General features: G+C 66.6%; 57 protein-coding genes (1 of these 57 cut by a window edge). 27 read left to right on the forward strand and 30 right to left on the reverse strand.

The features are described 5' to 3' along the window. The 6 genes from AC1DFU_RS26050 to cysM all read left to right on the forward strand — a co-directional run. The coding region (locus AC1DFU_RS26050) for a UDP-glucose dehydrogenase family protein (RefSeq protein ID WP_441593606.1) at positions 1–791 on the forward strand (791 nt) is incomplete at its 5' end. Positions 792–797: 6 nt separating this feature from the next. Continuing rightward, positions 798–1739, forward strand: coding sequence for a D-glycero-beta-D-manno-heptose-7-phosphate kinase (gene rfaE1 / locus AC1DFU_RS26055; protein WP_092302007.1), 942 nt, complete (start codon positions 798–800; stop codon positions 1737–1739). A 42-nt stretch (positions 1740–1781) separates the two neighbouring features. Continuing rightward, positions 1782–2777 (forward strand): ADP-glyceromanno-heptose 6-epimerase, encoded by a 996-nt coding sequence (gene rfaD, locus AC1DFU_RS26060; RefSeq protein WP_092302010.1) that lies wholly within the window; start codon positions 1782–1784, stop codon positions 2775–2777. A 183-nt stretch (positions 2778–2960) separates the two neighbouring features. Beyond that, entirely contained in the window at positions 2961–3329 is a 369-nt protein-coding gene (locus AC1DFU_RS26065) for a ComEA family DNA-binding protein (protein ID WP_092302013.1), read from the forward strand. A 147-nt stretch (positions 3330–3476) separates the two neighbouring features. Next, a complete protein-coding gene (locus AC1DFU_RS26070; RefSeq protein WP_441593607.1) occupies positions 3477–4790 on the forward strand; it encodes a solute carrier family 23 protein in 1314 nt (437 codons plus the stop codon). Between the two features lie 133 nt (positions 4791–4923). Further along, positions 4924–5826: a cysteine synthase CysM gene (gene cysM / locus AC1DFU_RS26075; protein WP_092302019.1), complete on the forward strand. Its 903-nt coding sequence runs from the start codon at positions 4924–4926 to the stop codon at positions 5824–5826. 60 nt (positions 5827–5886) lie between these two features. Here cysM and AC1DFU_RS26080 read toward each other — a convergent pair whose 3' ends face one another. From AC1DFU_RS26080 to mltB, 3 genes are all read right to left on the reverse strand, one after another. Beyond that, complete coding sequence (locus AC1DFU_RS26080) at positions 5887–6372, reverse strand: SRPBCC family protein (protein WP_441593608.1); 486 nt, start codon at positions 6370–6372, stop codon at positions 5887–5889. Further along, a complete protein-coding gene (locus AC1DFU_RS26085) occupies positions 6344–6712 on the reverse strand; it encodes an ArsR/SmtB family transcription factor (protein WP_092301898.1) in 369 nt (122 codons plus the stop codon). The genes AC1DFU_RS26080 and AC1DFU_RS26085 overlap by 29 nt, the downstream gene beginning before the upstream one ends. Before the next feature lie 83 nt (positions 6713–6795). Next, complete coding sequence (mltB, locus tag AC1DFU_RS26090) at positions 6796–7902, reverse strand: lytic murein transglycosylase B (RefSeq protein ID WP_092301901.1); 1107 nt, start codon at positions 7900–7902, stop codon at positions 6796–6798. Positions 7903–8032: 130 nt separating this feature from the next. On the opposite strand from mltB, the gene AC1DFU_RS26095 reads away from it, so the two are divergent. From AC1DFU_RS26095 to AC1DFU_RS26125, 7 genes are all read left to right on the forward strand, one after another. Further along, positions 8033–8956, forward strand: a complete 924-nt coding sequence (locus AC1DFU_RS26095) for a histone deacetylase family protein (protein ID WP_092301903.1) — start codon at positions 8033–8035, stop codon at positions 8954–8956. A gap of 206 nt (positions 8957–9162) precedes the next feature. Then, positions 9163–10197, forward strand: coding sequence for a methionine ABC transporter ATP-binding protein (locus AC1DFU_RS26100; RefSeq protein WP_092301906.1), 1035 nt, complete (start codon positions 9163–9165; stop codon positions 10195–10197). Next, a complete protein-coding gene (locus tag AC1DFU_RS26105; protein ID WP_092301909.1) occupies positions 10187–10840 on the forward strand; it encodes a methionine ABC transporter permease in 654 nt (217 codons plus the stop codon). Before AC1DFU_RS26100 ends, AC1DFU_RS26105 begins: the two co-directional genes overlap by 11 nt. A gap of 39 nt (positions 10841–10879) precedes the next feature. Further along, positions 10880–11677, forward strand: a complete 798-nt coding sequence (locus tag AC1DFU_RS26110; RefSeq protein WP_092301912.1) for a MetQ/NlpA family ABC transporter substrate-binding protein — start codon at positions 10880–10882, stop codon at positions 11675–11677. A 235-nt stretch (positions 11678–11912) separates the two neighbouring features. Continuing rightward, positions 11913–12662 carry an electron transfer flavoprotein subunit beta/FixA family protein gene (locus AC1DFU_RS26115; protein WP_092301915.1) on the forward strand — a complete coding sequence of 250 codons (750 nt, stop codon included), beginning with the start codon at positions 11913–11915 and terminating at the stop codon, positions 12660–12662. 17 nt (positions 12663–12679) lie between these two features. Then, the gene (locus AC1DFU_RS26120) at positions 12680–13615 is read left to right on the forward strand and encodes an electron transfer flavoprotein subunit alpha/FixB family protein (RefSeq protein WP_092301918.1); all 936 of its coding nucleotides are present in this window, start codon (positions 12680–12682) and stop codon (positions 13613–13615) included. A gap of 121 nt (positions 13616–13736) precedes the next feature. Continuing rightward, on the forward strand, positions 13737–15521 hold the full coding sequence (locus tag AC1DFU_RS26125) for an acyl-CoA dehydrogenase (protein ID WP_441593609.1): 1785 nt from the start codon (positions 13737–13739) through the stop codon (positions 15519–15521). A 78-nt stretch (positions 15522–15599) separates the two neighbouring features. Here the strand turns inward: AC1DFU_RS26125 and AC1DFU_RS26130 are convergent, their stop codons facing one another. Continuing rightward, positions 15600–16904 carry a D-amino acid dehydrogenase gene (locus tag AC1DFU_RS26130; protein ID WP_092301924.1) on the reverse strand — a complete coding sequence of 435 codons (1305 nt, stop codon included), beginning with the start codon at positions 16902–16904 and terminating at the stop codon, positions 15600–15602. Between the two features lie 109 nt (positions 16905–17013). Between AC1DFU_RS26130 and AC1DFU_RS26135 the strand changes: the two genes are divergently transcribed. Continuing rightward, positions 17014–17508 (forward strand): Lrp/AsnC ligand binding domain-containing protein, encoded by a 495-nt coding sequence (locus AC1DFU_RS26135; RefSeq protein ID WP_092301927.1) that lies wholly within the window; start codon positions 17014–17016, stop codon positions 17506–17508. 16 nt (positions 17509–17524) lie between these two features. After that, the gene (locus AC1DFU_RS26140; protein ID WP_092301930.1) at positions 17525–18700 is read left to right on the forward strand and encodes a PA0069 family radical SAM protein; all 1176 of its coding nucleotides are present in this window, start codon (positions 17525–17527) and stop codon (positions 18698–18700) included. Positions 18701–18981: 281 nt separating this feature from the next. Here AC1DFU_RS26140 and AC1DFU_RS26145 read toward each other — a convergent pair whose 3' ends face one another. After that, entirely contained in the window at positions 18982–19476 is a 495-nt protein-coding gene (locus tag AC1DFU_RS26145) for a TM2 domain-containing protein (RefSeq protein WP_092301933.1), read from the reverse strand. A gap of 318 nt (positions 19477–19794) precedes the next feature. Then, the gene (locus AC1DFU_RS26150) at positions 19795–20199 is read right to left on the reverse strand and encodes a hypothetical protein (protein ID WP_092301936.1); all 405 of its coding nucleotides are present in this window, start codon (positions 20197–20199) and stop codon (positions 19795–19797) included. Positions 20200–20526: 327 nt separating this feature from the next. Here AC1DFU_RS26150 and rpsP point away from each other — a divergent pair, with 327 nt between their 5' ends. The 5 genes from rpsP to AC1DFU_RS26175 all read left to right on the forward strand — a co-directional run bounded on the left by rpsP (position 20527) and on the right by AC1DFU_RS26175 (position 23604). Further along, entirely contained in the window at positions 20527–20778 is a 252-nt protein-coding gene (gene rpsP / locus AC1DFU_RS26155; protein ID WP_092301938.1) for a 30S ribosomal protein S16, read from the forward strand. A gap of 61 nt (positions 20779–20839) precedes the next feature. Next, positions 20840–21517 (forward strand): ribosome maturation factor RimM, encoded by a 678-nt coding sequence (gene rimM, locus AC1DFU_RS26160; protein ID WP_092301941.1) that lies wholly within the window; start codon positions 20840–20842, stop codon positions 21515–21517. 28 nt (positions 21518–21545) lie between these two features. After that, complete coding sequence (gene trmD / locus AC1DFU_RS26165; protein WP_092301944.1) at positions 21546–22328, forward strand: tRNA (guanosine(37)-N1)-methyltransferase TrmD; 783 nt, start codon at positions 21546–21548, stop codon at positions 22326–22328. 77 nt (positions 22329–22405) lie between these two features. Beyond that, the gene (gene rplS, locus AC1DFU_RS26170) at positions 22406–22795 is read left to right on the forward strand and encodes a 50S ribosomal protein L19 (protein ID WP_092301947.1); all 390 of its coding nucleotides are present in this window, start codon (positions 22406–22408) and stop codon (positions 22793–22795) included. A 128-nt stretch (positions 22796–22923) separates the two neighbouring features. Then, a complete protein-coding gene (locus AC1DFU_RS26175; protein WP_092301950.1) occupies positions 22924–23604 on the forward strand; it encodes a CoA pyrophosphatase in 681 nt (226 codons plus the stop codon). 33 nt (positions 23605–23637) lie between these two features. On the opposite strand, the gene AC1DFU_RS26180 is transcribed toward AC1DFU_RS26175, so the two are convergent. Continuing rightward, positions 23638–24486, reverse strand: a complete 849-nt coding sequence (locus AC1DFU_RS26180) for a sulfurtransferase (RefSeq protein ID WP_441593610.1) — start codon at positions 24484–24486, stop codon at positions 23638–23640. Positions 24487–24681: 195 nt separating this feature from the next. Between AC1DFU_RS26180 and dnaE the strand changes: the two genes are divergently transcribed. Beyond that, a complete protein-coding gene (gene dnaE, locus AC1DFU_RS26185) occupies positions 24682–28191 on the forward strand; it encodes a DNA polymerase III subunit alpha (RefSeq protein ID WP_441593611.1) in 3510 nt (1169 codons plus the stop codon). Continuing rightward, a complete protein-coding gene (locus AC1DFU_RS26190) occupies positions 28184–29434 on the forward strand; it encodes a glycosyltransferase (RefSeq protein WP_255371012.1) in 1251 nt (416 codons plus the stop codon). Before dnaE ends, AC1DFU_RS26190 begins: the two co-directional genes overlap by 8 nt. Here AC1DFU_RS26190 and AC1DFU_RS26195 read toward each other — a convergent pair. Further along, positions 29364–30149 (reverse strand): glycosyltransferase family 2 protein, encoded by a 786-nt coding sequence (locus AC1DFU_RS26195; protein WP_441593612.1) that lies wholly within the window; start codon positions 30147–30149, stop codon positions 29364–29366. The two genes, AC1DFU_RS26190 and AC1DFU_RS26195, sit on opposite strands and share 71 nt — an antisense overlap. Positions 30150–30245: 96 nt before the next feature. Here AC1DFU_RS26195 and msbA point away from each other — a divergent pair, with 96 nt between their 5' ends. Beyond that, positions 30246–32012, forward strand: coding sequence for a lipid A export permease/ATP-binding protein MsbA (gene msbA / locus AC1DFU_RS26200; protein ID WP_092301962.1), 1767 nt, complete (start codon positions 30246–30248; stop codon positions 32010–32012). A gap of 37 nt (positions 32013–32049) precedes the next feature. Here the strand turns inward: msbA and AC1DFU_RS26205 are convergent, their stop codons facing one another. From AC1DFU_RS26205 to phnG, 9 genes are all read right to left on the reverse strand, one after another. Further along, positions 32050–32562 carry a hypothetical protein gene (locus AC1DFU_RS26205; protein ID WP_092301965.1) on the reverse strand — a complete coding sequence of 171 codons (513 nt, stop codon included), beginning with the start codon at positions 32560–32562 and terminating at the stop codon, positions 32050–32052. A gap of 174 nt (positions 32563–32736) precedes the next feature. Continuing rightward, positions 32737–33309 (reverse strand): MOSC domain-containing protein, encoded by a 573-nt coding sequence (locus tag AC1DFU_RS26210; protein ID WP_092301968.1) that lies wholly within the window; start codon positions 33307–33309, stop codon positions 32737–32739. Further along, complete coding sequence (locus tag AC1DFU_RS26215; RefSeq protein WP_092301971.1) at positions 33309–34517, reverse strand: alpha-D-ribose 1-methylphosphonate 5-triphosphate diphosphatase; 1209 nt, start codon at positions 34515–34517, stop codon at positions 33309–33311. Before AC1DFU_RS26215 ends, AC1DFU_RS26210 begins: the two co-directional genes overlap by 1 nt. Positions 34518–34532: 15 nt before the next feature. Next, complete coding sequence (phnL, locus tag AC1DFU_RS26220) at positions 34533–35270, reverse strand: phosphonate C-P lyase system protein PhnL (protein WP_441593613.1); 738 nt, start codon at positions 35268–35270, stop codon at positions 34533–34535. Between the two features lie 5 nt (positions 35271–35275). Then, positions 35276–36052 carry a phosphonate C-P lyase system protein PhnK gene (phnK, locus tag AC1DFU_RS26225; protein ID WP_092301977.1) on the reverse strand — a complete coding sequence of 259 codons (777 nt, stop codon included), beginning with the start codon at positions 36050–36052 and terminating at the stop codon, positions 35276–35278. Then, a complete protein-coding gene (locus AC1DFU_RS26230) occupies positions 36049–36945 on the reverse strand; it encodes an alpha-D-ribose 1-methylphosphonate 5-phosphate C-P-lyase PhnJ (RefSeq protein WP_143093951.1) in 897 nt (298 codons plus the stop codon). The genes phnK and AC1DFU_RS26230 overlap by 4 nt, the downstream gene beginning before the upstream one ends. Further along, positions 36942–38087: a carbon-phosphorus lyase complex subunit gene (locus AC1DFU_RS26235; RefSeq protein ID WP_441593614.1), complete on the reverse strand. Its 1146-nt coding sequence runs from the start codon at positions 38085–38087 to the stop codon at positions 36942–36944. The genes AC1DFU_RS26230 and AC1DFU_RS26235 overlap by 4 nt, the downstream gene beginning before the upstream one ends. Position 38088: 1 nt before the next feature. Beyond that, positions 38089–38724: a phosphonate C-P lyase system protein PhnH gene (gene phnH / locus AC1DFU_RS26240; protein WP_092301983.1), complete on the reverse strand. Its 636-nt coding sequence runs from the start codon at positions 38722–38724 to the stop codon at positions 38089–38091. A gap of 1 nt (position 38725) precedes the next feature. Then, the gene (phnG, locus tag AC1DFU_RS26245) at positions 38726–39202 is read right to left on the reverse strand and encodes a phosphonate C-P lyase system protein PhnG (protein ID WP_092301986.1); all 477 of its coding nucleotides are present in this window, start codon (positions 39200–39202) and stop codon (positions 38726–38728) included. A gap of 192 nt (positions 39203–39394) precedes the next feature. Between phnG and phnF the strand changes: the two genes are divergently transcribed. From phnF to phnN, 4 genes are all read left to right on the forward strand, one after another. Then, entirely contained in the window at positions 39395–40129 is a 735-nt protein-coding gene (gene phnF, locus AC1DFU_RS26250) for a phosphonate metabolism transcriptional regulator PhnF (protein ID WP_092301989.1), read from the forward strand. 96 nt (positions 40130–40225) lie between these two features. Then, the gene (locus tag AC1DFU_RS26255; RefSeq protein WP_092301992.1) at positions 40226–41458 is read left to right on the forward strand and encodes an alpha-D-ribose 1-methylphosphonate 5-triphosphate diphosphatase; all 1233 of its coding nucleotides are present in this window, start codon (positions 40226–40228) and stop codon (positions 41456–41458) included. Beyond that, the gene (locus tag AC1DFU_RS26260; protein ID WP_441593615.1) at positions 41455–42195 is read left to right on the forward strand and encodes a DUF1045 domain-containing protein; all 741 of its coding nucleotides are present in this window, start codon (positions 41455–41457) and stop codon (positions 42193–42195) included. Before AC1DFU_RS26255 ends, AC1DFU_RS26260 begins: the two co-directional genes overlap by 4 nt. Continuing rightward, complete coding sequence (gene phnN, locus AC1DFU_RS26265; protein WP_092301998.1) at positions 42192–42791, forward strand: phosphonate metabolism protein/1,5-bisphosphokinase (PRPP-forming) PhnN; 600 nt, start codon at positions 42192–42194, stop codon at positions 42789–42791. Before AC1DFU_RS26260 ends, phnN begins: the two co-directional genes overlap by 4 nt. A 65-nt stretch (positions 42792–42856) precedes the next feature. On the opposite strand, the gene AC1DFU_RS26270 is transcribed toward phnN, so the two are convergent. From AC1DFU_RS26270 to AC1DFU_RS26330, 13 genes are all read right to left on the reverse strand, one after another. Further along, positions 42857–43402, reverse strand: coding sequence for a phosphonate degradation HD-domain oxygenase (locus tag AC1DFU_RS26270; protein WP_441593616.1), 546 nt, complete (start codon positions 43400–43402; stop codon positions 42857–42859). Next, positions 43399–44220, reverse strand: a complete 822-nt coding sequence (phnE, locus tag AC1DFU_RS26275; protein WP_477159823.1) for a phosphonate ABC transporter, permease protein PhnE — start codon at positions 44218–44220, stop codon at positions 43399–43401. Before phnE ends, AC1DFU_RS26270 begins: the two co-directional genes overlap by 4 nt. Before the next feature lie 78 nt (positions 44221–44298). Further along, positions 44299–45279, reverse strand: coding sequence for a phosphonate ABC transporter substrate-binding protein (phnD, locus tag AC1DFU_RS26280; protein WP_092292171.1), 981 nt, complete (start codon positions 45277–45279; stop codon positions 44299–44301). 87 nt (positions 45280–45366) lie between these two features. After that, positions 45367–46215, reverse strand: a complete 849-nt coding sequence (phnC, locus tag AC1DFU_RS26285) for a phosphonate ABC transporter ATP-binding protein (RefSeq protein WP_441593618.1) — start codon at positions 46213–46215, stop codon at positions 45367–45369. A 168-nt stretch (positions 46216–46383) separates the two neighbouring features. Continuing rightward, positions 46384–47688 (reverse strand): hypothetical protein, encoded by a 1305-nt coding sequence (locus AC1DFU_RS26290; RefSeq protein ID WP_441593619.1) that lies wholly within the window; start codon positions 47686–47688, stop codon positions 46384–46386. Positions 47689–47904: 216 nt separating this feature from the next. Then, the gene (gene rng, locus AC1DFU_RS26295) at positions 47905–49368 is read right to left on the reverse strand and encodes a ribonuclease G (RefSeq protein WP_092292175.1); all 1464 of its coding nucleotides are present in this window, start codon (positions 49366–49368) and stop codon (positions 47905–47907) included. 82 nt (positions 49369–49450) lie between these two features. Then, positions 49451–50065, reverse strand: a complete 615-nt coding sequence (locus AC1DFU_RS26300) for a Maf family protein (protein WP_441593620.1) — start codon at positions 50063–50065, stop codon at positions 49451–49453. A gap of 43 nt (positions 50066–50108) precedes the next feature. Continuing rightward, positions 50109–50588 carry a 23S rRNA (pseudouridine(1915)-N(3))-methyltransferase RlmH gene (gene rlmH, locus AC1DFU_RS26305; protein WP_092292181.1) on the reverse strand — a complete coding sequence of 160 codons (480 nt, stop codon included), beginning with the start codon at positions 50586–50588 and terminating at the stop codon, positions 50109–50111. A gap of 58 nt (positions 50589–50646) precedes the next feature. Continuing rightward, positions 50647–51402, reverse strand: a complete 756-nt coding sequence (gene rsfS, locus AC1DFU_RS26310; RefSeq protein WP_092292183.1) for a ribosome silencing factor — start codon at positions 51400–51402, stop codon at positions 50647–50649. Between the two features lie 44 nt (positions 51403–51446). Then, positions 51447–52154 (reverse strand): nicotinate-nucleotide adenylyltransferase, encoded by a 708-nt coding sequence (locus AC1DFU_RS26315; protein ID WP_441593621.1) that lies wholly within the window; start codon positions 52152–52154, stop codon positions 51447–51449. Next, on the reverse strand, positions 52154–53077 hold the full coding sequence (gene hemF, locus AC1DFU_RS26320; RefSeq protein ID WP_477159884.1) for an oxygen-dependent coproporphyrinogen oxidase: 924 nt from the start codon (positions 53075–53077) through the stop codon (positions 52154–52156). Before hemF ends, AC1DFU_RS26315 begins: the two co-directional genes overlap by 1 nt. A 136-nt stretch (positions 53078–53213) precedes the next feature. Beyond that, on the reverse strand, positions 53214–54482 hold the full coding sequence (gene purD, locus AC1DFU_RS26325; protein ID WP_092292189.1) for a phosphoribosylamine--glycine ligase: 1269 nt from the start codon (positions 54480–54482) through the stop codon (positions 53214–53216). Between the two features lie 82 nt (positions 54483–54564). Then, positions 54565–54619 carry the final stretch of a YebC/PmpR family DNA-binding transcriptional regulator gene (locus AC1DFU_RS26330; protein WP_092292191.1) on the reverse strand. 671 nt of this gene lie beyond the right edge of the window, so only the last 55 of its 726 coding nucleotides appear in the window; the start codon falls outside the window, past its right edge; it ends in the stop codon at positions 54565–54567.

Genomic DNA, 54619 nt, shown 5'->3' on the forward strand with positions numbered 1-54619 from the left:
CGTTCAACCGCAACCACGAGCGCACCTTCTATATGGATGTGCGCTCGGCCGAGTTCACCAAATACGCGGCCAATTCGATGCTGGCGACGCGTATTTCCTTCATGAACGAGCTGGCCAACCTGGCTGACGAGGTCGGTGCGGACATCGAATTGGTCCGACTCGGCATCGGCTCCGACCCGCGCATCGGCTACAGCTTCCTGTACGCCGGCGCCGGCTACGGCGGCTCGTGCTTCCCGAAGGACGTGCAGGCGCTGATGCGCACGGCCACGTCGTACGGCAAGCCGATGCGGGTGCTGGAGGCCGTGGAGGCCGTCAACGACGCCCAGAAGCAGGTCTTGGCCAACAAGGTCATCAAGCGCTTCGGCGAAGACCTGACGGGCAAGACCTTCGCAATCTGGGGTCTCGCCTTCAAGCCGAATACCGATGACATGCGGGAAGCCCCGTCGCGGGTGCTGGCGCGCGAACTGGTGTCGCGCGGCGCCGCGCTGCGCGTGCACGACCCGGTGGCGATGCCCGAAGCGCGCCGTGTGATCGAGACAGATCTTGCGGACATCGAAGGCGGCGCGGGGCGAGTACACTTCTGCGAGGCGCAGATGGATGTCCTCGAGGACGCCGACGCGCTCGTGATCGTGACCGAGTGGAAGGTCTTCCGGAGCCCGGATTTCAGTGCCATCCGCGCCAAGCTGAAGACCCCGGTCATTATCGACGGCCGCAATCTCTACGAACCCGATGCCATGGCGACAGCCGGCATCGAATACCACGCGATCGGGCGCTCTGCCTCGATGCGCTGAGACCCTATGAGCAAGAATCAGATTTCGCAGGACCAGATTCGACAATCGCAGGTGCTGGTGGTGGGCGACATGATGCTGGACCGTTACTGGTTTGGCGACGTGGAGCGCATTTCCCCGGAGGCGCCGGTGCCCGTGGTGCAGGTCAAGCGCAGTGACGAGCGCCTGGGCGGCGCCGCCAACGTGGCCCGCAATGCCGCGGCGCTGGGCGCCCGGGTAGGCATGCTCGGCGTGATCGGCGATGACGAGCCGGGCCGCACGCTCGAGGCGCTGCTGGCCGAGAGCCACGTGCAGCCCTACCTGCAACGCGATCCCACCCTCAATACGACGATCAAGCTGCGCGTGCTGGCCCATCAGCAGCAGTTGCTGCGCGTCGATTTCGAGAGCGCGCCGGCCAACGAAGTGCTGGCTTCGGTACAGGAGCGCTTCAATACTCTGGTGGCCGACTATCAGGTGCTGGTCTTGTCCGACTACGGCAAGGGCGGTCTGGCGCACGTCGGCCGCATGGTGGAGGCGGGTCGCGCGGCCGGCCGCACCGTGCTGGTGGACCCCAAGGGCGACGACTACTCGCGCTACCGGGGTGCCACGCTGATCACGCCGAACCGTGCCGAGATGCGTGCCGTGGTGGGCGCCTGGAAGACCGAGGCGGACCTGACCATCCGCGCCCAGAACCTGCGCCGCTCGCTCCAGCTTGAAGCGCTGCTGCTGACGCGCTCGGAGGAGGGCATGACGCTCTACACCGAGGCCGAGGTGCTTCATGTCTCGGCCCAGGCGCGCGAAGTCTATGATGTATCGGGGGCCGGCGATACCGTGATCGCCACGCTGGCCACGATGATCGGTGCCGGCGTGCCGCTCAAGGAAGCCGTGCAGCACGCCAACCGGGCCGGCGCCATCGTGGTCGGCAAGCTGGGTACCGCCGTTGTCACGTATCCCGAACTGTTCGGCGCCTGAGGCGCGTGTCGTAAAAGTCCGAAATTCGAGTCTGAAACTACCATGACCATCATCGTGACCGGCGCCGCCGGCTTTATCGGCAGCAACCTCGTCAAGGGCTTGAACGAGCGCGGCGAGACCAATATTGTCGCGGTCGACAACCTGACCCGCGCCGAGAAGTTCGGCAACCTCGTGGACTGCGAGATCGCCGACTACCTCGACAAGTCGGAATTCGTCCAGCGCTTTGCGCGGGGGGACTTCGGCAAGGTCCGCGCGGTGTTCCACGAGGGCGCGTGCTCCGACACCATGGAGACCGACGGCCGCTACATGATGGAGAACAACTACCGCTACACGCTGGCGCTGATGGAAGCCTGCCTGGAGCAGGGCACGCAGTTCCTCTACGCCTCGTCGGCGGCCACCTACGGGGCGTCGACGATGTTCCGCGAGGACCGCGAGTACGAGCGCCCGCTGAACGTGTACGGCTATTCGAAGTTCCTGTTCGACCAGGTGGTGCGGCGCCGGCTGCCGGCGGCCCACTCGCAGATCGTCGGCTTCCGCTACTTCAACGTGTACGGCCCGCGCGAGTACCACAAGGGCCGCATGGCCTCGGTGGCGTTCCACCACTTCAACCAGTTCCGCGCCGAGGGCTCGGTGAAGCTGTTCGGCGAGTACAACGGCTACGCGCCGGGTACGCAGAGCCGCGACTTCGTGTCCGTGGAGGACGTGGTCAAGGTCAACCTGTACTTCCTCGATCATCCGGAAAAGTCCGGCATCTTCAACCTTGGCACCGGCCGCTCGCAGCCGTTCAACGACATCGCCGCCAGCGTGGTCAACACGCTGCGCGAGATCGAGGACAAGCCGCCGCTCTCGCTGGAGGAGATGGTGCAGGAAGGGCTGGTCGAATACGTGAAATTCCCCGACGCGCTGCGCGGCAAGTACCAGTGCTTCACGCAGTCCGATGTGTCGCGCCTGCGGTCGGCGGGCTATACCGCCCCGTTCCTCACGGTGCAGGAAGGCGTCTCGCGCTACTGCAAGTGGCTGCTCGAGCGTAACGGCTGACCGTTTCGGATGTTTCCGACCGCCGATTGCAACATCCTCGTTGCAGTTGGCCACACATCCGCGCGGATGTTGTGAACGATTGTGGCCGACTACGCGTCTAGCCGTCACCCGCTCCTATCCTGACAAGGCTCCGTCGCCATCCCGGCACGGAGCCTTGAGTCCAATAAGGAAAGGAGTTTTCTGATGCGCAATCCCTTCGATGTTTCCCTGATCCAGTGCATGCGCCGGATGTTCGTGGCGCTGCTGGTGTCGCTCGCGTTCGGCGGCGCGGCCTATGCCAACGTGGACGTCAACGTGGCGGACGAAGCCGCGCTGACCGGCGTGAAGGGCATCGGGCCGGCTACCGCCAAGCGGATCCTCGATGAGCGCGAGAAGCATGGCGCCTTCAAGGATGCCGGCGACCTCGCGGACCGGGTGCCCGGCGTGGGGCCGAAGTCGGTGGCCAACCTCGAGGCCGCCGGGCTGACGTTCGGCAAGGCTGCGCCGCCCCCTCGCAAGGATCCCAAGGCAAAGGCCAGCGCGGCACCATCGACGCAGAAGGCGGCCCGCTGACGCCATGCGGCAGACCAGGCCCGGGGCGTCAACAGCCCGGGGCTGGTATGCGTTGTGCTTCCTTGTCGGCCGGCGCCGGCCCGGTCGCTTCGCGGCCAGGGCGGCGCGGAGTATCATGCGCGACGTCGATAACAGGGAGAAAACAACATGGCGAATGGCGAGGACACGGGCTTCCTACCGAAATGGCGGCTGAAGACATCGGGCGTGATCGGCCCGGACGAGCGGCTGCCCGCGGGGCAGACGATTCTGGCGGGCATCCAGCACGTAGTGGCGATGTTCGGCTCCACGGCCATCGCGCCGATCCTGATGGGCTTCAATCCGAATATCGCCATCCTGTTCTCGGGCATCGGCACGCTGATTTTCTTCCTGTTCGTACGCGGGCGCGTGCCGAGCTATCTGGGATCGAGCTTCGCGTTCATCGCCGTGGTCATCGCGGCCACCGGCTATGCCGGCAGCGGGCCGAACCTGAATATCCCGGTGGCGCTCGGCGGCATCATCGCGGCGGGGGCGGTCTACACATTGATCGGCCTGATCGTGCAGGCGGTCGGCTACGCCTGGGTGGAGAAGCTGATGCCGCCGGTGGTGACCGGCGCCATCGTTGCAGCGATTGGCCTGAACCTGGCGCCGGTGGCCGTCAAGGCCGTCAGCGCCGCGCCGCTCGATACCTGGATCGGACTGCTGACCGTGCTGGCCGTGGGTCTGATCGCCGTGCGCGCGCCGGGCATGGTGGGGCGCCTGCCGGTGCTGCTGGGCGGGCTGGCTGGCTACCTCGCGTATTACATCGCCACCAATGTGATGGGCATGGGCAAGGCCATCGACTTCTCGGGCGTGATTGCGGCCGGCTGGTTCGGCCTGCCCGCGTTCACGGCGCCGGTGTTCGAGCCGAGCGCGATGCTGCTGATCGCCCCGGTGGCGATCGTGCTTGTGGCGGAGAACCTCGGCCACATCAAGGCCATCGGCGTGATGACGGGCCGCAACCTGGACCCGTATATCGGTCGCGCGTTCATCGGCGATGGCGTGGCCACGATGCTGTCCGCCTCGGGCGGCGGCACGGGCGTGACCACGTACGCGGAGAACATGGGTGTGATGGCGGTGACGCGCATCTACTCGACGCTGATCTTCGTGGTAGCGGCGGCGGTGGCCATTCTGCTCGGCTTCTCGCCGAAGTTCGGCGCGCTGATCCTGACGATTCCGGGCCCGGTCATCGGCGGCCTGACCATCGTCGTGTTCGGCCTGATCTCGGCCACGGCCGGGCGGATCTGGGTGCAGAACGGCGTGGATTTCTCCAGCTCGCGCAACCTGATCACGGTGGGGGCCACGCTGACCGTGGCCGCTGGCGACCTGACGCTGAAGCTCGGTGGCATGACGCTCGGTGGCATCGGCACGGCCACGTTCGGCGCCATCCTGCTGTATCACCTGCTGGGCAAGGGCCGCGACGAAGAAACCGCGCTGCCGCACTGATTCGGCGGCATGGCGGGGCCGGCTGGGGTGGGGGAATGCCCGCCCTGCCGGTGCGGGTAAGGTGGGTGCATTACAATGACCCGCGACAACAAAGACATTGGCGACACCCCCTCCCGCGACATTCCCCTGCACCATGGCCTACAAGACGATCGAAGACACCATCGGCAATACGCCGCTGGTCAGACTCCAGCGCATCCCCGGCGCCGCCATCGAGGCGCGCGGCAATGTGATTCTCGGCAAGCTCGAAGGCAATAACCCGGCCGGTTCCGTCAAGGACCGTCCCGCGCTGTCGATGATCCGTGGTGCCGAGGCGCGCGGCCGCATCAAGCCGGGCGACACGCTGATCGAGGCGACCTCGGGCAATACCGGCATCGCGCTGGCCATGGCTGCGGCCATCCGCGGCTACCGCATGGTGTTGATCATGCCGGAGGACCTGAGCCTCGAGCGCCGGCAGAGCATGTCGGCCTATGGCGCGGAGATCATCCTCACGCCGGTCAAGGGCGGCATGGAGTACGCGCGTGACCTCGCCGAAGCCATGGAGCGCGAAGGCAAGGGTGTGATCCTCGACCAGTTCGCCAATCCGGACAATCCGCTGGCGCACTACGAGACCACGGGCCCGGAACTCTGGGCGGAAACCGAGGGCCGTATCACGCACTTTGTGTCCGCCATGGGCACCACGGGCACGATTACCGGCGTCTCGCGCTTCCTCAAGGAAAAGAACCCGGCGATTCAGATCGTCGGCGCGCAGCCGGCCGAAGGCTCGCGCATCCCCGGCATCCGCAAGTGGCCGGAAGCCTATCTGCCGAAGATCTACGATCCGAAGTACGTAGACCGCCAGGAGCCGGTGTCGCAGGCCGACGCCGAGCACATGGCCCGCCGCATGGCGCGCGAGGAAGGCATCTTCTGCGGCATTTCCGCCGCCGGCGCGCTGTGCGTGGCGCTGCGCGTGGCCGAGGAAGTGGAAAACGCGACGATCGTGTTCGTGGTCTGCGACCGTGGTGACCGCTACCTGTCGACCGGCGTATTCCCGGCCTGATCGGTCCCGCGTTTCTCGTACGAGTAAAGGCCCCGCGCGTTTGCCGGGGCCTTTTTCTATCTAGCGCAAGTTCAGCGCGAAGTCGTCGAGCTGGGTGATGCAGGTGTTCCAGCCGTCGAAGAAGCCCAGCTTCTCGTGCTGGTCCCGCGTTTCGTCATCGGGGTGCATCACCGTGGCGGTGTAGCGGCTGCCCGTGCCTTCGTCGGCCATGGTGATGATGGCCGTGAAGCCGAGCCACGGCTTGGCCGGACGCCAGCCGCCCGTCAGCATCGACGTCATGACAAGGCGCGATTGCGGCACCACTTCGAGAAAGCTGCCAGGGTTGTCGCTCACGCCACCGTCGGGGCCGCGCATGATGGTATGGAAGGCGCCGCCGGGCTGGAGGTCGAAGGCCAGCACCTCGGTCGTCCAGGGCTTGGGGCACCACCATTCCTTGAGCAATGCCGGATCCGACCAGGCGCGCCACAGTGCCGAGCGCGGCGCGCGCAGCACGCGGGAGATGACGAGGTCGCGGGATTCAGCGTTGTCGGCTGGGCTGTTTGACATGGGCTTGCTCCTCCTGATGTAGACGTTCGACGAATTGGGCCATGCGATCGGACCTGGCCTCCCAGACGGCGCGCTGCTCGGCGATCCACTGCTCAGCCTGCGAGAGCCGCTCCGGCAACAACTCACACGTGCGGGTGCGCCCGAGCTTGTGCGTGCGGATCAGGCCGCTACGCTCGAGCACGGTCAGGTGCTTCATGAACGACGGCAGCGCCATGTCGAATGGCGCCGCCAGCGTGGACACCGACTGCGCGCCGCCGCCCAGTGCGCTGACAATCGCACAGCGGGTGGGGTCGGCGAGCGCGTGAAATACCTCGCTGACTGTCGCTTGATAGTTAGCCATATGGGTAACTATAGGCCAAAAGAAAATCCCCGGCAAGACAGAGCCTGGACGGGGATTTGGGGTCGGCGAATGGGGGGTGGCGATCAGCCCATCGCCGCTTTGACTGCCTCGCCGAGTTGGTACACCGCCAGCGCGTAGAAAAAGCTGCGGTTGTAGCGCGTGAGCACGTAGAAATTGCGCAGGCCGATCAGGTACTCGGTGGGCTGGTCCGGCGTGGGCAAGTCCACCACCAGCACGCCGGTCTCGCCTTCGCGCTGGAGGTCGATCGGCTCGTCCACGCGCAACCCGGCGCGGGTGAGCTGGTTCAGCGTGCGCGTGGGCCACGGCTCGCCGTCTGCCGCAGCCACGGCAATGCCCCGGCTGCCTTCGTCGCCGGCAATGCGCCAGATCACGGGCCGGCCCTGTTCCCAGCCGTGCAGCTGCAGGAAGCGGCCCACGCTACCAATGGCATCGACGGCGCTGTTGCGCAGGTCGACGTGCCCGTCCTTGTCATAGTCGATCGCGTACTCGCGCAGGCTGGTCGGCATGAACTGCGGAATGCCCACCGCGCCCGCGTACGAGCCGAGTACCGAATAGACATCGGTGCGGGTCTCGCGGCACCAGAGCAGGTAGTCCGCCAACTGCTCGCGGAACAGCCGGGTGCGTGCGTCGCGGTTCGGGGTGTCCGGATAGTCGAAGGCCAGCGTGGAGAGCGAATCCAGCACGCGGAACGTGCCCATATCGCGCCCGTAGATGGTTTCCACGCCGATGATGCCGACGATGACTGACGCCGGCACGCCGAATTCGGCCTCGGCGCGGCGCAGCGTGTCGCGGTTTTCCTGCCAGAAGCGCACGCCGGCGTTGATGCGGATCGGCTCGATAAAGCGCGAGCGGTACGTCCGCCAGCTCTTCCGGCCCGGCGTGCTCGGTGGCATGATCAGCCGCGACACCGTGGCCGAATACACGGCCTGACTGAAATACGTGTCCAGCTCCGCGCGCGGGAAGCCGTGGCGGGCCACCATGTCGTCGATGAACGCACGGGTTTGCGGATGATTTCGATAGCGGCCCGGTTCGATTTCTTCTTCCCGGACGGCCACGCGACGCTTGCCGGCAGCCATCAGTCGAGGAGAAACGCCGCACAGGCCCAATGCGGCAGCGGTGAGTGCGGCGCCCAGCAGCGGGCGGCGCATGGAGCGCTGTTTGTCGGTCATGTTGTCCTTTGCAAGTCGCACCGAGTATAGCGGATGCCTCCCGGCGCCAGCGACCCCGCCGGCCCACGGATGATGTGGCACGTCATGTGCTAACGTATCGATTGGAGACAAACTTGACCCGGAAACGACAATGCCAACGGGCTATTACACACATCCCGCATTCCAGCTGCACGAGATGGGACATTTCCATCCGGAATGCCCGGAACGGCTGCAGGCGATCGAGGATCACCTGATCTCGCACGGGCTGGACGGGCTGCTGGACCGCCGCGACGCGCCGGCCGCCACCGAGGAGCAGATCGAGCGCGTGCACCGGCCCGACTACGTCTCCCAGCTGGCGTCCGTGAGCCCCGCGAGCGGCTACCACGCGATCGATCCCGATACCACGATGAACCGCCACACGCTGACCGCCGCCACGCACGCGGCCGGCGCCGCCGTGGCCGCCACCGACGCCGTGATGGCCGGCGAACTGGAAAACGCGTTTTGCTGCGTGCGCCCGCCGGGCCACCACGCCGAGCCGGACCGCGCCATGGGCTTCTGCTTCTATAACAACGTGGCGATTGCCGCCCGTCACGCGCTGGTCGCGCATGGTCTGGAGCGCGTGGCCGTGATCGATTTCGATGTCCACCACGGCAACGGCACCGAGGCGGCATTCCGCAACGACCCCCAGGTGCTGATGTGCAGCTTCTTCCAGCACCCGTTCTATCCGTATAGCGGCACGGAGCACATTGCGCCGAACATGTCGAATATCCCGCTGCCCGCCTATACCAACGGCATGGCCGTGCGCGAGGTGGTGGAGACGATCTGGCTGCCACGCCTGAACGAGTTCCGGCCCCAGATGCTGTTCATCTCGGCCGGTTTCGATGCCCACCGTGAGGACGACCTCGGCCAGATGGGCCTGGTCGAGCAGGACTACGCCTGGATGACCGAACGGCTGATGGAAGTAGCGCGCGTGCACGCCAAGGGCCGCATCGTGAGCTGCCTGGAGGGGGGCTACAACCTCAGCGCGCTGGGGCGGAGCGTGCTCGCGCACCTGAAGGTGATGATGGAAGGGTGAATACGAACAAAGATCATCGATCCAAGTGACCCGTAATTCGCAAAAATGCGATTGACGGTGCTTCTATATGCTCCCAGCGCATAAGACGATCGAAAAAATCTCGTTTGAGGTATGAAGCGGATCGCATAAAATGCGAGCTTCAGAAAAATAATGCGCGGCAACAACGCTGGAGACCCCACGCTGTTGCCGTTTTCTTTTCTCTTTCCATGATCGAACTGCAAGGACTCTCGCAGCGATTCCCCGGCGGGTCGGGGGAAGTGCATGCGCTGCGCGATGTCAGCCTCTCCATCGCGCCCGGTGAAGTCTTCGGCATCATCGGCCGAAGCGGGGCCGGCAAGAGCACGCTGGTGCGTGCCATCAATCTGCTGAACCGGCCCAGCGCCGGCCGGGTGATCGTCGACGGCCACGATTTGACTGCGATGGATGCCAGCCGCCTGCGCGCGGCGCGCCGCGAAATCGGCATGATCTTCCAGCATTTCAACCTGCTGTCGTCGCGCACGGTCTATGACAACGTGGCGCTGCCGCTGGAGCTGGCCGGCAAGACCAAGGCCGAGATTGCCGCGACGGTGCTGCCGCTGCTGGACCTCGTGGGTCTGTCGGCGCTGCGCGACCGCCATCCCGCGCAGATCAGCGGCGGCCAGAAGCAGCGCGTGGGCATTGCGCGCGCGCTGGCGAGCAAGCCGAAGGTGCTGCTGTCCGACGAAGCCACCTCCGCGCTGGATCCCGAGACCACGCGCTCAATCCTCGACCTGCTCAAACAGATCAATCGCGAGCTGGGCCTGACCATCGTCATGATCACGCACCAGATGGAGGTCATCAAGCAGGTCTGCGACCGCGTGGCCGTGCTCGAGGCCGGTCAGGTGGTGGAAAGCGGCCGTGTGATCGACGTCTTCCTGCGCCCGCAGCACGAGGTCACGCGCGCGATGATCGGCGACGTGATTGCCCAGGAACTGCCGGCCAGCGTGCTCAAGCGCGTGGAAAGCCGGCTCGGCAACGGCCGCGACCACGTCTACCGGCTGGCCTTCACGGGCGAGAACGTCGACCAGCCGGTGCTGGCCCAGGCGATCCGCCAGCACGGACTGGACTTCAACATCCTGCACGGCCATATCGACGAGATCCAGGGGCAGGCGTTCGGCTCGCTGGCGATCATGGCCACGGGCGAGCCGGCCGCGGTGCGCGCGGCGATGGAGTATTTGCAGACGCAGGGCGTCGTGGTGGAGGAGATCGAACATGTGGTCTGAAATGTTTGACCTGTTCCTGGCGTCGTTCGGCGAGACACTGTTGATGGTGTCGATCTCGGGCGTGGTGGGCGCGCTGTTCGGCGTGCCGCTGGGCGTGCTGCTGCACCTGACCAACCGGGGCGGCGTGCTGTCGCATCCGCTGTTCAACCGCTCCATCGGCGTGGTCGTGAACGCGGTGCGGTCGATCCCGTTCATCATCCTGCTGGTGGTGGTGATCCCGTTCACGCGCTTTATCGTCGGTTCGTCGATCGGCACGACGGCGGCTGTGGTGCCGCTGACGATCGCGGCGGTGCCGTTCATCGCCCGGCTGGTCGAGGCGGCGCTGCGCGAGGTGGACAAGGGCCTCGTGGAAGCCGCGCAATCGATGGGTGCCACCACGCGCCAGATCGTCTGGAAGGTGCTGCTGCCCGAGGCGATGCCCGGCATCGTGGCCGGCCTGACCATCACCTTCGTGAGCCTGGTCGGCTATTCGGCCATGGCCGGCGCCATCGGCGGCGGCGGGCTGGGCGACCTGGGCATCCGCTACGGCTACCAGCGCTATATCACCGAGGTCATGGTCGCCGTGGTGGTGATCCTGATCGTCTTCGTACAGGCCGTGCAGAGCTTTGGCGACTGGCTCGTGCGCCGCATCAGCCATCGCTGATGGGTTTCAATTCGCAGGGAAACTAGGGGTAAATCAAAAATGCAACGTCGTAATTTGCTGAAGACTGCCGCAGCGGTGGCGCTGGGCCTGGCCGTTTCCACGGGCGCGCTGGCGCAGGAAAAGCCGATCAAGGTTGGCGTGACGGGCGGCCCGCACGCGCAGATCATGGAGCAGGTGAAGAAGGTGGCGGCCAAGGACGGCCTGAACATCCAGGTGGTGGAGTTCAGCGACTACATCCAGCCGAACGCCGCGCTGGCCGCTGGCGACCTCGACGCCAACAGCTACCAGCATCTGCCGTACCTGGAAGCCCAGATCAAGGATCGCGGCTACAAGTTCACGCACGTGGGCTTCACGGTCACGTTCCCGATGGGTGTGTACTCGAAGAAGGTGAAGTCGCTGGACCAGATCAAGCAGGGCGCCCGCGTGGGCGTGCCGAACGATCCGACCAACGGCGGTCGCGGCCTGTTGCTGCTGCAGGCCAAGGGCCTGATCAAGCTGCGTCCGGACGCCGGTCTGAAGGCCACGCCGCTGGACATCGTGGAAAATCCGAAGAAGATCAAGATCGTCGAACTCGACGCCGCCCAGCTGCCGCGCTCGCTCGACGACCTGGACGCCGCCGCGATCAACGGCAACTATGCCGAGTCCGCCGGCCTGTCCCCCACGCGTGATGCAATCGCCACAGAAGGCCCGAAGGGTCCGTACGCGAACCTGATCGCCATCCGCGCGGCGGACAAGGACAAGCCGTGGGTGGCCAAGCTGGTGAAGGCCTACCACTCGGCCGAGGTGAAGCAGTACATCGCCAACACCTACAAGGAGTCGGTGATCACCGCCTGGTAATCATCAATCGGGCGCCGGTCCGGGACGATTTTCGAGGAAATCGTCCAAACCCTGTGCACGCGGGGCATCCTGCGGCACAATGGGCGCAGATTTCTTCAGTTGCCGGGCTAGCCCCGGCAATTCTTTGTCTATAAAATAGTACGATCGTTCGAAAAACTAAAGCTGCGCCACCCCGGTGGTTATAATGGCGAGCGATTCAAATCTTTGGACTATCAGCTATCAGTGGAGTGAGCGCATGAAAGTACTCGTCGCAGTCAAGCGGGTGGTGGACTACAACGTCAAGGTCCGCGTGAAGTCGGATGGCTCGGGCGTCGACCTGGCCAACGTCAAAATGAGCATGAACCCGTTCGACGAAATCGCCGTGGAAGAGGCCGTGCGCCTGAAAGAAGCTGGCGTCGTCACCGAAGTGATCGCCGTGTCGTGCGGCGTCACGCAATGCCAGGAGACCCTGCGCACCGCGATGGCCATCGGCGCCGATCGCGGCATCCTGGTGGAATCGAACGAAGACCTGCAGCCGCTGGCCGTGGCCAAGCTGATCAAGGCACTGATCGACAAGGAACAGCCGCAACTGGTGATCCTGGGCAAGCAGGCCATCGACGATGACTCGAACCAGACCGGCCAGATGGTGGCCGCGCTGGCCGGCCTGCCGCAAGCCACGTTCGCCTCGAAGGTGGTGGTGGCGGATGGCAAGGCATCGGTGACCCGTGAAGTGGATGGCGGTCTGGAAACGCTGTCGGTCAAGCTGCCGGCCGTGGTGACCACGGACCTGCGCCTGAACGAGCCGCGCTACGTGACGCTGCCGAACATCATGAAGGCCAAGAAGAAGCCGCTGGAAACCGTGAAGCCCGAAGACCTCGGTGTGGATGTGGCCCCGCGTCTGTCGACCGTGAAGGTCGTGGAGCCGGCCAAGCGCAGCGCAGGCGTGATGGTGCCCGATGTGGCCACGCTGGTGCAAAAGCTGAAGTCTGAAGCCAAGGTTATCTGAGCGCGGGGAGAGAAAACATGACTGCACTCGTCATTGCTGAACACGACAATCAATCGATCAAGGCCGCCACGCTGAACACCGTGACGGCTGCCGCCCAGTGCGGTGGCGACGTCCACGTGCTGGTAGCCGGCGCCAATGCCAAGGCTGCCGCCGATGCCGCTGCCAAGATCGCCGGTGTGACCAAGGTCCTGCTGGCCGATGCCGCCTATTTCGGCGACGGCCTGGCCGAGAACGTGGCCGAGCAGGCCCTGGCCATCGCCAACGACTACAGCCATATCCTGGCGCCGGCAACGCCCTACGGCAAGAACATCCTGCCGCGCGTGGCCGCCCGCCTGGACGTGGCCCAGATCTCGGAAATCTCCAAGGTCGACGCACCGGATACCTTCGAGCGCCCGATCTACGCTGGTAACGCCATTGCCACCGTGAAGTCGGCCGACAAGATCAAGGTCATCACGGTGCGCGGCACGGCGTTCGACGCGGCTGCCGCCGAAGGTGGCTCGGCTGCTGTCGAGACCCTGCCGGCCGTGGCCGACCTGGGCATCTCGCAATTCGTCTCGCGCGAAGTGGCCAAGAGCGACCGTCCGGAACTGACCGCTGCCAAGATCATCGTTTCCGGTGGCCGTGGCGTGGGTTCGGGCGAGAACTACACCAAGGTGCTGACGCCGCTGGCCGACAAGCTGGGCGCCGCGCTGGGCGCCTCGCGCGCGGCCGTGGATGCCGGCTTCGTGCCGAACGACTATCAGGTCGGCCAGACCGGCAAGATCGTCGCGCCGCAGCTGTACATCGCGGTCGGTATTTCGGGCGCGATCCAGCATTTGGCCGGCATGAAGGACTCCAAGGTGATCGTCGCGATCAACAAGGACGCCGAAGCCCCGATCTTCTCGGTGGCGGACTACGGCCTGGTGGGCGACCTGAACACCGTGGTGCCTGAGCTGGTGGCAGCACTGGGCTGAGGTCTGGCCCCGCGCCGGCCCCCGTACTGTCTGGTACGGGCGCCGGCGCCACAACAAGAAGAATGAAGCCGTTCCGGGAGCGTCCCGCGAGCGGCTTTTTTACAAGATCCAGGAGACTTCGATGACCTATCGCGCACCGCTCAAGGACATGCTGTTCGTCATGAACGAACTGGCGGACCTGAACGCCGTCAGCCAGATGCCGGGCTATGAGGAAGCCACCCCGGACACGGCGCAGGCCGTGCTTGAGGAAGCGGCCCGGTTCAACGAGGAAGTGGTGGCCCCGCTGAACCGTGCGGGCGATCTCGACCCCAGCAGCTGGAAGGACGGCGTGGTCACCACCACGCCCGGGTTCCGCGACGCGTTCCGCCAGTTCGGCGAGGGCGGCTGGCAGGGCGTGCTGCATCCGAGCGATTTTGGCGGCCAGGGCTTGCCCAAGCTCGTCGGCACGCCGTGCATCGAGATGCTGAACAGCGCCAACCTGTCGTTCGCGCTGTGCCCGCTGCTGACCGATGGCGCCATCGAAGCCCTGCTGACTGCTGGCACCGACGAACAGAAGACGGTCATCCTGCCCAAGCTGATTGCGGGCGAATGGACCGGCACGATGAACCTGACCGAGCCGCAGGCCGGCTCGGACCTGGCCGCCGTGCGCACGCGCGCCGAGCCGCAGGGCGACGGCACGTTCAAGCTGTTCGGCACCAAGATTTTCATCACGTACGGCGAGCACGACATGGCGAAGAACATCGTCCATCTGGTGCTGGCCCGCACGCCGACCGCGCCCGAGGGCGTCAAGGGCATCTCGCTGTTCGTCGTGCCGAAGTTCCTGGTCAACCCGGACGGCACGACCGGTGCGCGCAACGACGTGCACTGCGTGTCGATCGAGCACAAGCTCGGCATCAAGGCCAGCCCGACGGCGGTGCTCCAGTTCGGCGATCACGGCGGCGCCGTCGGCACGCTGGTGGGCGAGGAGAATCGCGGCCTCGAATACATGTTCATCATGATGAATGCGGCGCGCTTCGCGGTGGGCATGCAGGGCATCGCGGTGTCCGAGCGCGCCTACCAGCACGCCGTGGCCTATGCGCGGGAGCGCGTGCAGAGCCGGCCGGTCGATGGCTCGGCGCGCGAGGCCGTGACGATCATCCATCACCCCGACGTCAAGCGCATGCTGATGACGATGCGCGCACTGATCGAAGGCGCACGTGCCGTGGCCTACGTGGCCGCCGCGGCCAGCGATGCCGCCCACCAGCATCCGGACGAGGCGACGCGCCGCGAAAACCAGGCGTTCTACGAGTTCATGGTGCCCGTGATCAAGGGCTGGAGCACCGAGCTGTCGATCGACGTGACCAGCCTCGGCGTGCAGGTGCACGGCGGCATGGGCTTCATCGAGGAAACCGGCGCGGCCCAGTACTACCGCGACGCGCGGATCCTGCCGATCTACGAGGGCACCACGGCCATCCAGGCCAATGACCTCGTCGGCCGCAAGACCGTGCGCGATGGCGGTGCCGTGGCGCGCGCGATCTGCGCGAAGATCGCCGAGACCGAGGCCGCGCTCGGCCAGCACAGCTGCGCCTCGTTCCAGGCGGTGCAGGGCCAGTTGAAGCGGGGTCGCGAGGCGCTCGAGGCCGTGGTGCGCTTCGTCGTGGAGAACGCCAAGGGCGATCCGAACGCGGTGTTCGCGGGCAGCGTGCCGTACCTGAAGCTGTGCGGCATCGTGTTCTCGGGCTGGCAACTGGGCCGCGCGATGCTGGCGGCGGATGCCAAGCGTAGCGAAGACCCGGCGTTCTACGAGGCCAAGATCGCCACGGCGCATTTCTTCGGCGAGCACATCCTGTCGCAGGCGTCGTCGCTGCGCGACGCCATCGTGGCCGGCGCCGAGCCGGTCAAGGCGATGTCGGTGGACCAGTTCTGACGCGCAACTTGCGTTGGGGATGAAAAAAGGCGACCCGAAGGTCGCCTTTTTTTCGTCGAAGTCCGAGATCAGGAACGATCAGGCCGGCACCGGACGCGGCACGCCGTGCGTGCGCGCGGGCTGGCGGTAGCGGTCCACCGACAGGTCGTCGGCGCGAATCGCTGGCTGCGTGCCCGAGACCAGGTCGGACAGCAGCTTGCCCGAGCCGCAGGCCATGGTCCAGCCGAGCGTGCCGTGGCCGGTGTTGAGCCACAGGCCGCGAATCCCGGCGGGGCCGACCACGGGCGTGCCGTCCGGCGTCATCGGACGCAGGCCAGTCCAGAACGTGGCGCGGCTGACATCCCCGGCGCCGGGGAACAGGTCCGTCACCACGTGTTCGAGCGTGCGGCGCTTGGCCGGATCGAGCGAACGGTCGTAGCCGACGATCTGCGCCATGCCGCCCACGCGGATGCGGTCGTCGAAGCGCGTGATCGCCACCTTGTAGGTCTCGTCGAGCACCGTGGATACCGGGCTGCGCGCGGCATCGGTCATCGGCACCGTGATCGAGAAGCCCTTGAGCGGGTACACCGGCAGGTTCGACAGCCCCGGCAGCACATTGCGGACGAACGGCGTGGACCAGCTCCCGAGCGCCACCACAACGGCCTCGGCATACATCGGCTGGCCGCCAACCACGGCACCGGTCACGGCATCGCCCTGGGTCATCAGGCCGTCGATCGAGCGGTTGTAGAGGAACTGCACGCCGAGCGATTCGGCCATGGCTGCCAGCCGTTGGGTAAACAGCTGGCAATCCCCGGTTTCATCGTTCGGCAGGCGCAGGCCGCCGGCCAGCTTGTGGCCTGCGGCGGCCAGCGCCGGTTCGCTCGCGCCGAGTTCCTCGCGCGAAAGCAATTGATAGGGCACGCCCGCTTCCTCGAGCACGGCGATGTCGCGCGCGGCGGCTTCGAGCTGCGCGTCCGTGCGAAACACCTGGAGCGTGCCTTGCTGGCGGCCTTCGTAGGCAATACCGGTCTCGGCCCGCAGCGTGCGGATGCAATCGCGGCTGTACTCGGCCAGTCGCACCATGCGTTCCTTGTTCACGGCATAGCGTGCCGGCGTGCAATTGCGCAGCATCTGCCACATCCACTGGAGCTGGAACAGCGTGCCGTCAGGCTTGATGCTCAGCGGCGCGTGCTCCTGGAACATCCACTTGATGGCCTTGAGCGGCACGCCCGGCGCGGCCCACGGCGACGCGTAGCCCGGCGAGATCTGGCCGGCGTTGGCAAAGCTGGTGCCGAGCGCGGGCGCGGACTCGCGATCCACGACGGTCACTTCATGACCGGCACGGGCCAGGTACCACGCGCTGGTCACGCCAATAACGCCACTGCCAAGCACTAGAACACGCATCTCGATGACTCCGGACCTGCGAAAGAATGGAATAGAAGGATTCGTATCTATACTATTGACTTCAAAGCAGTGTTAGTTACCGATTAAATTAGAAAAACAGGAAAAAGTCATGAGAACGACACGTCAGCCGGTGCGCGGCCTCGATCGGCTGGATCGGAAGATTCTCACGGTGCTCCAGGACGACGGGCGGGTGTCGATGAAAGACCTGGCAGAGCGGGTGGGGCTGACCATCACGCCCTGCATCGAGCGCGTGAAGCGGCTGGAGCGCGACGGTGTCATCATGGGCTACTACGCCCGGCTGAATCCGGGGCTGCTCGGCAGTGCGCTGCTGGTATTCGTGGAGATTTCGCTGGGCAACAAATCGGGCAATATGTTCGAGCAGTTCCGGCGCGAGGTGCTGCGGATTCCCGAGGTGCTGGAATGTCACCTCGTCTCGGGCGACTTCGACTACCTGATCAAGGCGCGGATTCGCGAGATCAGCGAGTACCGCCGTCTGCTCGGCGACATTCTGTTGCAGTTGCCGGGCGCAGCCCAATCTAAAAGCTACGTGGTGATGGAAGAAATCAAGGAGACATTGGCCATCTCGGTGGAAGAGCGCGAGTAAGGCCGTTCGATGCAAGATGGGTGACGAACACGACTTCGGCGGCGACGGGGAGGGCGAGGGCGCCCGCCGTCCGCCCGTGGCCCGCAAGGGGCGCGGCGCCGTCAGCAACCTCCAGGGACGCTTCGAGCGCGACCAGCGCGAGGCGTTCGACGACGGCTGGGCGCCGGCCGATGACGACCCGGCCCCCGCCGATGACGCGCTGCCGCCCAAGCTCGTCACCCGGGTCACGCTCGAGCAGGCCCGCTCGATCCTGTCGCGCAACGCCTCGCCCGACATCCCGTTCGATGTCTCGCTCAATCCTTACCGGGGCTGCGAGCACGGCTGCATCTACTGCTTCGCCCGGCCGACGCACGCCTATCTGGACCTGTCACCGGGGCTCGATTTCGAGACGAAGCTTTATGCCAAGACCAATGCGGCCGAGCGCCTGCGCGAAGAATTGTCCAAGCCGTCGTATCGGTGCGAGACCATCGCGCTGGGCGTGAACACCGACGCCTACCAGCCCATCGAGCGCGAGCAGCGCATCACGCGCAGCCTGCTGGAGGTACTGCACGAGACCGACCACCCGGTGGCGCTGATCACGAAGTCGTCACTGATCGAACGGGATATCGACCTGCTGGCGCCCATGGCCGCCAAGCGGCTCGCGGTGGGGGCTGTGACGATCACGACACTCGACGCCGGCATCGCCCGCACGCTGGAACCGCGCGCAGCCACGCCGGCGCGGCGGCTGCGCACGATTCGTGAACTGACCGATGCGGGGATTCCGGTAGGGGTGAGCGTGGCGCCGATTATCCCGTTCGTCACCGAACCGGACCTCGAGCGCGTGCTGGAAGCCGCCCGGGAGGCCGGGGCGGTCTACGCCAACTACATCGTGCTGCGTCTGCCGTGGGAGGTGAGTCCGCTGTTCCAGGAGTGGCTCGAAGCGCATTTCCCGGATCGTGCCGAGCGGGTCATGAACCGCGTGCGCGAGATGCGGGGCGGCAAGGATTACGATGCCGACTTCGCCTCGCGCATGCGCGGCACGGGGATTTGGGCCGATCTGATGCGTCAGCGGTTCTACAAGACCGCCGAGCGGCTAGGCTTCCGTTACAACCGGTTCGAACTCGATACGTCGCGCTTCAGGCCCCCGCCCAGGCCGACCCGGCCCAACGGGCGTCCGCGCGGTACCGACGACCGGCAGGGTTCGCTGTTCTGAGGCGCCGCCTGCTGATCCTCGATCATGCGGCAGGCCAGCTCCAGCGCGGCCTTCGCACTGGTCGTCGGCAGGCCCGACGACAGGGCCAGCCTGACTGCGATAGCAGCCAGGCGTCCTTCTTCATACGTGGGATGTTCCATCGGGCACTCCTTTGCATCGTCCCGCCATGGCGGGCCATGCTCCATTCCGTGCGTACTCGGACTTACCAGTATGGGTGATTTGCAGAAGCGCGTTTGACCAATGTCATCCCATTGTCAGGTTGCAGCGAAAGTGCGCGCTGACTATTGGGAAAGCGCCTTGGCCGCCTCCACCTGCGACTCGAAGAACGTCTGGAAGCTGATGGCGAGCCCGGCCATGAGCAGGCCGGTGCCGATCAGGAGCGACAGGATGACCAGGATCACCACGGGCCAGCCGGAGCGCGTGGGCGTGTCGTGTGCGTTATAGCGCGCATCCCAGCGGTCGTCGGGGCGTAGCCCGAACACGATGGCGGTCAGGAATGCCGCAATCACCGAGGTGCCGCCCGCCACCGCGAACGTCCAGTTCAACGCGGTGGACCCGGCGCCCGTCACCAGCGACGCAATTCCGATCGCCCCCGCCAGCGTGGCCAGCAGGTGTGCCCAGCCGAACTTGTCGCCGAAGCCCTTCAGATAGAAGCGATGTGCTCCCAGGCTGCCGAACAGGAAGGCCAGGGCGACGGTGATCAGCTTGGACTTGCCCCGGGCCGGGCGGCGCGCATCGGCGCTGAGGGCAGGGGCTTGGCTTGCGGTGGTAGGCATTGTGGAGGCGATGTGGCAGGCACGGAGGCTGACAATCGTCACATTGTACGTGGAGGCTGCGCCCGGTGAGGATATCGGGACAAGACCGGAGTGGCCGGAGCCGGACCAGTGGGTGCCGGGCAGAGGCAGGTCAGTTCGATTGCCGTCTGCGCAACAACGGCACGCTGCGAGGGCGCCGGGGTTGAACCCCGTCTGGAATCGCCGACTGCACCGGGCGGCAGCCTGTGCGGGCACGAGGCCCGCACATCTTGAAAGACCAAGCAAAACGGCCGGAGTTCCGGCCGTTCGAGAAAGGGGAGAAGGGGAGAGGCGCGGGACTCAGCGCCCGCCATCGCGGCTGCGCGCCTGCCAGCCCGGGCCCATGCCGGATGGACGCATGTCGTTGCTGCGCCCCGGGTTATCATTCACGCTGCGGTCGGACGTCTGCCGTACCGGACGATCCTCGTCGCGGCCCGGCGCACCGGGCGGGCGCCCGCTCAGGCGGTCGTCATTGCGCGCCCGCTGCTCCATGCGTTCGATCTGTGCCCGCACATGATCCCGGCTTTCGGCACGTACGCTCGCCATTTCCCATCCGCCGGCAACGCGGTTGACGCGCGCCGACTGTTCGGCCCGGGCGGTGTGCCAGAAGGCAACTTGCGCGTGGCTGGCGGCAATACTGCCGATCAGGCCCGAGAGGGCCAAGGTACCAGCCACCAGGAGGCGCAGGTGGGGGCGGGTAAGCATGCGAGATCCCAAGATCCTTAGCAGGGAAAGAGTCAGGAAGATGGGTTCATGGTACGCAGGCGCCGTGTGACCGCCTATGCCAATCCCGTTACCCGTGTAACCGATTGTTTCGACATTTTTGCCAGCTTTATAACGTCGCGCCGGTGGCGGGGTTTGCGCGGGATTCGCGGTTTACGCGACGGTGCCTGCAGGCCATGTTGCGCCAACGGCGCACCGGTGGCCGCGCCCGGCGCGAATTGCGCGCTAAGTGTTTGTTTGGCATTGGGAACTGGGCTATACTCTTGCGTTTCGTGTTCGCACACCCCCGTTTTTTCGAGGAATAACCCCATGGTCGTAATCCGTCTGGCTCGCGGCGGCAGCAAGAAGCGCCCCTTCTTCAATATCGTTGCCGCTGACTCGCGCAACCGTCGCGATGGCCGTTTCATCGAGCGCGTTGGTTTCTACAACCCGCTCGCCTCCGGCAAGGAAGAAACCCTGCGCCTGGTGCAAGACCGCCTGACGTACTGGCAAGGCGTTGGCGCCCAGCTGTCGCCGACGGTTGCCCGTCTGGTCAAGCAAGCCGCCAAGGCCGCTGCCTGATTGCCGCCAAGGCGCGCGGCCCGTTGTGGCGCGTGCCTGACGCATCGGACGCATCGTCTCAGTGACTGGCAACGCCCCCGGCCGCAAGCCGTTAAATCGGCAAGGTACCGCGGCGCAGGCCGAGGTATCGGGCCAGCCGCCCAAGCCCCGCAAGCTGCCCGCAGCGCTGCTGTTCACCGACAGCCTGCCCGACGATCTCGTCGAAGTGGGCTATGTGGGCGCCGCCTATGGCATCCGTGGCTGGATCAAGGTCCAGCCGCACGCGGACGACGCCTCCGCATTGCTCCACGCCCGCCGCTGGTGGCTGCTTCGTGCGCCGCAGGCCGGCGTGGTGGTGGCGCCGGCACAGCCGGACGAGGCGCTCTGCGTCAAGATTGCCCAGTCGCGCGAGCATAGCGGCACCGTGGTGGCCCAGGCCACCGGCGTAGCGGAACGCAATGTTGCCGAAGCCCTGAAAGGGCGTCGCGTCTGGATCCGGCGCGCGGATTTTCCGCCGCCGGAAGAGAATGAGTTTTACTGGGTCGACCTGATCGGTTGCGCCGTGCTCAACGAACAGGGCGAAACCCTGGGCGAGGTATCCGGCCTGATCGACAATGGTGCCCACCAGATCCTCCAGGTGGCGTACACGCTGCCGGATGGCAAGCCCGGCGAGCGGCTGGTGCCGTTCGTGGACGCGTTCCTGCGCACGGTGGATACCACCACCCGGCGCATCGTGGTGGACTGGGGGCTCGACTACTGAAGTACCGAAGCACACCAAGGGGCCGCGGATGCAGTTCGATGTAATCACGCTGTTTCCCGAGATGTTTCGGGCGCTGACCGACTGGGGCATTACCAGCCGGGCGGCCAAGCAGCAGCGTTACGCGCTGCGCACCTGGAATCCGCGCGACTTTACGGTCGACAATTACCGCACCATCGACGACCGGCCTTACGGCGGTGGTCCTGGCATGGTGATGCTGGCCAAGCCGCTGGACGACGCGATCGACGCGGCGGCCGCGGCGCAGGCGGAAGCCGGTGTGGCAGTCCCGCATGTGGTGCTGATGTCGCCGCAGGGCGCCCCGCTCACGCATGAGAAGGTGATGTCGCTGTCGCAGCGGCCTGGCCTGGTGCTGTTGTGCGGTCGCTACGAGGCGATCGATCAGCGATTGATCGAGCGTCGCGTGGACGAGGAAATCAGCCTCGGCGATTTCGTGCTGTCCGGCGGTGAACTGCCGGCCATGGCGCTGATCGACGCGGTAGTGCGGCATCTGCCCGGCGTGCTGGGCGATGCGCAGTCGGCCGTGCAGGACAGTTTCGTCAACGGCCTGCTCGATTGTCCGCACTACACGCGGCCGGAAGAATATGAAGGTGTGCGGGTGCCCGATATCTTGCTCGGGGGCCATCATGCCGAGATCGAGAAATGGCGGCGCCAGCAGGCGCTGGCCAACACCGCGCGCAAGCGTCCCGATTTGATCGAGGCGGCGCGTGGTCAAGGGTTGTTGTCCAAGGCCGATGAGAAATTTCTGTCGGAGTGGACGGCGAAAGCAGGGCGGGAGTTCGCTCCCGCCAAATGAAAACCCCATCCTCTGCCGGGGCCCGGGACAAGTCCTGGGGCATACAACGCTGGCATGATGGTAATGGAGAAAAAACGATGAACATCATCGAGCAAATCGAGCAGGAAGAGATTGCGCGCCTGACCGCGAACAAGACCATTCCCGCGTTCGCCCCGGGTGACACCGTGATCGTCAACGTGAACGTCGTGGAAGGCACCCGCAAGCGCGTGCAGGCCTACGAAGGCGTCGTGATCGCCAAGCGTAACCGTGGCCTGAACTCGTCCTTCATCGTGCGCAAGATCTCGTCGGGTGAAGGCGTGGAACGTACGTTCCAGCTGTACTCGCCGCTGATCGCCGGCATCGAAGTGAAGCGTCGTGGCGACGTGCGCCGTGCAAAGCTGTACTACCTGCGCGAGCGTTCGGGCAAGTCGGCACGTATCAAGGAAAAGCTGGTCTCGAAGGCTGCGAAGGCTGCTGCCGCCGAGTAAGGCGATGCCGTCCGGCGCCGGGCAACCGGTGCCGTATCGGATTCGGAAAGGACACCTTCGGGTGTCCTTTTTGCTTATATGTGTGCTGCAGCGCGACATGGCGCGCTTCTGTCATACTCAATGGTGTCATGCGCCCCAAATTCGACCCAGAAACCTTGCCGGTCATCGGCACCGACGCCCAACGCGCGCCGCTCTCGGCGCCCCGGATGCGCCCGGACTTTATCCGCCACCGCCTGCTATCGCCGCCAGCCTGGGAACCCGAGCTGACCGATGAGTCGCGCGTCTACGACCGGAGCCGCGGCCTGCGCGAAGCCGCCGTGCTGGTGCCGTTGGTGGACCGCGCCGACGGCCTGACCGTGCTGCTGACCGAACGCAACGCCAACCTCAACGCCCACGCGGGCCAGATCAGCTTTCCGGGCGGCCGGCAGGAGACCTACGATGCGGACCGCATCGCCACGGCGCTGCGTGAGACGAAGGAAGAAATCGGGCTGGATCGGGACTATATCGAGGTGCTCGGCTCGCTCCCTGATTACATCACGGGCACCGGCTACCACGTCAGCCCCATTGTGGGGCTGGTGCGCACCGGCTTCGCGCTCGAGGCCGATGCCGGCGAAGTGGCGGACATCTTCGAGGTGCCGCTCGCCTTCCTGATGGACCCCTCACGCCACGAGCGGCGGCTGCTGCGCTGGGCGGACGGCGAACGTCAGTTTTATTCGATGCCGTACCCGCGCGAGGAAGGCGGCCACCGCTTCATCTGGGGCGCCACCGCGGGCATGCTGCGCAACCTCTATCACCTGCTCGCCGCGTAAGAACTCGGCGTATTACCAGGCGGGACGCAGGCGTCAGGCGGCTGCCTGACCGGCCTGCGTCGCGCAATGCGGGCATTGCTTGCCCACCGCATAGCTGGGCTGCTGCTGTTCCTCAGGCGTAACCACCGCGCGGCAGGCAAAGCACTGCACCGGGCCGGCCGGCTCGAGATTGGGGTTCAGGGCGGTTCGGTAGTCGAACACGAAGCAGTCGCCCTTGTAGTGGCTACCGCCCACTTCCTCAAAGTACTTCAGGATGCCGCCTTCGAGCTGGTAGATGTGCGCCATCCCCACTTCCTGCATGTGGATGGCGGCCTTCTCGCAGCGGATGCCGCCTGTGCAGAATGACACCACCGTCTTGCCCTCCAGCTCGGCCTTGTGGGCGGCGATGGCGGGCGGGAAATCGCTGAATTTCGCAATGTCGTATTCCACCGCGTTCTCGAAGGTGCCCACGGCCACCTCGAACGCATTGCGTGTATCGAGCATCACCACGGGGCGGCCGGCGTCGTCGTGGCCCTGGTCGAGCCAGCGCTTGAGATCCACGGGCCGCACGGACGGCGCCCGGCCCGCTTCGGGGCGGATCAGCGGCATCTTCATCGTGATGATTTCCTTCTTGGCGCGCACCAGCATCCGCTTGAACGGCTGGTTGTCCGACAGGCTCTCCTTGGGCGCGATGTCCGCAAAGCGGGCGTCGGCGTGGAGCCAGGCCATGAAGGTGTCGATGGCGTCGCGCGGGCCGGCCAGGAACATGTTGATGCCCTCGGGCGCCAGCAGGATCGTGCCCTTGAGGTCGGCCGCCTCGCAGCGCGCGCGCATTTCCGGACGCAGGGTCTCGATGTCGTCCAGCGTGACGAATTTGTAAGCGGAAATATTGACGATCTGCATGGGATGGGTGCTGCCGGACCGCGCGGCGGGCCGCGCGATAACTGCCTGATTGGAAAGGCGAAATTATAGCCGCTTGCGGGCCTGGCCGACACCCTGTTTCCAGGCACTCCGGACCGGGCCAGGCGTCGTCCCAGCCCCTCATTTTCCGAAAAGTCTCAAGTTTTCAGGCGGGGGGAGCCGGTACAATGGCGCCCTATGTCTGCACCCCGCTTCGTACACCTCCGCCTGCATTCCGAATACTCCGTCGTGGACGGCATCGTCCGCCTGGAGGATGCCGTCAAGGCCGCCGCCAAGGATGGCATGGGCGCGCTCGCCCTGACCGACCTCGCCAACGCCTTCGGCCTGATCCGCTTCTACAAGGAAGCGCGCGGAGACGGCGTGAAGCCGGTAGTGGGCGCAGACGTCTGGCTGACCAACGCCGATGACCGCGACAAGCCCGCGCGCATGCTGCTGCTGGTGCAGGACCGCCGTGGCTACCTGAACCTGTGCATGCTGCTGTCGCGCGCGTGGCTGGGCAACCAGCACAAGGGGCGCGCCGAGATCGAGCCGGGCTGGTTCGACGAACCGGGCGAGGAAGGCCTGCCGCTGGCCACCGGCATGATCGCGCTGTCCGGCGCCATGGGCGGCGATATCGGCCAGGCGCTGGCCAATGGCAACGAGGACGGCGCCCGCCGGGCCGCCGAGCACTGGGCGCGCGTGTTCCCGCAGCGGTTCTATATCGAACTGCAACGGGCCGGGCACCCCGGCACCGATGCCTACATCCAGCAGGCCGTGCAACTGGCCGCCGCAATGCAGCTGCCGGTGGTGGCCACGCACCCGGTGCAGTTCATGACGCCGGACGACTTCACCGCGCATGAGGCCCGCGTCTGCATCGCCGAGGGCGAACTGCTGGCCAATCCGCGCCGCACGCGCAAGTTCACGACCGACCAGTATTTCAAGACGCAGGACGAGATGTGCGCGTTGTTCGCGGACATTCCTTCCGCGTTGCAGAATGCCGTCGAGATCGCGCGGCGCTGCAACCTGACGCTGGAACTGGGGAAGCCGCGCCTGCCGCTGTTCCCCACGCCGGACGGCATGTCGCTCGACGACTACCTGATCCACATGGCGCGCGAGGGCCTCGAGAAGCGTCTGGCCGTGCTGTTCCCGGACGAAGCCACGCGCGAGGCGCAGCGGCCCGAGTACTACGCGCGGCTGGAGTTCGAGACCGGTACCATCATCAAGATGGGCTTCCCGGGCTACTTCCTGATCGTGGCGGACTTCATCAACTGGGCCAAGAACAACGGCGTGCCGGTGGGGCCGGGCCGGGGCTCGGGCGCTGGCTCGCTGGTGGCATACGCGCTGGGCATTACCGACCTGGACCCGCTCAAGTACGCGCTGCTGTTCGAGCGTTTCCTGAATCCCGAACGGGTCTCGATGCCCGACTTCGACATCGACTTCTGCCAGCACGGCCGTGACCGCGTGATCACGTACGTGAAGGAGAAGTACGGCAAGGACGCCGTGTCGCAGATCGCCACGTTCGGCACCATGGCCGCCAAGGCGGCTGTGCGCGACGTGGGCCGCGTGCTGGACCTCGGCTATGGCTTTGTCGACGGCGTGGCCAAGCTGATTCCGTTCAAGCCGGGCAAGCTCGTCACGATCGAGGAAGCCAAGAAGGAAGAGCCGGTCCTGGCCGAGCGCGAGAACAACGAGGAAGAGGTGCGCCAGTTGCTGGAGCTGGCGCAGCGCGTGGAAGGCATGACCCGGAACGTGGGCATGCACGCCGGCGGCGTGCTGATCGCGCCGGGCCGGCTCACCGATTTCTGCCCACTCTACACCCAGGGTGGCCAGAACGACGGCATGAGCGGCGTGGTGAGCCAGTACGACAAGGACGACGTGGAAGCCGCCGGCCTGGTCAAGTTCGACTTCTTGGGCCTGACCACGCTGACCATCCTCGACTGGGCCGAGCGCTACATCCGCCGGCTGGATCCGAGCAAGGCCGACTGGAACTGCAGCCAGATCCCGCTGGCCGATGGCCCCGCGTTCGACATCCTGAAGACCGCCAACACGGTGGCGGTGTTCCAGCTGGAAAGCCGGGGCATGCAGGGCATGCTGAAGGACGCCAAGCCTGACCGCTTCGAGGACATCATCGCCCTCGTGGCCCTGTATCGCCCGGGTCCGATGGACCTGATCCCGAGCTTCTGCGCCCGTAAGCACGGCCGCGAGAAGGTCGAGTACCCCGATCCGCGCGTGGAACCGGTGCTCAAGGAGACCTACGGCATCATGGTCTACCAGGAGCAGGTGATGCAGATGGCGCAGATCATCGGCGGCTACTCGCTCGGTGGCGCCGACTTGCTGCGCCGCGCCATGGGCAAGAAGAAGGCCGAGGAGATGGCCAAGCACCGCGAGCTGTTCCGCGAGGGTGCTGACAAGAACGGGCTGTCGTCACAGCAGGCCGACGACATCTTCGACCTGATGGAGAAGTTCGCGGGCTACGGCTTCAACAAGTCGCACGCGGCCGCCTACGCGCTGCTGGCGTACTACACGGCGTGGCTCAAGGCGCACCATCCGGCCGAATTCATGGCGGCCAATATGTCGCTGGCCATGGACGATACGGACAAGGTCAAGATCCTCTACGAGGATTGCCGACTGAACGGCATCGCCGTGCTGCCGCCCGATGTCAACGCCAGCGAATACCGCTTCGCCCCGACCGATGCCAAGACCATCCGCTATGGTCTGGGCGGCATCAAGGGCTCGGGGCAGGGCGCCATCGAGGACATCTTGCGCGCCCGCGAGGAAAAGCCGTTCGCGGACCTGTTCGATTTCTGTGAGCGCGTGGACCGCCGGCAGGTCAATCGCCGCACGATCGAGGCGCTGATCCGCGCCGGCGCGTTCGACAGCCTTAATGACAACCGTGCCCAGTTGCTGGCCTCGGTGTCCATCGCCATGGAGGCGGCCGAGCAGAAGGCGGAGTCGGCCAACCAGGTGTCGCTGTTCGACCTGATGGGCGACGCCGGCGATGCCCACCGCCCGGAGCTGCTCGACGAGCCGCGCTGGACGGCCAAGCGCACGCTGCAGGAGGAAAAGCAGGCGCTCGGCTACTATTTCTCCGGCCATCTGTTCGATGCGTGGCGCGACGAGGTACGCCGCTTCGTCAAGGGCACGCTGGCCGGGCTCGAAAAGGAAGTACAGGGCAACGGCGGCGGCTATGGCCGCGACGTGCGGGGCAAGATCGTGGCGGGTGTCATCACCGGCATCCGCACGCAGATGACCCAGCGCGGCAAGATGCTGATCGTGCTGCTCGACGACGGCACGGGCCAGATCGAGATGACCGTGTTCAACGAACTGTTCGACGCGAACCGGCACATGTTCCGCGAGGATGAACTGCTGATCGCGCAGGGCAATGCCCGTCACGATACCTTCACCGGCGGCGTGCGGTTCACGGCCGAGTCGGTGATGGACCTCGTGGCCGCGCGCGCCAAGTATGCCGACGCGGTCTGCCTGGGCTTCAACGGCAACGCCTCCACCGAGCGGCTGCGCGAACTGCTGACGCCGTACCTCGCCAACACGGCTCGTACGCCGGGCGTGCCGGTGCGTATCCGCTACGTCAACAAGACCGCGCAGTGCGAGGCCACGTTGGGCGACCAATGGCAGGTCACCCCGTCGGACGACGCCCTGACCACCTTCCGCAATGCGCTGGGCGACAGCGTCCGGATGATCTATGGCTGAGGCGGCGGTGCGATCGATGACGCAGGGCGGCAAGCGGCGCATCCTGTTCCACGTCACCCATCTGCTGCATGGGGGTATCGAGACCGCGCTGGTCTCGCTGCTGAACTCGCTGGACCGCGGCCAGTTCGAGATCGGGCTGACGATCACCTATCCGTCGGACGAGCTGGCCTCGCATTTTCTTGAGAGATTGCCGAAGGACGTGAAGGTCCACGTTCTGGCGCCCGAGGCCTGGCTGTCGCACTGCCGGCAGCTCAAGAAGAAGCGCAAGCTCGGGCCGCTCGGCAAGATCTACGAGGAACTGCTACTGCCACCGGTGCGCAAGCCGCTGATGAATCGGCGCTTCCGCAAGATTCTGCAGGGCTATGACCTGGTGGTGGACTACGACATGTCCGTGTCACGGCTGACGGGCAAGCTGCCCGTGCCGATGATGGGCTACCAGCATTTCAGCGTGGCCCACCTTGCACGCGGGCATGGCCGCAAGCTCCGCAAGCTGCGGCGCCAGTGCCGCGAGCACTACGACGCCGTGGTCGTGCTCAACGACAGCATGCTGCGCGATGCGCAGGCGCTGATTCCCGAGGCTGCGGACCGCTTCGTGCGGCTCTACAACCCGATCGATCTGGACAGTATCCGCGAGAAGGCCCAGGCGCCGGTCGATGCGCCGGCCGGGCCCTTCGTGGTGTCGGTGGGGCGGCTTGAGGAAAGCCAGAAGGACTTCACCACGCTGCTGCACGCCTACGCGCGGCTGGTGGCGGATGGCATCGAGGACCGGCTGGTCATCGTCGGCGATGGCGCCTCCCGCCCGCAGCTTGAGGCGCTGGCCGGGTCGCTCGGCATTGCCGACCGCGTCACGTTCCAGGGTTTCCAGTCGAATCCGTACGCCTGGATCCGGCGCGCGCGCCTGATGGCGTTCAGTTCGAAGATGGAAGGGCTGCCGAACGTCCTGCTGGAGGCGCTGGCGGTGGGTCAGGTCGTGGTCAGTACCGACTGCCCGACCGGGCCGCGCGAGATTCTTGACGAGGGCCGGGCGGGACTGCTGGTGCCCGTCGGCGATGCGCCGGCGCTGGCGGATGCAATCGGGCGCGGCCTGCGAGATGCCTCGCTGCGTGCCGCGCTGCTGGCACACGCGGCGGTCCATATCGAGCAGATGGGCTTCGGGCCCACCGCGCGGGAGTTCAGCGTGGTGGCAAATCGGTTGATGGCGGGGGTGTCTCCGTTGCCTGCCGGTGCAGCAGCCACAGCTTGACGTACTTGTAGTAACTGGCCTGCCCGTTCATCAGCGCCACGCCGAGCCCCTGCGGGCCGTCGAGGAAGCCGCGCCGGAACAGGTAGGTCCGCAGGAAGGCCCAGCTGCCATGCAGCAGGGCGCTGGCCGGCGAGGCGGTCTTGCCGCGTGCGAAGGCCTGTTTGGCGCCGAGCGTTGAATATTGATCGATCTTGCGCAGCACCTGCGAGAAGTCGTCGTAGGTGTAGTGCAGCAGCGGTGAGCGCAGGTGCGCCACCGGGGCATCGGTGACCACGTTCTCGTGGACGAGGTCATCGGTGAAGCGGGCCTTGCCCAGCCGGAACAGGCGGGTGAGGCGGTCCGGATACCAGCCGCCGTGGCGGATAAACCGGCCGCAGAACCGCGAGAGCCGGGGCATGTCGTAGGCATCGGCCCGGCCGGAGCTGATGGCGGCCAGGATCTCGTCGCGCAGCGCGGGCGTGACACGCTCGTCGGCGTCGATGGACAGGACCCACTCACTCTGGGCCTTGGAGAGGGCAAGGTTTTTCTGGGGGCCGAAACCGGGCCACGTGGCGGTCTCGTAGACCTCTGCACCCATGGCGCGGGCGGCCTCCACGGTGCCGTCCGTGCTGCCCGAATCCACTATAATCGCGCGGTCGCACCAGGAGACGCTTTCGAGGCACTCCCGGATATTGTGTGCCTCGTTTTTCGTAATCAGTACGACAGAGATTTTCATAGAGATGCTTGCAAGGTTCCCCTTTTGGAACGCCATTCTAGCGGTAGTCGCAGTCTTGGCAGGCACAACCCCCCGTGCGAGCGGGGCGGAGTCATCGTGAACGAAAACAATAAACAAACGCCCCAGGAAGCCGACACCCTCAAGCGGGTCTGGGCTTACCTGAAGCCCGAGATGCGCGTGTTCGCGCTGGCCATCCTCGCCATGGCGCTGGTGGCCGCCAGCGAGGGGATTATCCCCAAGGTTGTCAACGACCTGCTCGACAAGGGGTTTGGCGGCGACTACGCCGGCAAGCTCTGGCATGTGCCCGCGCTGCTGACCGGCGTGGCGCTGGTCCGTGGCGTGGCGCAGTTCGCGTCCGGCTACCTGCTGGCCCAGATCTCGAACCGCGTGCTGTTCAAGATGCGCATGCAGATGTTCGGCCGGATGCTGCAGGCGCCCGCGTTGTTCTTCCACCGCAACACCGCCGCGTCGCTGATCAATGCCGTGATCTTCGAGGTCAACCAGGTGATGCAGATCCTGACCGGGGTGTTGATCACGCTGGTGCGTGACTCGCTGACCGTGCTGGCGCTGCTGATCTACCTGTTCTATACCAACTGGCGGCTCACGCTGGTGGTGGCGGTGCTGCTGCCCGTGATCGGCTTCGTCATGTCGAAGGTGAACCGGCGCCTGCGCCGGCTGAACCGTGACCACCAGACGCTGACCAACGAGGCCGCGTACGTGGTCGAGGAAGCCGCCGGCGGCTACAAGGTGGTCAAGCTGCATGGCGGGGAGACCTACGAGCAGTCGCGCTTCGAGGCCATGGCCGAGCGCCTGCGCGGCTATTCGATGCGCATGGCCGTGGCGGGCGGGCTGAACCAGCCGGTGACGGCGTTCCTGGCGTCGCTGGCGCTGTCCGTGATCCTGACCATCGCGATGATCCAGGCCCAGGGCAACCAGACTACGGTCGGCGGCTTCACCGGCTTCGTCATGGCGATGCTGCTGCTGATTTCGCCGCTCAAGCACCTGACCGACCTGAACCAGCCGCTGCAACGCGGCCTGACCGCCGCCGAGATGATCTTCCGGCTCATCGACGAGCCGATCGAGCCGCAGACCGAAGGCCTGCGGCTGGAACGTGCCAAGGGCGATCTGGTGTTCGAGGACGTCGGTTTCCGCTATGGCGACGCCGGCCGGCCGGCGCTCCAGCATGTCAATTTCCGGGTGGCCCCGGGCGAGGTGGTGGCGCTGGTCGGTCCGTCCGGCAGCGGCAAGACCACGCTGGTCAACCTCGTACCCCGCTTCTTCGATCCGACCGACGGCCGGATCCTGCTCGATGGCCAGCCCATCGCCCAGTTCGCGCTGACCGACCTGCGCCGCCAGATTGCGTTCGTGAGCCAGGATGTCGTGCTGTTCAACGACACCGTGGCGGCCAATGTGGCCTACGGCGTGCATCCGCGAGAAGCGATCGATATGGCACGCGTGGAGCGTGCACTTGCAGCGGCCTACCTGACCGATACGGTCAAGGGGCTGCCGGAGGGGCTGGAAACCAATATTGGCGACAACGGCATGAAGCTGTCCGGCGGCCAGCGCCAGCGGCTGGCCATTGCGCGCGCGATCTACAAGGACGCGCCGATCCTGATCCTGGACGAGGCGACTTCCGCGCTCGATTCGGAATCGGAGCGGCAGGTGCAGGCGGCGCTGGAGTCGCTGATGGTGGGGCGGACCACGCTCGTGATCGCCCACCGGCTGTCCACGATCGAGAACGCCGACCGCATCGTCGTGCTGGAGCAGGGCCGCGTGGCCGAGCATGGCAGCCATGCCGAACTGCTCGCCGCCAACGGGCTCTACGCGGGCCTGCACCGCATCCAGTTCGCCACCCAGCAGTAACTTCCTCCGATCACCCGAGGGGCGGCGCCGGTCAGATTTACCGGATCTCCGCGCAAGCGCCGCTTTTCGGGTCGAACAGCACCGGCCACGCCTGCTCGTAGATACCCGGCGTGCAGTGCTTCTCGCAGCGGGCATGGGCCAGCGTCACCCGGCGCGGGTCCTGCCACACCATCAGCTTGCAGCCGCTGCCGTCAATTGCATGCAGTTCTATGTGTGGCGTCTGCTGTACCTGCTTGAAATCCTCCAGATCGAACGTGCACGAACCCTTCCGGGACACCCAGAGCTTCCATTTCAGCGTCTGCACGGCATTGCCCGTGACCTTGACCAACGCGTCTTCGCGGAAGCCATCCTCCTCGGTGCGCTTGCAACTGCCAGACAGGTTGATCACGCGCGCCGCGATGGGCGTGGCGCGGCTTTCAGGCGGCGGTGGGTAGGGCTTGGGGGCGGTGGGGCCCTGCATGGGCGCCGAGCGGTCGGCCAGCATCGGCGGCGTGCACGCCGCGCACAAAAAAACAGCCAGCATGGCTGGCAGTGTGGGTTTGAACGGCATGCTGGCTCCTCGGTGCGATCCGGCCGTCATGCATGGCGGCCCGCCTCCCTTATATATATAGAGGACGGCCGCCGGAACGCGAGCGGGAGGGGATCGGGACAAGTCCTGAGGAGCGCGCCGGCTCCGGCAATCTATAGTGAGAGAATGCCCGGCACGTGCCGGGTCTCGTACTTGTCAGACTCGCTCCAGCCGCCTGTGCGGCAGCGGCGGCAGGGTGGTCTCGATACCCTGACCGGGCCGCACCACGCCGCCCGCCACCACCACGCCCATCACGCCAGCCTTGCGCACGATCTCGCCGTGCGCGTCCTTATACACCACCTGACTCAGCAGCCCTTCACGGAAGTGCTCGATCTGCGCACACGGGTTGCGCAGCCCGGTGATCTCGATCTGCGCATCGCCAATCCGCAGGCGAGTGCCGACCGGCAGCCCGAGCAGGTCGATGCCGGCCGTGGTGATGTTCTCGCCAAGTTCCCCATAACCGATGTCGAACCCGGCCGCCGCCAGCGCCGCGTGTAGCTCGGCGTGGATCAGGTGGACCTGACGCAGGTTCGGCTGGGTCGGGTCCACGGCCACGCGCGAGCGATGCTTGACCGTGGTGCCGGCATGGGCGTCGCCTTCCACGCCGATGCCGGGCAGCAGCCGGATGGACGTCTCGCGCGGCTTGCTGAAGCCGTGCACGGGGCTGCGGCTGACCCCCACCACCTGCGCCAGTCCGGCGGCTAACCCGGCGGGAAGTCCGGTCCCCATCAGGCGACCTCGCGCATGGCTTCGCGCGGCACGGCATGCTGCACCGCGCCAGCCGGGTAGCCGGCCGAGAACACCAGCCGGCCCGCCGACCACGTGTGCGTGACCATCGGCTGCCCGGCCACGGTAGCCACGGCGATCAGGTCCGCGCGCAGGCCCGGCACCAGGCGGCCCCGGTCGTCGAGCAGGCAGGCGTCGGCGGGGTTGGCGGTGACCAGCGCCAGCGCCTCGTTGAGCGGCAGATCGGCCTGCCGCGCCGCGGCGTAGGCCGAGGCGATCAGCGTGGACGGCTGGTAGTCCGAGCAGAGGATGTTGCCCACCCCGGCTTGGATGGCGTCGATGGCGCGCATCGACCCGCTCTGGCTCTTGCCGCGCAGCACGTTGGGGGCGCCGAGGATGGTCGGCAGCGCATGCGTGTTCGCCGCGCGGGCGGTTTCCAGGTTGATCGGGAACTCGCTCATCCGCACGCCGAGTGCCTGCATCGCGGCAATGCGCTGGGGGCTGTCGTCGTCGTGGCTGGCCGTGGGAATGCCCAGCTCGTGCGCCCGGGCCACCAGCCGGTTCACGCGCTCGTGCGCGCCGTCCAGTTCGGCCGTCTTCTTGGCGGCGGCGTCGGCGGCTTCCTCGCGGCTCATGCCGTGGTTGCCCATCATGTACGAGAGATAGGCGTCCAGCGTCTTGAACTGGCCCTGGCCCGGGGAGTGATCCATCACGGAGAGCAGGTCCACCACGCCTTCGGCCATCAGCATTTCGAGCACGGGCACGGCGGCGGCGTCGGTCACCTCGTAGCGGCAGTGGATGCGGTTGTCGACCAGGCTACTCGCACGGTACGCGGCCACGGTGCGCACCAGCGTGGCGGCCGTCTCGTTGTTGCGCACGCCGAACTGGTTGCTGGCGAACGAGAGCGCGTGGTACGGCGTGGTGATGCCGGCGGCGGCGTTGCGGCGGTCCACCTGCGCAACGGCGAAGTCCAGCGGGAACAGCACATTGGCGCGCGGCTCGGCTTCCTTCTCGATGGCGTCGCAGTGCACATCGATCAGGCCCGGCATGACCGCGTGGCCGCGCAGGTCGATCACGGTGGCGTGGGCCGGCACGGCAGCCGGCGCGGGTTCGATGGCGGCGATGCGGCCATCCTCGATCAGCAGGGCGCTGTCTTGCAGCACGCGGTCCGGCAGGACCAGCGTGGCGTGGGTCAGGTAGGTGGTGGTCATGGGGGCGGTCGTCCGTCAGGCGATGGCGGTAGCGGGTTGCAGCGGCAGCAGGCGCGTGGCCACGGCGTCGCGCACGGCTTCGTCGTGGAAGATGCCGATCAGCGCGCGGCCTTCGGCCTGGGCTTCGCGGATCAGGTCGATCACCACGGCGCGGTTGTCGGCGTCGAGCGAAGCGGTGGGCTCGTCCAGCAGCAGGATCGGATGGCCGCCGATCAGCCCGCGTGCGATGTTCACGCGCTGCTGCTCGCCGCCCGAGAAGGTGGCCGGCGGCAGGTCCCAGAGGCGGCGCGGCAGGTTCAGCCGTTCGAGGAGCACGGCGGCGCGGGCGCGGGCTGCCTCGTGCGAGGTGCCACGCTGTTCGAGCGGCTCCGCCACTACGTCGAGCGCCGAGACGCGCGGAATGGCGCGCAGGAACTGGCTGACGTAGCCAATCACATGGCGGCGCAGGTGCAGGATGCGTTGCTCCGGGGCCTGCGTCAGCTCGACCCACGGCGCGCCTTCGGCGCTGGTATCACGCAGGCGGATGGTGCCTTCGGTGGCCAGATAGTTGCCGTAGAGGCAGCGCAGCAGCGTGCTCTTGCCGGTACCGGAGCGGCCGGACAGCACGAGGCATTCGCCGCGCGCGGCGTCGAAGTCGATCGCGCGCAGCACGGGCAGGCGGATGCCGCCCTGGTTGTGCAGCGTGAACATCTTCCCAAGGCCGCGTACCTCGATCAGTCGCTCGGCAGGGGTGTGGAGGTTGTCGGTGGACATCGTCGTCAGCCTTGCAGGATGGAGGAGACCAGCAGCTGGGTGTAGGGGTGCTGGGGGTCGTCGAGGATCTGGTCGGTCAGGCCCTGTTCGACCACGCGGCCGCCCTGCATGACCAGCGTGCGGTGGGCCAGCAGGCGGGCGACGGCCAGGTCGTGGGTGACCAGCACGGCGGCGAGGCCGAGATCGGTCACCAGGCGGCGCAGCAGGTCGAGCAGGCGGGCCTGTACGGAGACGTCGAGCGAGGCGGTCGGCTCGTCCATGAAGACCAGGCGCGGATGGGTGACGAGGTTCCGCGCGATCTGCAGGCGCTGCTGCATGCCGCCCGAGAACGTGCCGGGCACGTCGTCCAGCCGGGCCAGATCGATTTCCATCTTCTCGAGCCAGGCGCCGGCCACTTCGCGCAGATTGCCGTAGTGGCGCTCGCCCACGGCCATCAGGCGCTCGGCGATGTTGGCACCGGCGCTGACCTGCATGCGCAGGCCGTCGCGGGCGTGCTGGCGCACGAAGCCCCAGTCGGTGCGCGCCAGCAGCCGCATACGGGCGCTGGAGAGCGTGGCGAGGTCGGTCAGGCCCGATTCGCGCATGTCATAGCTGACGCTGCCGCGCTGCGGCGGCGCCTGCATCGACAGGGCCTGCAGCAGCGTGCTCTTGCCCGAGCCGGATTCGCCGACCACGCAGAGCACTTCGCCCGGATAGAGGTCGAAGCTGACGTCGTGGCAGCCGTGCAGGCCGTCCCAGGTGCGCGTGAGGTGGCGGACGGAAAGAAGCGGCGTGGCGGTCATTGGCACACTCCCGCGGCTTCCACGGCCTGCGCGGCCTGGCGGTCGGCGCAGTACTCGGTGTCGGAGCAGACGAACATGCGGGTGCCGGCGTCGTCGGTAATGATTTCGTCGAGGTAGCTGTCCGTGGCGCCGCATTGGGCGCAGCAGCTCGACCACTTCTCCACCGTGAACGGGTGATCCTTGAAATCGAGGCTCCGGACCGAGGTGTACGGTGGCACGGCGTAGACGCGCTTCTCGCGGCCAGCGCCGAACAGCATCAGCGCGGGGCTGCGGTCGAGCTTGGGGTTGTCGAACTTCGGAATGGGCGACGGACGCATCATGTACCGCTGGTTGACGATCACGGGATAGTCGTAGGTCGTGGCGATATGCCCGTGGTGGGCAATATCCTCGTAAAGCTTCACGTGCATGGCGCCGTACTCGGACAGCGCGTGCATGGTGCGCGTCTCGGTCTCGCTCGGCTCCAGCCAGCGCAGCGGCTCGGGAATGGGCACCTGGTAGACCATGGTCTGGCCTGCGCGCAGTGCCGTTTCCGGAATGCGGTGACGGGTCTGGATGATCGACGCCTCGGCGGTGCGCTCCGTCGTCTGCACGCCGGTCACGCGGCCGAAGAAGCGGCGGATGTTGATGGCGTTCGTCGTGTCGTCGGAACCCTGGTCGATCACCTTCAGCACGTCCTGCTTGCCGATGATGGCGGCCGTCACCTGGATGCCGCCGGTGCCCCAGCCATAGGGCAGCGGCATTTCGCGGCTGCCGAACGGCACCTGGTAGCCCGGAATCGCCACGGCCTTGAGCAGCGCGCGGCGCAGCATGCGCTTGGTGGATTCGTCGAGGTAGCCGAAGTTGTAATGATCGTCGCGGGCGACGGTGGCCGGATGGGCGATGGTCTGTGTCATGCCAGCGTTTCCTCTTGGGTAGCGGCTTGCGCGGCGGCATGCGGCGCGGCCGGGGCGGCGGCGTTAGGCGCAGCGGCTTCCTGCTCGGCACGCAGGCGGCGCAGCAGTTCCAGGTTGGCCTGGAAGTCGACGTAGTGGGGCAGCTTCAAATGCTGGACGAAGCCCGAGGCCTCCACGTTGTCGCTGTGATAGAGCATGAATTCGATGTCGTTGGCAGGGGCGTCGGCAGCTTCGCCCAGCTCCGCCGCGCGCATCGCGCGGTCCGCCAGCGCCATCGACATGGCCTTGCGCTCGTTGTAGCCGAACACCAGCCCGTAGCCGCGCGTGAAGCGGGGCGCCTCGTCGGCGTTGCCGCTGAACTGGCTGACCATCTGGCACTCGGTCAGCTCGACCTCGCCGATCGTCACGGCGAAGCCCAGTTCCTCGACGAACAGTTCCACCTCGGCCGTGCCGTAGCGGATCTCGGCCGCGAACGGGTGCGAGTTGCCGTAGCCGCGCTGGGTCGAGTAACCCATCGACAGCAGGAAGCCCTCGTCACCGCGCGCCAGGTTCTGCAGGCGGGCGGCGCGGTCGGCCGGGAAGGTCAGCGGCTCGCGCGTCAGGTCCGGCGGGGCGGGGTCGCCGGGCGGGATGGCGTCGGCTTCGACCAGTTCATCGGCTTCCAGCAGGCCCGTCACGCGCGGCATGCCGGCGGCCAGCGGCTGGGCGGACGGCGGCAGCGGTTCCGGGTCGCGGCCGGCTTCGAGCGAGAAGTCGAGCAGGCGCTGGGTGTAGTCGTAGGTCGGGCCGAGTACCTGGCCGCCCGGCACGTCCTTGAACGTCGACGAAATGCGGCGTTGCAGGCGCATGGTGCCGGTATCGAGCGGCTGGGTGTAGCCGAAGCGCGCCAGCGTGGTGCGATAGGCGCGCAGCAGGAAGATCGCCTCGATCTGGTCGCCGGCGGCCTGCTTGAGGGCGAGGGCGGCGAGGTGCGGGTCGTAGAGCGAGCCTTCAGCCATCACGCGGGCCACGGCCAGCGGCATCTGCTCGCGGATCTGGGTGAGTGTGAGTTCGGGCACCGACGTATCGCCACGGCGATAGCTGTCGAGCATCTGGTACGAGTTCAGGATGGCGCGTTCGCCTCCCTTCACGGCTACGTACATGTCAGTTCTCCCCGTGCGTCAGGTGCGTGGTGCGCGTCAGTGCGCAGAATTGGTCGCCGCTGGCCAGCAGCAGGTCGACGCCGAGCGGGAAGCCGGCGTTGTTCGCGGCCCAGCTGGCCTGGAAGTCGGCGGGCAGGCCGGTGACGGTCAGCGCCTGCGTGGTCTCGATGCCGGGGCCGCGCAGCGTGAGCGTGTCGCCTTCGGTCAGCGAGGCCACTTCGACGATCAGCGTGGCCGAGCGGTCCGGGTAGGCCGGCTGGCCCTGGGCGCAGTCGGCGAGGGCGGGCATCGCATGGCCGGCCGGCACGCAGACGAAGGTGGCGGCGTCCAGTTGATCGACCAGCGGGCAGCCGCAGTGGAAGCGCAGGAAGGCGCGCGCCGGGGCGGAGACGTCAGCGGGCAGCCAGACCGGCGTGTCGGGGTCGGCCAGCGTCAGCAGCAGCGCGGCCAGCGCGGGCGAGAGGCCCTCGGGCACGCCGCTGGTGGCCGGCAGCGACGCGAGCCGGCCCGGATGGGCGAAGGCTTCCAGCGTGGCGCGGAACACCTGCTGGGCGTCATCGACCGGATTGTCGAAACCGGGCAGCAGCGAGGCGGCCGGGGTGCCGAAGTTCGGCAGATTCGATTGCGTGGTGGGCATGTCAGTCCTCTCCGCGTGCCATCGTGAAGAATTCGACGCGCGTCTGCGCGGCGGTGGCGGCCTGCTGCGCTGCGCGGTCGGCAAAGGCCTGCGCCAGCGGGGCCAGGACGAGGTCCGTCACGCGCTGGTGCCAGGCCGGCAACTGGAGCAGGGCGTCCAGCACGGCGGCCTGCTCGGCGTGGCGGGTGCCACGGCCCTGTACATAGGCGACGCCGGCGGTCCCACCGGTTTCGCCATCCTCGATCACCACGGCGCAGCGCGTGACGGTCATCTCGCCCAGATTGAACTGGGCGCCCGTGCCGCCAGCGCGGCCTCGCACCATGGCCATGCCCGACTCCGGCTTGCGCAGCAGGCGGTAGGCCGGCAGTGCCGCCGCCTCGCCGAGCCGCGCGTAGGCCGCTTCCAGCGCGTCAGACCGCGCCAGAGCCAGGGTTCGCAGCCATGCGGCGCGTGCCGCATTGGTTTCGCTTTGCATCATCACCCCTATACGTCTATACGTTTAGATGTAAAATACCACAACACGGCGATACTAGACCACAGCCACATGAAGCTTTCATGACGCGCTGGCCGACCCGGAGCGGATTGATCGGGCACGCCACGCGGGCGCTCCGTGTGAGGCACAATCGCACGGTATTGAATGACGATGAAAGCATGATGAAAGAGGGAAGCGATGTCTGAACGGGAAGTCGAACGTGGCTCCGGCGTGGCCGTGTGGCGCCAGATTGGCGAGGCGCTGGCGGACGACATCCGCAACAAGCTCTATGGCCCTGGCGAGCAACTGCCGCCCGAACCGGAGCTGGCCACGCGCTTTGCCGTGAACCGCCACACCATCCGGCGCGCCATGGGCGAGCTGGAGCTGAGCGGTCTGGTGCGCATCGAGCAGGGGCGCGGCACCTTCGTGCAGGAGCACGCCATCGACTACGCCATTGGGCGCCGCACGCGGTTCTCGCAGAACCTGGCCGCGCAGGGCATGCGCGGGCATATGGAGATCCTGGGCAGCCAGGTGATCCGCGCGCCGGAGGTGGCCAAGCACCTCGGTCTGGCGCGCAATGCCGACGTGCTGCACGTGCAGATGGTGGGCAAGGCCGAGGAGCGGACCATCGACGTGGCCGAGCACTACTTCGACCCCAAGCGCTTCCCGGGCATGGAGGAGCAGGTGCGCGCCAAGCTGTCGATCTCGCGCGCGCTGGCGCACTTCGGCATTGCCGACTACACGCGCAAGTGGTCGCGCATCACCGCCGCCATGCCGAGCGCCCCCGTGGCGCGGCTGCTGAACCAGCCCAAGACGCGGCCGGTGCTCCAGGTGGAAGCGCTCAACGTGGACATCGACGGCGCACCGCTGCAATACAGCATGACCCGCTTTGCCGGAGACTGGGTGCAGCTCACCGTCTCCGACAGCGACTGAATCCGGGTGCGCCGCGAGTGCGGCGCTTGCATCGCATTGGTCTAGACATCCGGTGTAGACATGCGAGTGTCATCAACCAGGGGTAGTGTGTTGCCCATGCCTACGACAAACCAAACTCATTCGGCGCGGCTGGCCGGCATCACGGGTCGCCGTGTGCTGGGCGCGGCCGCCATTGGCCCGGCAACGCTGGGCTTCGACCACGGCAGCGTCGCCTCGCCGCAGCAGGCGCCCGAGAGCGGCCCCTGCATCGATGCGGGCGATCTGCTGGTGCTGCCCGGCATCGTCGACATCCATGGCGATGCCTTCGAGCGTGCCGTGATGCCGCGCCCCGGCGTGAGCTTCCCGTACGCGGGCGCGCTGCTCGACGTGGACCGCCAACTGCTGTCGCACGGCATCACGACCGAATTCCACGGCGTGACGCTCTCCTGGGAAGGCGGCCTGCGTGGCGAAGCCTACGCGCTGCGTATGTTCGATGCCCTGGCGCACTTGCAGCCGGTGCTGGGCGCTTCCCACAAGGTGCACCTGCGCTTCGAGGCCTATCACCTCGCCGGCGTGGAGACCGCGCTGTCCTGGATGGCCGATGGCCGCGTCGGCCTGCTCGCCATCAACGATCACCTGCCGATGATGGCGCGCAAGATGGCCAACGACAGCAAGCTGGCCCAGTACGCCGAGCGCGCCGAGTGCGACCCCGAGACCTTCCGTACGCGCCTGCGCACGGCCAGCCGCAACGCGCAGGACGTGCCGGCGGGCGTGTCCAGCCTGATCGCGGCCGCCCGCGCGGCGGGCCTGCCGGTGGCTTCGCACGATGACCCGGACCTCGCCACGCGCCAGCACTATCACCGCCAGGGCTGTCATATCGCCGAGTTCCCGCTGACCATCGAGGTCGCAAAGCTCGCCCGCCAGATCGGCGACGAAACCGTGTTCGGCGCGCCCAACGTGGTGCGCGGCACCAGCCACACCGGCGCCCCCAACGCCACCGAGATGGTGGCGGCGGGCCTGTGCACGGTGCTGGCCTCTGACTATTACTACCCCGCGCCGATCCAGGCCGCGTTCAAGCTCGCGCAGCTTGGCGTGGTCTCGCTGGCCGAGGCGTGGCACCTCGTCTCGCGCAACCCGGCCCGCGCGGCTGGCCTGCGCGACCGGGGCGTGCTCGCGCCGGGGCTGCGCGCCGACGCCATCCTGGTCGATGACAGCGTGCCGGGCCTGCCACGCGTGTGCGGCACCATTGTCAACGGTGAGCTGAAGCACGCCACGCGCGTGCTGCCGATGATCGACATCGCCGAGGCCCGCTACACGGCGGACGGCGACGAAGGCAGTCTGGCCGCATGACGATGGCCGCACCGCGCTTCGCGATCTACCTGGCGCCGGCCGAGCCGTTCCGCACGTTCGGCGCGCAGTGGCTGGGGCGCGATGCCGATACCGGCGCGCCGCTGCCACTGCCGAAGAACCTCGGGCCGCGCCCGGACGCCTGGGTGGCGGCGCCCGCCCACTACGGCCTCCACGCCACGCTGAAGCCGCCGTTCCGGCTGGCGGCGGGCACGGATGGCCCGATGCTCGATGCCGCCGCGCGTGACTTCGCGCATGGCGTCGATGCCTTCCACGCCCGGCTGACGCTGCGCGCGCTGCGCGGCTTCCTCGCGTGGTGTCTCGATGACGGCACAGAGAGCCACGAAGGCGCCCGCCAGATGCACGCGCTGGCCGATGGCTGCGTGCTGGCCTTCGAACCGTTCCGCGCGCCGCCCACCGAGGCGGAGCTGCGCAAGCGCAAGCCGGACCAACTGAGCGCCGCCCAGCGGCGCATGCTCGAGGCGTGGGGCTACCCCTACGTGTTCGAGACCTTCACCTTCCATATCACGCTCACCGGCATGCTCGACGCTGCTGCGGAAGCCGCCGCGATCGCGCAACTCGCGCCGGCCAGCCAGCAGCTCTGCAGCGCGCCGATGCATGTCGATGGCATCGCCGTGTTCGTGCAGCCCGAGCCCGGCGCCGACTTCCTCGTCGCGCGCCACTATGGCTTTAACGGCAGCACGCGCGATGGCGCCGGTGCAGCCTGGCTCGCATCATGACGATCTATACCCGCGCCAATCCCCACACTGATCCCCACGCGGACGGCCACGGCCTGTTCTACGTGATGGGCCCCTCCGGCAGCGGCAAGGACTCGCTGTTGCGCGCGCTGCGCGAGCGGCTGGGCCCGCAGGACCGCGTGGTGGTGGCCCATCGCTACATCACGCGCGCCGCCGATGCCAACGAGGCCTCGGTGGCGCTGTCCACGGACGAGTTCGCGCGCCGCCGGGCGCTCGGCTGCATGGCGCTGCACTGGCACAGCCATGGGCTGGACTACGGCATCGGCGTGGAGATCGAGGACTGGCTCGCGCGCGGGCTCAAGGTCATCGTCAATGGCTCGCGCGAGTACCTGCCGACGGCCGTCGCCCGCTATCCGGGCCTGTGCGCGGTGCACGTGCGCGTGAAGCCCGAGGCCCTGGCGGCGCGCCTGCGCCAGCGGGGGCGGGAGTCCGAAGCGGCGATCGCGCAACGGCTGGCGCGCGCGGGGCAGGCGTTCGACGTGCCGGCCGGCTGCAAGCTGGTCGAGATCGACAATAGCGGGGCGCTGGATGACTCGGCGGCGTCGTTCGCCCGGTTGATCGGGGTGAGGCACGACTGAGTTGTTGATCGTCGACAGCAAAGAAAAAGCCCGGGACTCCCGGGCTTTTTCCATGGGCGCGTGGCTTACGCGTGCCGTGCGCAGCCGGCGGCGATGTCCAGATAGTGCGCCAGCGCCGGCGTCGGCAAACCCACTACCTTGGCCAGATCGTCGTAGCGGCGCAGCCGCACCGCCGCTTCGGCGTGCGGGCTGGCGATGAAGGCGTCTGCCTGCGCGGCGTCGTACGGGCCGCCCTGCAGGGCCAGGCTGTGGACCGAGGCCGGCGAGAGTGTGGCGAAGTAGGCCGGGTCCACCGCGCACAGGTAGCGCTTGGCGGCCACGTGCAGGCGCACGGGCTCGGTCACTTCCGCGCCGAACAGGTCGGCCAGCGCCTGCGCGGCGGCCTCCTGGTGGCGCATGTCGGTGGTGCTGCTCTCGGCCAGCATCAGATGGCCCACGTCGTGCAGCAGCGCGGCAGCCACCAGCGCCGCCGGCTCGCCGGCCTGCTCGGCCAGCTGCGCGCACTGCAGCGCGTGGGCGGTCTGGCTGATCGCCTCGCCGCCATACCAGTCCTTACCGTGGTTGGCGAACAGCGTCTCGATGCGTGCCAGGGTCAGGCGGTCCGCGCTCATACCAGCACCTTGCGGATCTGGGCGGACACGATGTCGATGCCGGTCACGAACAGGATGATGATGATCATCACCGCGCAGGTCTGCGCGTACTGGAAGCTGCGGATGATCTCCCAGAGCACGGTGCCGATGCCGCCGGCGCCGACGATGCCGACCACCGACGCCGAGCGCACGTTCGACTCGAATCGGTACAGCGCGAAGGACAGCCACAGCGGCAGCACCTGCGGGATCACGCCGTAGACGATCTCCTCGATCGGGCCGGCGCCGGTGGCGCGCACGCCTTCCACGGGACGCGGGTCGATGGCTTCCACGGCTTCGGCGAACAGCTTGGCCAGCACGCCGGTGGTGTGGATCCAGATCGCCAGCACGCCGGCGAACGGGCCGAGGCCCACGGCCACGATGAACAGCATCGCGAAGACCATCTCGTTGATGGCGCGGCAGGCGTCCATGATGCGGCGCGCCGGCTGGTAGACCCACACCGGCACGATATTGGCGGAGCACAGCAGGCCGAGCGGCACGGCCATGAACACGGCGATGGCGGTACCCCAGAGCGCGATCTGCACGGTCACGAGCATCTCGTCGAGGTAGTTGCGCCAGTCGCGGAAATTGGGCGGGAAAAAGTCGGCGGCGAACTTCGCCATGTTGCCGGAGTCGCGCAGCAGGTCCATCGGGCGCATGTCGGCGCCTTGCCAGGACATGGCGAGCAAGGCCAGCACGATCGCCCAGACCAGCATCATGGACAGCGAGGTGCGCGACGGGCGGACGTTGCTGTGCGGCGCGGGGGACGGGGGCGGGAGGCCGGGCTTGGCGGTGGCGGTCATGGGGGGCATCGGATGGAATACGGTGAAGATGGCCCAGGGCCGATGGCAGCGCGCCATCGGCCCTGGGCGGGGTACGGCTTACTGGGCGCTGATGGCCTTGTCGATCTCGGCCAGGCGGCGAGACACGTCAGCCAGCTGCTTTTCCTTGTCGGCGGCGGCCAGCGTGGTGTCGGTCTCGATCTTGGACTTCTGCTTGGCCAGCTCGATCTGGCGGATGGGCAGCAGCTGCGCGTCCGACGAGACGCGGAAGCCCTGGTAGGTCAGCGTGGTCAGGATCTGCTTCTCGCGCGCAGCATCGGCACCCTTGCCGTAGTTGACGAAGAAGTCCTGGATCTTCTTCTTCGTCTCGGCCGGCAGGTCCTTGCGGTAGACCATGGGGTCGGCGGCGATCAGCGGGCTCTTCCACAGCACGCGCACCTCGTCATAGGCGTTCTTGCCCGTGTTGATGCGATAGCGCTCGAAGTTCTCGGTGTTGTTCACGGCCACGTCCACCTGCTTGTTCAGCACGGAGAGCAGGTTGGTCTCGTGGTTGCTGATGCGCACGGCCTTGAACAGCGTCTTCGGCTCCACCTTGTGGGCGGCCCACAGGTAGTAGCCCGGCACGGCCGTGCCCGAGGTGGAGTTCGGATCGCCGGCGCCGTAGGAGAGCTCCTTGCCGCGCTTGATCACGTCTTCCACCGTCTTCAGGTCGCTGTCCTTGCGCACGACCAGCAGCGACCAGTAGCCCGGGTTGCCGTCCTTGTCGATCACGGACGCGAACACCTCGCCGTTGGCGCGGTCCACGGCTTCCATGGCCGACTTGTTGCCGAACCAGCCGAGCTGCACCTTGTTGAAGCGCATGCCCTCGATGATGCCGGCGTAGTCGGAGGCGAAGAACGGCTTGACCTGCACGCCGAGCGCCTTGCTCAGGTCGTCGATCAGCGGCTGCCAGGCGGTCTTCAGGTTCGACGACGATTCCGTCGAGATAAAGCCGATGTTCAGGGTCTTGGCGTCCTGGGCGTAAGCGGGCAGGGCCACGACGCCCGAGGCGACCACGGCGAGAAAGGTTCTGCGAAGCATGTGTGACTCCGTTTCGGATGAGTCGTTGTGGATAACGGCAAATGACGGCAATACAGCGGGAAAGCGAAAAGGGGGGCGCGGTGGCGATCAGGCGGCCGCGAGATTCATCGTGACCATGGCCGGCGCCGGCATGCCGCTGGCGGTGTCGGCTTCGTCGGGAACCGAGTCGTGGAGCAGTTCCTCGGCCTCGGTGCCGTACAGGTCGCGCAGCATGCCCGGGGTGAGTGCGGCGGACGGGCCGTCGTAGACCACCTTGCCCTGGCGCAGCGCCACCACGCGGGGGCAGTAGCGCATGGCCACGTCCACCTGGTGCAGCGACACCACCACGGCCACCTTGCGGGTGCGGTTGATCTGCGAGAGCAGCGTCATCACGCGGCGCGACGATTCCGGGTCGAGCGAGGCGATCGGTTCGTCGGCCAGGATGACCTTGGCGTTCTGCACCAGCGTCCGTGCGATGGCGGCGCGCTGCTGCTGGCCGCCGGAGAGCGTGGAGGCACGCTGAAACGCATAGTCGTCTATACCAACCTGGGCGAGGGCGTCGAGGCCGGCCTGCACTTCATCGGCCCTGAACAGGCGGAACAGGCTGCGCCAGGCCGGGATGCGGGTGAGCATGCCGACGAGGACGTTGGTGATCACCGGCAGGCGGCCCACCAGATTGAACTGCTGGAAAACAAAGCCGATTTCGGCGCGCACCTTGCGCACGTTGCCAGCCAGGCGGCCATGGCGCTGGATGGATCGGCCATTGACCAGGATCTCGCCAGCATCGCCGGACACGAAACCGGCCACATGGCGCAGCAGCGTGGACTTGCCAGAACCCGAGGCGCCCAGCAGGGCCACCATTTCTCCCGGCGCGACGTGCAGCGTGACATCGTCAAGCGCCTTGCGGTCCGCGCGGAACGATTTGCTGAGTCCGCGGACTTCGATTGCATGCGTCATGTCGACTCCCTTGCTTGAATGACTTGGCGCATTCTGGGGGGAGTGGATGACAGAACGATGACGCTGGGCGGGAGAGTGAGGGGTGAATGTCTGCGGGGTGAGGCATTGGGCGCGTATGCCTCGGCCTCGCTTGCACTTGAATAGGAAGGTCGGCTACCTCATCCGCCTTTAGAAGAATTTCCTACAGATTTCGTTCGCAGAGTTGAGGCCGCCTCGGTTGTCGCTACCAGTCTTTGGAAGCACGTAAGTGTATCTTTCGTCACCTTGAAAGCAAATTTTGATGTGTTTGCCGTCTTCGTATATTTCAAATCCAATTTCTTGCAGTCCAGCGCGGACTTTTGCATCCATGCTCCTGTAGTCGCGAAGCAGCGCTTTTATCTGGGTCCGAATCAACTCCCCCTCCCCATGCGGGGGATTTGCGCCGACTAAACGTGTCAAGACATGTAGTCGTCGGCTTCCTTCCGGTACACGTGAAATGGCGTCAGAAAGTGCGTCGTGAACGATGTCCGAAATTTCACTCGCATAGAAGTCCTGCTCAGGGGAGGTGCTGAGGCTAAGTCCCGCTTGCATTGGACTTCGTGCTTGAAAGCGGCGCACCTCGGCACTAAGGCGAGCGATTTCCTTCTCGGCGTCTTCGATAGCCTGTTGCTTGGCATTTAGCTCTTTGTCGAAGCTCTCGATGTACTCGTCAAGCTGTGTCGATCCTGCTTGGCGAAGCTTGTCGATAGCATTGCGCGATACTTGCTCTTGAATTGCAGCCCAAGTGGCGCGAGCTTGCGGCCGCCGATTTACAAGTGCCTTGCGAACTTCATCATAGATCTCGCGCTCCATGTCTTTTTGGGAATCGAAGTGTCGACGATCAAAGAACGAGCGACGTCCGCCGCTGGCAGGCCAGTACACCCCGACTGAGCCACCGAACACATTCTCGCCTCCGACCTCCTCCATAAGGCGGACGGAAAACGGGCGATTGGGCTCGACAACAACATGGGCCATTCCGGAAAGCGTCTTTGCAAGGGGGTGAACGTTGACAGCATGTCCCCCGGTGAACTGCGCGCTAACATACACGACGGGAAGATGACACGCCGTCGTGCCAAGAATGCATCGGGCCGCCAGGGGAACCTGTGAGTTAGCGAGTAGGATCGGTTTGTCGGATGTCTGCAGTTCGCCGTCTATTCCTGGCACCAAACGATTCAGGATGGTACGAACTAAGAACGGCTTCTTTGCAACTGGCAGCCGTGCTGCGGGTCGATGAGATTCGCATGAAACACGAATGCTGATCCATGCGATCGTGCCCGCATGCCAAAAGACCACAGTCGATACCCATTCCAGTCCGTCTTGCAGGCTGCTGTGCCGGATGGCGGCTGGGCTTGTTGTGCTGGTCTCTGGACGCAGGAACTCAAGCCGTTCGTGGCCCTTTCGATCGGTCCACTCAATGGCGCCCCCGAATCCTTTGAGATCGTCCTCACGAAACATCGAGTGAGGGGAGCCTAGTAGCCATTCTCGGATAGCCCCAAAAAACTCGTCGGTTGTAGTCGCGCCGCTGAGTGGGAGCTCCGTTGCAAATGAAATCACTTGTTTCCCCGGAATATTTTTATGCAATCAATGGTGGGTAGCCAAAAAGACAGCCACTCCGCGGGATTCCCGAATTTCTGTTTTTAGTTTTTAGTTTTTGGTAAAACGTACTTCGTATTACATCAGGATGATGTCGTACTGTTCCTGATGGAACGTGGATTCCACCTGGAGCGAGATCGGCTTGCCGATAAAGTCGTTGAGCATCGCCAGATGCTGGCTTTCTTCCTCGAGGAACAGATCGATCACTTCCTGGGAGGCCAGGATGCGGAACTCGCGCGGATTGAACTGGCGGGACTCGCGCATGATCTCGCGCAGGATGTCGTAGCAGACCGTGCGCGGCGTCTTGACCTGGCCCTTGCCCGTGCAGACCGGGCACTGCTCGCACAGCACGTGCGCCAGCGACTCGCGCGTGCGCTTGCGGGTCATCTCCACCAGCCCGAGCTGCGAGAAGCTGTTCACGGTGATCCGGGTGCGGTCACGGGACAGCGCGCGCTTCAGTTCGGAGAGCACCGCGTCGCGATGCTCCACGTTCTCCATGTCGATGAAGTCGATGATGATGATGCCGCCGAGGTTGCGCAGCCGCAGTTGCCGGGCGATGGTGTGCGCGGCCTCGAGGTTGGTCTTGAAGATCGTGTCGTCGAAGTTGCGGGCGCCGACGTAGCCGCCCGTGTTGACGTCGATCGTCGTCATCGCCTCGGTCTGGTCGATCATCAGGTAGCCGCCGGACTTCAGGTCCACCCGCCGCGACAGCGCCTTCTCGATCTCGGCGTCGATGTTGAACAGGTCGAAGATCGGCCGCTCGCCGGTGTAGTGCGAGAGCCGGGGCAGCACGGCCGGGGTGTACTCCTGGGCGAACTCCACCAGCTTCTGGTAGTTCTCGCGCGAGTCGATCTGGATCACGCCCGTGGCGTCGTTGATGAAGTCGCGCAGCACGCGCTGGGCCAGGTTCAGGTCCTGGTACAGCAGGCTGGTGGCCGGCTGGGTGGTCGCGTTCAGGCGGATCGACGCCCAGATCTTGCGCAGGTAGGCGATGTCGTTGCCGAGCTCGTCGTCGCTGGCTTCCTCGGCGATGGTCCGCACGATAAAGCCGCCACGCTCGTCGCGCGGCACCAGCCCCTGCACGCGGGCGCGCAGCGCCTCGCGGTCCACCTCGCCCTCGATGCGCTGCGAGATGCCGATATGCGGGTCCTGGGGCAGGTACACCAGCGTCCGGCCGGCGATGCTGATCTGCGTGGACAGCCGCGCCCCCTTGGTGCCGATGGGGTCCTTGATGACCTGCACCATCAGGGCCTGGCCCTCGAACAGCGTCTTTTCGATGGCGAGCGGCGGGGCGCCGTTCTTGTCGGGGTCGCGCGGATGCCAGATGTCGGCCACGTGCAGGAAGGCCGCGCGCTCGAGGCCGATGTCGATGAATGCGGATTGCATGCCCGGGAGCACGCGCACGACCTTGCCGAGATAGATATTGCCAACCAGCCCGCGCGTCAGCGTGCGCTCGACATGCAGTTCCTGCACGGCGGCCTGCTGCACGATGGCAACGCGCGTCTCTTGCGGCGTGATGTTGACGAGGATGTCTTCAGTCATAGCGATGGATGCGCGCTGCCGTGTTGTCGGCGGCTTGTTGTTGTCGTTCGGCGCCGGGCGGGATGGCTGCGGGACGGGGCGCTCAGAAGCGCAGCCCGGCCTCGCGCAGCAGGGCCGCGGTCTCGAACAAGGGCAAGCCCATGATACCCGAATAGCTGCCGTCGATTCGTTCGACAAACTCGGCCGCGCGGCCCTGGATGCCGTACGCGCCAGCCTTGCCGAGCGGCTCGCCGCTGGCCACGTAGCGGGCGATCTCGGCGGCGTTCATCGGCCGGAAAGTGACGTGCGAGATCGACAGCGCATGGCGCTGGCCGAGCGTCGAGAACACGGTCACGGCGGTCAGCACGCGGTGGGTGGTGCCGGCGAGCGCGGCCAGCATCGCGGCGGCATCGTCCGGGTCGGCCGGCTTGCCCAGGATGTCGCCACCCCGGCATACCGTGGTGTCGGAGGTCAGAATCGGATGGTCGGGCAGGGCGCGGCGCTCGCGGCGGCGCAGGGCGGCTTCGGCCTTGAGCGCGCAGACGCGCTGCACGTAGGCGTCGGGCATCTCGCCGGGCAGCACGGCTTCGAGCGCTTCGGCATCCTCGTCGTCATCGGCGAGCAGCAGTTCATGGGAGACGCCGAGCTGCGTCAGCAATTCGCGGCGGCGCGGGCTTTGGGAGGCGAGGTAGAGGAGGTCGTGGGTCACGGCGCGCATCGGGAAAATCGATGCGGCGATTGTAACCGTCGGCGGCGGGAACTCAGACCCGGTGATACGGGTGGTTTTGCGTGACGGACCAGGCGCGGTAGAGCTGTTCGGCCAGCAGCACGCGCACCATGCCGTGGGGCAGCGTCAGGCTGGAGAGCCGGATCAGGGTGGTGGCGCGTGCCTTGAGGGCCGGGTCGAGCCCGTCTGCGCCGCCGATCAGGAAAGCCACGTCGCCGCCTTCGCGCTGCCAGCCGGTCAGCTGGTCGGCCAGCTGCACCGTGGTGAAGTCGCGCCCGCGTTCATCGAGCGCGACGATCCGGCACTGCTTGGACAGCGAACCGAGCACGGCGTCGATGCGCGCGGCTTCCCGCTGCATCACCGTGGCGGCGTTGTTGCTCGACGAACGGGCTTCCGGCTTGACTTCGCGAAGTTCGATGCGCAGCTCCGGCGGCATGCGCTTGGCATACTCGCCGAAGCCGGTTTCGATCCAGCCGGGCATCTTGTGGCCGACGGCCACGATCACGAGTTGCATGGGCGATCTGGCGATACCGGGTGGATCGGTGCGAACGGCTTAAGTCGACGCAGTCGACTCAGGCCGAGCGCTTGCGCGGCGCGGCGGTCTTGGTCGCAGCCTTCTTGGCGGCCGGCGCCTTGCGTGCGGGGGCCTTGGCGGCAGTCTTGGTCGCCGGCTTGGTGGCCGTCTTGGTCGCCACCTTGCGGGCCGGCGCCTTCACGGCCGGGGACTTGCGGGCCGGCGTCTTGGCAGCCGCCGTCTTGGTGGCGGCGCCGGTGCTGGTCTTGCGCACCGGCTTGCGGATCGTGGCGATGGCGTCCGGATCGGTGTCCTCGTGGCCCATCGGCGGCGAAGGCTCCTTCATGCCTTCCGGCAGCTTGGCCAGCGCCGGGCGCAGGCTCGAGGCACGGCGCGAGCGCGGTGCCGGCGCCGAAGCCTCGGCTTCGTCGTCGTCCATCGGCTCGCTGGCCTTGGCCAGGCTCCTGGCGCCGGTCAGCTTCACGCGCACCGGCTTGTCGCCCCAGATTTCCTCGAGGTTGTAGTACAGGCGCAGTTGCGGCTGGAGGATGTGCACCACGGCGTCGCCGCAGTCCACCAGCACCCACTCGCCCGTCTCCAGGCCCTCGACGGCAATGATATGGCCGCCGGCATCCTTCACCGTATCCCGCACAGAGGCGGCGAGCGCCTTGGTCTGGCGGTTCGAACTACCGCTGGCGATCACCACCCGGTCGAATAGTTCGGTCAGGTGAGTGGTGTCGAACACCTTGATGTCCTGCGCTTTGACATCCTCGAGCCCGTCGACGATGGCGCGTTGCAGTTTACGAATATCCATGGTGTCTTTCTTGTTCAGCTTCGTTCGGGATAGGGGCGAGCCGGTCAGGGATTGCGGTATAACCCGCGACTCGCGATGTAGTGTGCCACGCCGGCAGGCAGTTGGTCATCCGCCGCCTGGCCCTCAGCCAGGCGCTGGCGCAGGCCGGTGGAGGAAAGATCGACGGCAAGGGTCTGGTCGATCCACATCCGGCCGGAGGGCGTGCATTGTATCAGGTGCGTGTCCGCCAGCCGCTGGTTCATCGCCGCGAGCACCGGACCGTCCAGCGCGGCGAGGTCGAAACCGGGGCGGGTGGCGATGCACAGGTGCACTTGTTCGAACAATGCCTCCCAGCCGTGCCAGGTGTGCAGGCGCAGCAATTGGTCGGCGCCCATCAGCCAGGCCATGGAGGTATCCGGGGCGTATTCGTCGCGCAGGTGGCGCACCGTGTCGATGGTATAGCTCGGGCCGGCCCGGTCCACCTCCATGCGACTGACTCGTATCTTGGCGCGCGGGCTGTCCAGCGTGGCGGCGGCCAGCTCGGTCATGGCGAAGCGGTCGGCGGCGGGCGTCACATGGTCGCCCTTCTGCCAGGACTCGCCGGTCGGGATCCAGACCAGCTCGTCGAGCGCCAGATGGTCGATGCAAAGCTGCGCCAGCGAGACATGGCCGCGATGCGGCGGATCGAAAGTGCCGCCCAGGATACCCAGGCGGTACGGGCGGCCGGTGGACGGGGCGGGGTCGGTGGCGCGGGAATCTTCGGGAACAGTCATCACACTCGCCGYCAGGCCCACTCGCGTGCCGGCAGGAAGTCGGTGTACAGCGCGGCCTCCGCGCTGCCCGGCTCGGGTTGCCAGTCGTAGCGCCAGGTTACCTGCGGCGGCATCGACATCAGGATGGATTCGGCGCGGCCGCCCGATTGCAGGCCGAACAGCGTGCCGCGGTCGAATACCAGGTTGAATTCCACATAGCGCCCGCGCCGGTAGGCCTGGAAGTCGCGCTCGCGCGCGCCGTAGGGCGTGTCCTTGCGGGTTTCGAGGATAGGGAGGTAGGCGTCGAGGAAGGCGTCGCCGACCGATTGCATCATCGCGAAGCTGCGATCGAAGCCCAGCGCGGCGAAATCGTCGAAGAACACTCCGCCGATGCCGCGCGCCTCGCCCCGGTGGCGCAGGAAGAAATACTCGTCGCACCACTGCTTGAAGCGCGGGTACAGGTCGTCGCCGAACGGTGCCAGCGCAGTCTTGCAGGTGCGGTGGAAGTGCGCGCAGTCATCAGTGTGGCCGTAGTACGGCGTCAGGTCCATGCCGCCACCGAACCACCAGACCGGGTCCGCATCGGGCTTCACGGCCACGAAGCAGCGCACGTTCATGTGCACCGTCGGCACGTACGGATTGCGCGGATGGAACACCAGCGAGACGCCCATGGCCTCGAAGCTGCGCCCGGCCAGTTCGGGCCGGTTGGCGCTGGCCGAGGGGGGCAGGGTGTCGCCGCGCACGTGGGAGAAGCCCACGCCGGCGCGCTCCATCACGGCGCCGCCTTCCAGAATGCGGGTGCGGCCACTGCCGCGCAGGCGCTCGGTCGGCGGCTTTTCCCATTCGTCGGTCAGGAATGGCTGGCCGTCCACGGCGGCGATGGCGTCGGTGATGCGGTCTTGCAAGCCGAGCAGGTAGGCGCGGACTGCCTGGGAGTCGATCATGATGGGCGGAATCGGATGGGCCGGTAGCGCGACGGCCGCCGCCCGGAGGGCGCGGCCGTCATGGCGCTGTCATGATTGTACCGGCTGGACTCCCGCCGCGCCTTGGAACGTGGCGCGCGGGTGTCCGGCGCGCGCATCAGCGCTTGATGGCGCGGTAGCCAATGTCGGTGCGGAACTGCGCGCCGTCGAAGCGGATCTGCTCAACGGCCGCGTAGGCGGCGCGCTGCGCGGCCTTGACGGTGTCAGCCAGCCCCACCACGCAGAGTACGCGGCCGCCCGAGGTCAGCAGGGTGCCGTCCTTGAGCGTGGTGCCGGCGTGGAACGTCACGGCCTCGGCCGTCTCGGCGGGAATGCCGGTGATGGCATCGCCCTTGCGGGGCTCTTCCGGGTAGTTGTAGGCAGCCATCACCACGCCCAGCGCGGTGCGGCGGTCCCAGTCCAGTTCCACCTGGTCGAGCTTGCCGTCCACGGCCGCTTCCATCACGTCGACGAGGTCGGTCTTCAGGCGCGCCATGATCGGCTGCGTCTCCGGGTCGCCCATGCGGCAGTTGAACTCGAGCGTTTTCGGGTTGCCGTCCTTGTCGATCATCAGGCCGGCGTACAGGAAGCCGGTGTACGTGATGCCATCCTTTTCCATGCCGCGCACGGTCGGCATGATGATCTCGCGCAGCGCGCGGGCGTGCAGCGCCGGCGTGACCACCGGGGCGGGCGAATAAGCGCCCATGCCACCGGTGTTGGGGCCGGCATCGGCGTCCAGCAGGCGCTTGTGGTCCTGGCTGGTGGCCAGGGCCAGCACGTTCTTGCCGTCCACCAGCACGATGAAGCTGGCTTCCTCGCCTTCCAGGAATTCCTCGACGACCACGCGCGCGCCGGCATCGCCGAGCTTGTTGTCGGCCAGCATCATGTCGACGGCGTCGTGCGCTTCTTCCAGCGTCATCGCCACGACCACGCCCTTGCCGGCGGCCAGGCCATCGGCCTTGATCACGATCGGGGCGCCCTGGGCGTCGATATAGGCGTGCGCGCCGGCCGCATCGGCAAACGTCTGGTAGGCAGCCGTGGGGATGTTGTGGCGATGCATGAACGCCTTGGCGAAGTCCTTGGAGGACTCCAGCTGGGCGGCGGCCTGGGTGGGCCCGAAGATGCGCAGGCCACGGGCGCGGAACACGTCGACGATGCCGGCGGCCAGCGGGGCCTCGGGGCCGACCACGGTGAACGCCACCCCTTCGCGCTCCACGAAGGCGGCGAGCACCTCGGGATCGGTCAGCGGCACGTTCTGCAGGCGCTTGTCGAGCGCCGTGCCGCCGTTACCCGGCGCCACGTACACCACTTGCACCTTGGGGGACTGGGCCATTTTCCACGCTAGCGCGTGCTCACGTCCGCCCGAACCGACAACCAATACTTTCATGATCCACTGCCAGAAAAGAAACGCATGCGAAAAGCGGCAGCTGGCCGGGGCCGGGCTGCCGCCATGGGGCGCGGCGGAGGACTTAGTCCTCGATCACCGCGTTGGTGAAGACTTCCTGTACGTCGTCCAGGTTTTCC

This window comes from Cupriavidus sp. 10L45 (assembly GCF_056395225.1).

What these genes read in the sequence shown, in the direction of transcription:
- rpsP (WP_092301938.1), top strand. Translation starts at nt 20,527, where the DNA reads ATGGTCGTAATCCGTCTGGCTCGCGGCGGCAGCAAGAAGCGCCCCTTC.
- rfaD (WP_092302010.1), top strand. Translation starts at nt 1,782, where the DNA reads ATGACCATCATCGTGACCGGCGCCGCCGGCTTTATCGGCAGCAACCTC.
- AC1DFU_RS26135 (WP_092301927.1), top strand. Translation starts at nt 17,014, where the DNA reads ATGAGAACGACACGTCAGCCGGTGCGCGGCCTCGATCGGCTGGATCGG.
- AC1DFU_RS26190 (WP_255371012.1), top strand. Translation starts at nt 28,184, where the DNA reads ATGGCTGAGGCGGCGGTGCGATCGATGACGCAGGGCGGCAAGCGGCGC.
- phnH (WP_092301983.1), bottom strand. Translation starts at nt 38,724, where the DNA reads ATGCCCACCACGCAATCGAATCTGCCGAACTTCGGCACCCCGGCCGCC.
- phnK (WP_092301977.1), bottom strand. Translation starts at nt 36,052, where the DNA reads ATGACCGCCACGCCGCTTCTTTCCGTCCGCCACCTCACGCGCACCTGG.
- AC1DFU_RS26070 (WP_441593607.1), top strand. Translation starts at nt 3,477, where the DNA reads ATGGCGAATGGCGAGGACACGGGCTTCCTACCGAAATGGCGGCTGAAG.
- AC1DFU_RS26095 (WP_092301903.1), top strand. Translation starts at nt 8,033, where the DNA reads ATGCCAACGGGCTATTACACACATCCCGCATTCCAGCTGCACGAGATG.
- AC1DFU_RS26230 (WP_143093951.1), bottom strand. Translation starts at nt 36,945, where the DNA reads ATGACACAGACCATCGCCCATCCGGCCACCGTCGCCCGCGACGATCAT.
- AC1DFU_RS26100 (WP_092301906.1), top strand. Translation starts at nt 9,163, where the DNA reads ATGATCGAACTGCAAGGACTCTCGCAGCGATTCCCCGGCGGGTCGGGG.
- AC1DFU_RS26115 (WP_092301915.1), top strand. Translation starts at nt 11,913, where the DNA reads ATGAAAGTACTCGTCGCAGTCAAGCGGGTGGTGGACTACAACGTCAAG.
- phnD (WP_092292171.1), bottom strand. Translation starts at nt 45,279, where the DNA reads ATGCTTCGCAGAACCTTTCTCGCCGTGGTCGCCTCGGGCGTCGTGGCC.
- AC1DFU_RS26150 (WP_092301936.1), bottom strand. Translation starts at nt 20,199, where the DNA reads ATGCTTACCCGCCCCCACCTGCGCCTCCTGGTGGCTGGTACCTTGGCC.
- AC1DFU_RS26125 (WP_441593609.1), top strand. Translation starts at nt 13,737, where the DNA reads ATGACCTATCGCGCACCGCTCAAGGACATGCTGTTCGTCATGAACGAA.
- rlmH (WP_092292181.1), bottom strand. Translation starts at nt 50,588, where the DNA reads ATGCAACTCGTGATCGTGGCCGTCGGCCACAAGATGCCCGGCTGGATC.
- trmD (WP_092301944.1), top strand. Translation starts at nt 21,546, where the DNA reads ATGCAGTTCGATGTAATCACGCTGTTTCCCGAGATGTTTCGGGCGCTG.
- AC1DFU_RS26210 (WP_092301968.1), bottom strand. Translation starts at nt 33,309, where the DNA reads ATGGGGACCGGACTTCCCGCCGGGTTAGCCGCCGGACTGGCGCAGGTG.
- AC1DFU_RS26270 (WP_441593616.1), bottom strand. Translation starts at nt 43,402, where the DNA reads ATGAGCGCGGACCGCCTGACCCTGGCACGCATCGAGACGCTGTTCGCC.
- rsfS (WP_092292183.1), bottom strand. Translation starts at nt 51,402, where the DNA reads ATGGATATTCGTAAACTGCAACGCGCCATCGTCGACGGGCTCGAGGAT.
- AC1DFU_RS26300 (WP_441593620.1), bottom strand. Translation starts at nt 50,065, where the DNA reads ATGCGCGCCGTGACCCACGACCTCCTCTACCTCGCCTCCCAAAGCCCG.
- AC1DFU_RS26290 (WP_441593619.1), bottom strand. Translation starts at nt 47,688, where the DNA reads ATGTTTCGTGAGGACGATCTCAAAGGATTCGGGGGCGCCATTGAGTGG.
- AC1DFU_RS26175 (WP_092301950.1), top strand. Translation starts at nt 22,924, where the DNA reads ATGCGCCCCAAATTCGACCCAGAAACCTTGCCGGTCATCGGCACCGAC.
- AC1DFU_RS26180 (WP_441593610.1), bottom strand. Translation starts at nt 24,486, where the DNA reads ATGCAGATCGTCAATATTTCCGCTTACAAATTCGTCACGCTGGACGAC.
- rplS (WP_092301947.1), top strand. Translation starts at nt 22,406, where the DNA reads ATGAACATCATCGAGCAAATCGAGCAGGAAGAGATTGCGCGCCTGACC.
- AC1DFU_RS26235 (WP_441593614.1), bottom strand. Translation starts at nt 38,087, where the DNA reads ATGTACGTAGCCGTGAAGGGAGGCGAACGCGCCATCCTGAACTCGTAC.
- phnC (WP_441593618.1), bottom strand. Translation starts at nt 46,215, where the DNA reads ATGACGCATGCAATCGAAGTCCGCGGACTCAGCAAATCGTTCCGCGCG.
- phnL (WP_441593613.1), bottom strand. Translation starts at nt 35,270, where the DNA reads ATGTCCACCGACAACCTCCACACCCCTGCCGAGCGACTGATCGAGGTA.
- mltB (WP_092301901.1), bottom strand. Translation starts at nt 7,902, where the DNA reads ATGACCGACAAACAGCGCTCCATGCGCCGCCCGCTGCTGGGCGCCGCA.
- purD (WP_092292189.1), bottom strand. Translation starts at nt 54,482, where the DNA reads ATGAAAGTATTGGTTGTCGGTTCGGGCGGACGTGAGCACGCGCTAGCG.
- AC1DFU_RS26195 (WP_441593612.1), bottom strand. Translation starts at nt 30,149, where the DNA reads ATGAAAATCTCTGTCGTACTGATTACGAAAAACGAGGCACACAATATC.
- AC1DFU_RS26145 (WP_092301933.1), bottom strand. Translation starts at nt 19,476, where the DNA reads ATGCCTACCACCGCAAGCCAAGCCCCTGCCCTCAGCGCCGATGCGCGC.
- AC1DFU_RS26255 (WP_092301992.1), top strand. Translation starts at nt 40,226, where the DNA reads ATGCCTACGACAAACCAAACTCATTCGGCGCGGCTGGCCGGCATCACG.
- cysM (WP_092302019.1), top strand. Translation starts at nt 4,924, where the DNA reads ATGGCCTACAAGACGATCGAAGACACCATCGGCAATACGCCGCTGGTC.
- AC1DFU_RS26215 (WP_092301971.1), bottom strand. Translation starts at nt 34,517, where the DNA reads ATGACCACCACCTACCTGACCCACGCCACGCTGGTCCTGCCGGACCGC.
- AC1DFU_RS26130 (WP_092301924.1), bottom strand. Translation starts at nt 16,904, where the DNA reads ATGCGTGTTCTAGTGCTTGGCAGTGGCGTTATTGGCGTGACCAGCGCG.
- AC1DFU_RS26105 (WP_092301909.1), top strand. Translation starts at nt 10,187, where the DNA reads ATGTGGTCTGAAATGTTTGACCTGTTCCTGGCGTCGTTCGGCGAGACA.
- rfaE1 (WP_092302007.1), top strand. Translation starts at nt 798, where the DNA reads ATGAGCAAGAATCAGATTTCGCAGGACCAGATTCGACAATCGCAGGTG.
- AC1DFU_RS26080 (WP_441593608.1), bottom strand. Translation starts at nt 6,372, where the DNA reads ATGTCAAACAGCCCAGCCGACAACGCTGAATCCCGCGACCTCGTCATC.
- AC1DFU_RS26140 (WP_092301930.1), top strand. Translation starts at nt 17,525, where the DNA reads ATGGGTGACGAACACGACTTCGGCGGCGACGGGGAGGGCGAGGGCGCC.
- AC1DFU_RS26205 (WP_092301965.1), bottom strand. Translation starts at nt 32,562, where the DNA reads ATGCCGTTCAAACCCACACTGCCAGCCATGCTGGCTGTTTTTTTGTGC.
- AC1DFU_RS26260 (WP_441593615.1), top strand. Translation starts at nt 41,455, where the DNA reads ATGACGATGGCCGCACCGCGCTTCGCGATCTACCTGGCGCCGGCCGAG.
- AC1DFU_RS26065 (WP_092302013.1), top strand. Translation starts at nt 2,961, where the DNA reads ATGCGCAATCCCTTCGATGTTTCCCTGATCCAGTGCATGCGCCGGATG.
- phnF (WP_092301989.1), top strand. Translation starts at nt 39,395, where the DNA reads ATGTCTGAACGGGAAGTCGAACGTGGCTCCGGCGTGGCCGTGTGGCGC.
- dnaE (WP_441593611.1), top strand. Translation starts at nt 24,682, where the DNA reads ATGTCTGCACCCCGCTTCGTACACCTCCGCCTGCATTCCGAATACTCC.
- AC1DFU_RS26315 (WP_441593621.1), bottom strand. Translation starts at nt 52,154, where the DNA reads ATGACTGTTCCCGAAGATTCCCGCGCCACCGACCCCGCCCCGTCCACC.
- phnG (WP_092301986.1), bottom strand. Translation starts at nt 39,202, where the DNA reads ATGATGCAAAGCGAAACCAATGCGGCACGCGCCGCATGGCTGCGAACC.
- AC1DFU_RS26085 (WP_092301898.1), bottom strand. Translation starts at nt 6,712, where the DNA reads ATGGCTAACTATCAAGCGACAGTCAGCGAGGTATTTCACGCGCTCGCC.
- phnE (WP_477159823.1), bottom strand. Translation starts at nt 44,220, where the DNA reads ATGACCGCCACCGCCAAGCCCGGCCTCCCGCCCCCGTCCCCCGCGCCG.
- rng (WP_092292175.1), bottom strand. Translation starts at nt 49,368, where the DNA reads ATGACTGAAGACATCCTCGTCAACATCACGCCGCAAGAGACGCGCGTT.
- AC1DFU_RS26120 (WP_092301918.1), top strand. Translation starts at nt 12,680, where the DNA reads ATGACTGCACTCGTCATTGCTGAACACGACAATCAATCGATCAAGGCC.
- AC1DFU_RS26110 (WP_092301912.1), top strand. Translation starts at nt 10,880, where the DNA reads ATGCAACGTCGTAATTTGCTGAAGACTGCCGCAGCGGTGGCGCTGGGC.
- phnN (WP_092301998.1), top strand. Translation starts at nt 42,192, where the DNA reads ATGACGATCTATACCCGCGCCAATCCCCACACTGATCCCCACGCGGAC.